Source organism: Brachybacterium muris (assembly GCF_016907455.1).
Classification (GTDB): domain Bacteria; phylum Actinomycetota; class Actinomycetes; order Actinomycetales; family Dermabacteraceae; genus Brachybacterium; species Brachybacterium muris.
Genome location: NZ_JAFBCB010000001.1, coordinates 3,087,000 through 3,144,670 on the forward strand (window position 1 = coordinate 3,087,000; position 57,671 = coordinate 3,144,670).

Annotated in this window: 43 protein-coding genes and 3 pseudogenes (2 of these 46 cut by a window edge); 23 read left to right on the top strand and 23 right to left on the bottom strand. The window is 68.0% G+C overall.

The window, feature by feature from the left end; translation table 11 throughout:
- Positions 1-151, bottom strand: the beginning of a protein-coding gene (locus JOD52_RS17590; protein WP_204410713.1) for a bifunctional metallophosphatase/5'-nucleotidase. The gene continues 2,357 nt to the left of window position 1, outside the view; 151 of the gene's 2,508 nt are visible here — the first part of the coding sequence; its start codon is at positions 149-151; its stop codon lies off the left edge, out of view.
- A gap of 340 nt (positions 152-491) precedes the next feature.
- Between JOD52_RS17590 and JOD52_RS14380 the strand changes: the two genes are divergently transcribed.
- The gene (locus JOD52_RS14380) at positions 492-1,886 is read left to right on the top strand and encodes an NAD(P)/FAD-dependent oxidoreductase (protein ID WP_204410715.1); all 1,395 of its coding nucleotides are present in this window, start codon (positions 492-494) and stop codon (positions 1,884-1,886) included.
- A gap of 102 nt (positions 1,887-1,988) precedes the next feature.
- On the opposite strand, the gene JOD52_RS14385 is transcribed toward JOD52_RS14380, so the two are convergent.
- From JOD52_RS14385 to JOD52_RS17600, 3 genes are read right to left on the bottom strand one after another with little or no spacing between them, the layout of a single operon-like run.
- Entirely contained in the window at positions 1,989-4,463 is a 2,475-nt protein-coding gene (locus JOD52_RS14385; protein WP_204410716.1) for a transglutaminase TgpA family protein, read from the bottom strand.
- Positions 4,460-5,785 (bottom strand): DUF58 domain-containing protein, encoded by a 1,326-nt coding sequence (locus tag JOD52_RS17595; RefSeq protein WP_204410719.1) that lies wholly within the window; start codon positions 5,783-5,785, stop codon positions 4,460-4,462. The genes JOD52_RS14385 and JOD52_RS17595 overlap by 4 nt, the downstream gene beginning before the upstream one ends.
- The gene (locus JOD52_RS17600; RefSeq protein ID WP_420887418.1) at positions 5,782-6,723 is read right to left on the bottom strand and encodes an AAA family ATPase; all 942 of its coding nucleotides are present in this window, start codon (positions 6,721-6,723) and stop codon (positions 5,782-5,784) included. The genes JOD52_RS17595 and JOD52_RS17600 overlap by 4 nt, the downstream gene beginning before the upstream one ends.
- Between JOD52_RS17600 and JOD52_RS14400 the strand changes: the two genes are divergently transcribed.
- Positions 6,706-8,214 (top strand): ICP22 family protein, encoded by a 1,509-nt coding sequence (locus JOD52_RS14400; protein ID WP_204411835.1) that lies wholly within the window; start codon positions 6,706-6,708, stop codon positions 8,212-8,214. The two genes, JOD52_RS17600 and JOD52_RS14400, sit on opposite strands and share 18 nt — an antisense overlap.
- Before the next feature lie 41 nt (positions 8,215-8,255).
- Here the strand turns inward: JOD52_RS14400 and JOD52_RS14405 are convergent, their stop codons facing one another.
- The 3 genes from JOD52_RS14405 to JOD52_RS14415 are packed head-to-tail and all read right to left on the bottom strand — an operon-like array spanning position 8,256 to position 10,688.
- Positions 8,256-9,065 carry a cytochrome c oxidase assembly protein gene (locus tag JOD52_RS14405; RefSeq protein WP_204410721.1) on the bottom strand — a complete coding sequence of 270 codons (810 nt, stop codon included), beginning with the start codon at positions 9,063-9,065 and terminating at the stop codon, positions 8,256-8,258.
- A gap of 10 nt (positions 9,066-9,075) precedes the next feature.
- Positions 9,076-9,600: a DUF2243 domain-containing protein gene (locus JOD52_RS14410; protein ID WP_204410722.1), complete on the bottom strand. Its 525-nt coding sequence runs from the start codon at positions 9,598-9,600 to the stop codon at positions 9,076-9,078.
- Positions 9,600-10,688: a YihY/virulence factor BrkB family protein gene (locus JOD52_RS14415; protein ID WP_204410724.1), complete on the bottom strand. Its 1,089-nt coding sequence runs from the start codon at positions 10,686-10,688 to the stop codon at positions 9,600-9,602. The genes JOD52_RS14410 and JOD52_RS14415 overlap by 1 nt, the downstream gene beginning before the upstream one ends.
- A 270-nt stretch (positions 10,689-10,958) precedes the next feature.
- Here JOD52_RS14415 and JOD52_RS14420 point away from each other — a divergent pair, with 270 nt between their 5' ends.
- From JOD52_RS14420 to JOD52_RS14435, 4 genes are all read left to right on the top strand, one after another.
- On the top strand, positions 10,959-12,350 hold the full coding sequence (locus tag JOD52_RS14420; protein WP_204410726.1) for a TIGR01777 family oxidoreductase: 1,392 nt from the start codon (positions 10,959-10,961) through the stop codon (positions 12,348-12,350).
- An 81-nt stretch (positions 12,351-12,431) separates the two neighbouring features.
- Positions 12,432-12,785: a PadR family transcriptional regulator gene (locus tag JOD52_RS14425; protein WP_204410728.1), complete on the top strand. Its 354-nt coding sequence runs from the start codon at positions 12,432-12,434 to the stop codon at positions 12,783-12,785.
- 2 nt (positions 12,786-12,787) lie between these two features.
- Entirely contained in the window at positions 12,788-13,744 is a 957-nt protein-coding gene (locus JOD52_RS14430; protein ID WP_204410729.1) for a permease prefix domain 1-containing protein, read from the top strand.
- Between the two features lie 182 nt (positions 13,745-13,926).
- Entirely contained in the window at positions 13,927-14,262 is a 336-nt protein-coding gene (locus JOD52_RS14435) for a sensor histidine kinase (RefSeq protein ID WP_338124135.1), read from the top strand.
- Between the two features lie 30 nt (positions 14,263-14,292).
- Here JOD52_RS14435 and JOD52_RS14440 read toward each other — a convergent pair whose 3' ends face one another.
- The 3 genes from JOD52_RS14440 to JOD52_RS14450 all read right to left on the bottom strand — a co-directional run bounded on the left by JOD52_RS14440 (position 14,293) and on the right by JOD52_RS14450 (position 17,495).
- A complete protein-coding gene (locus JOD52_RS14440) occupies positions 14,293-15,381 on the bottom strand; it encodes a Fic family protein (protein ID WP_259884291.1) in 1,089 nt (362 codons plus the stop codon).
- 177 nt (positions 15,382-15,558) lie between these two features.
- A complete protein-coding gene (locus tag JOD52_RS14445) occupies positions 15,559-16,152 on the bottom strand; it encodes a signal peptidase I (RefSeq protein WP_204410733.1) in 594 nt (197 codons plus the stop codon).
- A 605-nt stretch (positions 16,153-16,757) separates the two neighbouring features.
- Positions 16,758-17,495: a hypothetical protein gene (locus tag JOD52_RS14450; protein WP_204410734.1), complete on the bottom strand. Its 738-nt coding sequence runs from the start codon at positions 17,493-17,495 to the stop codon at positions 16,758-16,760.
- Positions 17,496-17,775: 280 nt separating this feature from the next.
- Between JOD52_RS14450 and JOD52_RS14455 the strand changes: the two genes are divergently transcribed.
- From JOD52_RS14455 to JOD52_RS14470, 4 genes are all read left to right on the top strand, one after another.
- A complete protein-coding gene (locus JOD52_RS14455; protein WP_204410736.1) occupies positions 17,776-21,696 on the top strand; it encodes an nSTAND1 domain-containing NTPase in 3,921 nt (1,306 codons plus the stop codon).
- 251 nt (positions 21,697-21,947) lie between these two features.
- Positions 21,948-22,178, top strand: a complete 231-nt coding sequence (locus JOD52_RS14460) for a hypothetical protein (RefSeq protein ID WP_204410738.1) — start codon at positions 21,948-21,950, stop codon at positions 22,176-22,178.
- Between the two features lies 1 nt (position 22,179).
- Complete coding sequence (locus JOD52_RS14465; RefSeq protein ID WP_204410740.1) at positions 22,180-22,674, top strand: hypothetical protein; 495 nt, start codon at positions 22,180-22,182, stop codon at positions 22,672-22,674.
- 26 nt (positions 22,675-22,700) lie between these two features.
- Positions 22,701-23,192 carry a hypothetical protein gene (locus JOD52_RS14470; protein WP_204410741.1) on the top strand — a complete coding sequence of 164 codons (492 nt, stop codon included), beginning with the start codon at positions 22,701-22,703 and terminating at the stop codon, positions 23,190-23,192.
- Here JOD52_RS14470 and JOD52_RS14475 read toward each other — a convergent pair.
- From JOD52_RS14475 to istA (JOD52_RS14485), 3 genes are read right to left on the bottom strand one after another with little or no spacing between them, the layout of a single operon-like run.
- Positions 23,178-23,561 (bottom strand): hypothetical protein, encoded by a 384-nt coding sequence (locus JOD52_RS14475; RefSeq protein ID WP_204410743.1) that lies wholly within the window; start codon positions 23,559-23,561, stop codon positions 23,178-23,180. The two genes, JOD52_RS14470 and JOD52_RS14475, sit on opposite strands and share 15 nt — an antisense overlap.
- Before the next feature lie 4 nt (positions 23,562-23,565).
- A complete protein-coding gene (locus JOD52_RS14480) occupies positions 23,566-24,312 on the bottom strand; it encodes an ATP-binding protein (RefSeq protein WP_338124028.1) in 747 nt (248 codons plus the stop codon).
- Complete coding sequence (gene istA / locus JOD52_RS14485) at positions 24,309-25,871, bottom strand: IS21 family transposase (protein ID WP_204408388.1); 1,563 nt, start codon at positions 25,869-25,871, stop codon at positions 24,309-24,311. Before istA (JOD52_RS14485) ends, JOD52_RS14480 begins: the two co-directional genes overlap by 4 nt.
- 333 nt (positions 25,872-26,204) lie before the next feature.
- Here istA (JOD52_RS14485) and JOD52_RS14490 point away from each other — a divergent pair, with 333 nt between their 5' ends.
- Positions 26,205-27,356 carry a variant leucine-rich repeat-containing protein gene (locus JOD52_RS14490; RefSeq protein WP_204410745.1) on the top strand — a complete coding sequence of 384 codons (1,152 nt, stop codon included), beginning with the start codon at positions 26,205-26,207 and terminating at the stop codon, positions 27,354-27,356.
- A gap of 31 nt (positions 27,357-27,387) precedes the next feature.
- Here the strand turns inward: JOD52_RS14490 and JOD52_RS14495 are convergent, their stop codons facing one another.
- On the bottom strand, positions 27,388-29,568 hold the full coding sequence (locus JOD52_RS14495) for a variant leucine-rich repeat-containing protein (protein WP_204410746.1): 2,181 nt from the start codon (positions 29,566-29,568) through the stop codon (positions 27,388-27,390).
- 266 nt (positions 29,569-29,834) lie between these two features.
- On the opposite strand from JOD52_RS14495, the gene JOD52_RS14500 reads away from it, so the two are divergent.
- The 3 genes from JOD52_RS14500 (at position 29,835) to JOD52_RS14510 (ending at position 35,122) form a co-directional block, all read left to right on the top strand.
- Positions 29,835-31,832 carry an ATP-binding protein gene (locus tag JOD52_RS14500; RefSeq protein ID WP_338124109.1) on the top strand — a complete coding sequence of 666 codons (1,998 nt, stop codon included), beginning with the start codon at positions 29,835-29,837 and terminating at the stop codon, positions 31,830-31,832.
- Positions 31,833-31,937: 105 nt separating this feature from the next.
- Entirely contained in the window at positions 31,938-33,416 is a 1,479-nt protein-coding gene (locus tag JOD52_RS14505; protein WP_204410750.1) for a glycosyltransferase, read from the top strand.
- Positions 33,413-35,122 carry a heparinase II/III domain-containing protein gene (locus tag JOD52_RS14510; RefSeq protein ID WP_204410751.1) on the top strand — a complete coding sequence of 570 codons (1,710 nt, stop codon included), beginning with the start codon at positions 33,413-33,415 and terminating at the stop codon, positions 35,120-35,122. Before JOD52_RS14505 ends, JOD52_RS14510 begins: the two co-directional genes overlap by 4 nt.
- 75 nt (positions 35,123-35,197) lie before the next feature.
- Here the strand turns inward: JOD52_RS14510 and JOD52_RS14515 are convergent, their stop codons facing one another.
- Positions 35,198-36,259, bottom strand: coding sequence for a hypothetical protein (locus tag JOD52_RS14515; RefSeq protein ID WP_204410753.1), 1,062 nt, complete (start codon positions 36,257-36,259; stop codon positions 35,198-35,200).
- Between the two features lie 293 nt (positions 36,260-36,552).
- On the opposite strand from JOD52_RS14515, the gene wecC reads away from it, so the two are divergent.
- Positions 36,553-37,809 carry a UDP-N-acetyl-D-mannosamine dehydrogenase gene (gene wecC / locus JOD52_RS14520; RefSeq protein ID WP_204410755.1) on the top strand — a complete coding sequence of 419 codons (1,257 nt, stop codon included), beginning with the start codon at positions 36,553-36,555 and terminating at the stop codon, positions 37,807-37,809.
- Between the two features lie 852 nt (positions 37,810-38,661).
- Here the strand turns inward: wecC and JOD52_RS14525 are convergent.
- A complete protein-coding gene (locus JOD52_RS14525) occupies positions 38,662-40,074 on the bottom strand; it encodes an IS1380 family transposase (RefSeq protein WP_420887413.1) in 1,413 nt (470 codons plus the stop codon).
- 125 nt (positions 40,075-40,199) lie between these two features.
- Here JOD52_RS14525 and JOD52_RS14530 point away from each other — a divergent pair.
- The 8 genes and pseudogenes from JOD52_RS14530 to istB all read left to right on the top strand — a co-directional run.
- Positions 40,200-41,358, top strand: a pseudogene (locus JOD52_RS14530) (IS256 family transposase); the annotation flags it as partial.
- A gap of 198 nt (positions 41,359-41,556) precedes the next feature.
- Positions 41,557-43,248 carry a hypothetical protein gene (locus tag JOD52_RS14535; RefSeq protein WP_204410757.1) on the top strand — a complete coding sequence of 564 codons (1,692 nt, stop codon included), beginning with the start codon at positions 41,557-41,559 and terminating at the stop codon, positions 43,246-43,248.
- Between the two features lie 720 nt (positions 43,249-43,968).
- A complete protein-coding gene (gene istA, locus JOD52_RS14540) occupies positions 43,969-45,531 on the top strand; it encodes an IS21 family transposase (RefSeq protein WP_204408388.1) in 1,563 nt (520 codons plus the stop codon).
- Positions 45,528-46,100, top strand: a pseudogene (locus JOD52_RS14545) (ATP-binding protein); the annotation flags it as partial. The gene istA (JOD52_RS14540) and the pseudogene JOD52_RS14545, both read left to right, overlap by 4 nt.
- 162 nt (positions 46,101-46,262) lie before the next feature.
- A complete protein-coding gene (gene istA / locus JOD52_RS14550) occupies positions 46,263-47,825 on the top strand; it encodes an IS21 family transposase (RefSeq protein ID WP_204408388.1) in 1,563 nt (520 codons plus the stop codon).
- A complete protein-coding gene (locus tag JOD52_RS14555) occupies positions 47,822-48,568 on the top strand; it encodes an ATP-binding protein (protein WP_338124028.1) in 747 nt (248 codons plus the stop codon). The genes istA (JOD52_RS14550) and JOD52_RS14555 overlap by 4 nt, the downstream gene beginning before the upstream one ends.
- A 4-nt stretch (positions 48,569-48,572) precedes the next feature.
- Positions 48,573-48,860, top strand: coding sequence for an ATP-binding protein (locus tag JOD52_RS17605; RefSeq protein ID WP_204410237.1), 288 nt, complete (start codon positions 48,573-48,575; stop codon positions 48,858-48,860).
- A gap of 20 nt (positions 48,861-48,880) precedes the next feature.
- Positions 48,881-49,852 (top strand): IS21-like element helper ATPase IstB, encoded by a 972-nt coding sequence (istB, locus tag JOD52_RS14565; protein WP_338124110.1) that lies wholly within the window; start codon positions 48,881-48,883, stop codon positions 49,850-49,852.
- On the opposite strand, the pseudogene JOD52_RS17260 reads toward istB, so the two are convergent.
- The 7 genes and pseudogenes from JOD52_RS17260 to JOD52_RS14595 all read right to left on the bottom strand — a co-directional run.
- Positions 49,772-50,002: pseudogene (locus JOD52_RS17260) on the bottom strand (IS3-like element ISPfr13 family transposase); the annotation flags it as partial. The gene istB and the pseudogene JOD52_RS17260 sit on opposite strands and share 81 nt — an antisense overlap.
- Positions 50,003-50,136: 134 nt before the next feature.
- Positions 50,137-53,238, bottom strand: coding sequence for a glycosyltransferase (locus tag JOD52_RS14570; RefSeq protein ID WP_204410759.1), 3,102 nt, complete (start codon positions 53,236-53,238; stop codon positions 50,137-50,139).
- 37 nt (positions 53,239-53,275) lie between these two features.
- The gene (locus tag JOD52_RS14575; RefSeq protein ID WP_204410761.1) at positions 53,276-53,683 is read right to left on the bottom strand and encodes a hypothetical protein; all 408 of its coding nucleotides are present in this window, start codon (positions 53,681-53,683) and stop codon (positions 53,276-53,278) included.
- A gap of 28 nt (positions 53,684-53,711) precedes the next feature.
- Complete coding sequence (gene wecB, locus JOD52_RS14580; protein WP_204410763.1) at positions 53,712-54,860, bottom strand: non-hydrolyzing UDP-N-acetylglucosamine 2-epimerase; 1,149 nt, start codon at positions 54,858-54,860, stop codon at positions 53,712-53,714.
- A gap of 29 nt (positions 54,861-54,889) precedes the next feature.
- Positions 54,890-55,951: an ABC transporter ATP-binding protein gene (locus JOD52_RS14585; protein ID WP_204410765.1), complete on the bottom strand. Its 1,062-nt coding sequence runs from the start codon at positions 55,949-55,951 to the stop codon at positions 54,890-54,892.
- Positions 55,932-56,831: an ABC transporter permease gene (locus tag JOD52_RS14590; RefSeq protein WP_204410767.1), complete on the bottom strand. Its 900-nt coding sequence runs from the start codon at positions 56,829-56,831 to the stop codon at positions 55,932-55,934. Before JOD52_RS14590 ends, JOD52_RS14585 begins: the two co-directional genes overlap by 20 nt.
- Positions 56,821-57,671, bottom strand: the 3' portion of a protein-coding gene (locus JOD52_RS14595; RefSeq protein WP_204410768.1) for a glycosyltransferase. It continues 970 nt past the right edge of the window; the window shows 851 of its 1,821 coding nt (coding positions 971-1,821); its start codon lies off the right edge, out of view; its stop codon occupies positions 56,821-56,823. The genes JOD52_RS14590 and JOD52_RS14595 overlap by 11 nt, the downstream gene beginning before the upstream one ends.

A 57,671-nucleotide genomic window follows, 5' to 3' on the forward strand; every position in this document is an offset into this window, starting at 1 on the left:
AGTCGTTGAAGGTGACCAGCGTGACGGTCTCACCGGGCTCAGCGGCGACGGCTGCACCGAGCGGCACCACGGCGGCACCGAAGGCGAGGGCGGCAGCGCCCAGACCCACGGAGGCGCCGCGCGCGACGCGGCGTGCGGGGGAAACGAACATGTAAGGGCTCCTGGGAGGAAAGGGACGCGGAACGGCGACGACGGCGCCGACGGTGGCACCAGCCATCAAACCTCACGTGCTGCTCGACACGCCGAGGGGTTCGCCCTCGCGGAGGAAAGGTGTCATCCGATGTTCACCTGCGGCGTTGCCCTTCCGCGACCGTTTGACCGGCCGGGGGTCGAGGCTTTGCCGGGGCTTGACCTTCGCTGAGGAGCGGTGCGGCCGGGCGGGGCCGACCGGGTGGACGGGTGCGACTGTCACCTCGGTGCCCTAGTGTCGTCGGCAGTCCCCACGCACCCGGCGTTCAGCCTTGCCGGTGTCCAGCCCTGAAGGAGCTCCCATGGTTCTCGGTATCACCCGTCGTCGTCGTGCCGTCCCCGCGAAGGACGGCGCCAGCTGGCCCCATGTGGTGATCGTGGGCGGTGGTTTCGCCGGCGCGAACGCAGTGCTGGGGCTGCGCGATGCCCGGGTGCGCGTGACCCTGATCGACCGCAACGTGTACAAGACGTTCCAGCCGCTGCTGTACCAGGTGGCCACGGCCGGCCTGAACCCCGGGGACGTCACCATGTTCCTGCGCGGCCTGTCCCTCACGGTTCCGAACATGCGCTACCGCCAGGGCGAGGTCACCGGCGTGGATCCCGAGCGCCGCGTGGTCTCCATCCAGGGCGGCGGTGACCGGGTGGTGGAGATGGACTACGACTACCTGGTGCTGGCCGGCGGCGCCACCACCACGTTCTTCGGCACCAAGGGCGCCGAGGAGCACGCGATGCCGATGTACACCCGCTCCCAGGCCCTCGCGATCCGCGACCGAGTGTTCGCCGAGCTGGAGCGCTCCAGCCGCGAGAGCGCCGCCGCGCACTCCGCCGGCAAGCGCTTCGAGGACCGCCTGCACGTAGCGGTGGTGGGCGGCGGCCCCACCGGGGTGGAGATCGCCGGGGCCTTGGCCGACTTCCGCAAGCAGGAGCTGGACATCCTGTACCCGGAGATGGACCCGGGCACCCTGCAGATCACCCTCATCCAGCGCGGCGAGGAGCTGATCAAGGAGTTCCGCCCCAGCTTCCGCCAGTACGCGGCCCAGGAGCTGGAGAAGCGCGGGGTCACCCTGGCGCTTGGCGAGGGCGTGGAGGAGGTGGGCTACGACTTCGTGCGACTGGCCGATGACCGCGTGCTCGAGGCCGACATCACCATCTGGGCGGCCGGCGTGGGGATCCCCGACGAGGTGGCCCAGTGGGGCCTGCCGCAGGACAAGCGGGGCCGCATAGCGGTGGACGAGCACCTGCAGGTGGAGGGCCATCCCGGCGTGTACGCGGCCGGTGACATGGGTGGCGGCGAGAACGCCCTGCCGCAGCTGGCGCGCCCCGCGGTGGAGCAGGGCAAGCACGTGGCCAAGATGATCGCCGCCGAGGTGGCCGGCAAGCCCCGCACCCCGTTCACGTACCGCAACCCCGGCACCATGGCCACCATCGGCCGGCATGCCGCGATCGCGGAGATCCCCCACTTCCCGGACCTGTCCGGCTCGGTGGGCTGGGCGGCGTGGCTGGCTGTGCACGTGGGCCAGCTGCTGGGGCACCGCAACCAGCGGGCGGTGTCGATGAACCTGCTGTCCCTGTACGGCGGGACCCGCGCCACCCATCAGCCGAACCCGGTGGTGGGCGAGGTGAACTCCTTTGCCGCAGCCCGCGCGTTCGAGGAGCATGCAACGAAGCGGAAGTTCGGCGAGGGCGCGAAGGGCTGAGCCCCCCAGCTCCGGCCGACCCCCACTTCCGGGCGCCCCCTGTGACCTCAACGCCTCAGGAGGGTGTGGCCCCCTATTTGGCGCCCAAAAGTTGGGGTGCCCTCAGCTGCTGCGGCGCGGGGCGCGGGTGAGCAGCTCGGTGAGGGTGTCGACGTCCTTCCGCAGAGCTCCCCCGGCCGGGCCCGTCCCTGCAGTCCCGGTGTCGGCTCCGGCTCTAGCTCCGGCGTCCGCTCTGGCGCCGGCGGGTGAGGCGCCACCGGCGTCGGCCGCCACTGCCCCTCCCGGCGCGTAGCGAGCCTGGTGCACGGCCTGGCCCAGTCGCTCGGCGGCCTGTTCGTGGCGGTCCTCCACAGGGATCCGCCCCTCCCGTGCCTGGGCCAGGAGCGAGGCGAGTGCCTCGTTGGGTGGCAGGGCCGCATCCAGGTGCATCTGCACCGGGGGCCTGCCGTACCAGCTGCTCCAGCCCAGCCACCTGATGCGCTGCTGCCGGGCCTGCACGGCCTGGTCCAGTTCCGACCAGGCCCGGGAGGCCAGGGCCTGTGGGCCGTCGTCAGCCGCTGCCTGCCAGCGTCCCTCCAGTGCCGCGGTGCGGCGGCGTCCCAGCCACAGCACCGCGCCGGCGAGCGCGCCGATCAGGAGCACCACGGCGAGCACTCCCCAGGGCTGCACGCCGCCACCGGCAGCGCCCTCGGTGCCCTGCCCGCCGGTGTCGCCGGCGTCGTCGGTCTCCTCGCCCGTCGTGGGGGTGGGCGCGGTGGGCTCGCCGGGGGTGGGGGCCTCGGGGGTGACCTCCCCGGCAGTGGGCTCCTCGACCTGGTCCTCCCCCTCGGGGACAGTGTCGGGATCGGTGTGGTCCGGTGGGTTCACGCCGTTGGCGGCCGCGGCGGGGGTGGGCTCGAACGGCACCCAGCCGTGCTCGGGCCCGAACCACACCTCCGGCCAGGCGTGGGCGTTATGGCTTGTGACCACCCATTCCTCGCCATCGCGCATACCGGCGGTGAAGCCGATGACCACGCGCGTGGGGTAGCCCTGCGCGTTCATCATCAGCGCGAAGGCGGCAGCGAACTGCTCGCAATAGCCGATGCGGTTGTCCAGGAAGGTCTGCAGCGGGTCGGCTCCGGGCGGGGTGCGCACGGTCAGGGAGTAGGCGTAGGAGGTGCGGAAGTGCTCCTGGTAGGCCACGGCCGTGTCGTAGGCGTTCTCGGCGCCGGCGTCGGTGGCGAGCTGCTCGGCCAGGTCCGCAGCGACCTGCGGGACCTCCCCGCTGACCACGCCCTGCTCGAAGGGCCCCTGGAGCTGCTCGGCAGGCACCGCCCGCAGCTGCTCGGGGGTGGTGCGGCGCTCCTCGGATATCACCGTGTAGGGGTTGCCGATGATGCCGGCGGTATCGACCTCCACCGCACCGGGGTCGCCGATGCTGACCTCGGCGGTGTCCAAGGTGCCGGTGTCGAGGCCGCGCACGTTGTCCGGCAGCGGGGCCCGGGGGCCGCCCAGGTCCTGCAGAGTGATGGTGTGCTCGGCGAGCTGCTCCGTGGCCGGGTCCACGGGCATGCGATCCAGGGTGAGGTTCGAGAAGGCGGGGGTCTCGGCCTGCGGGTCCCAGGGCATGCCGGGCCCGGCCACGAAGTCGCCGTCGTCGTAGCGGGGCAGGGTGGTCAGGCGCAGGTAGGAGGGGGTCTCGTCGGTGGTGGTGTAGCGCAGCACCTCGCGCTCCTCGCCGCGCAGCAGCTCCTGGCGCACCGAGACGGAGTCGTCGATCATCACCGGGCCCAGCTGCGGGGTCTGGGTGCCCTGCCACTGGTTGACCAGGTCCATCGACAGGGGGATGCGGGGCGGGGCCGTCTGCGGCAGAGCGGCGGACAGCGGCAGCGTCAAGCCCACCACCAGCAGGGTGCAGACCGCGACGGAGGTGACGACCCGCCCCCTATTGCGCAGGGGCCCGGCCTGGGGGCGCTGGTCGCCCTCGAGGTAGGCGGGATCGCCGTGCAGGGTGCGGGCCGAGAAGATCAGCAGGCCCGCGATCACCGGGCCGATCGCCGTCCACCACTGGCCGCCGGAGGGCTGCTGCAGGGCAGGGGCGAGGATGAAGCCCATCAGCAGCAGCGCTGTGGGGGTGTGCCAGCCCAGGTCAAGGAACATCAGGTCCAGCCCCAGCACCACCAAGCAGATCATCAGCAGCACCACCACTGCGCCGTGGGGTTGCAGCACCACGGGCGGCAAGGCGCCGGTGAGTTCCTGCAGGCCGGTGACGATGATGCCCGGTTGGGCGCCGATCAGCGCTCCCAGGCCGCCGCCGGGGTCGGTCACCCCTTGCATGCGCTGCACGGCCAGCAGCATGCCCGCGATCACCACCAGCTGCAGCACCGGCACCAGCACGGAGGAGCGCAGCAGGGAGCGCAGCAGCGTCCCGGAGCCGATCACGACGGCGCAGGCCATCAGGGGGATCACCAGCCAGGACGAGCCGGCCAGCAGGATCGACAGCGGGGCCGAGGCGATCACGATGGCCACGCCCAGCAGCAGTGCGCGCCTCACCAGGTGGCTGCCCTGCAGGCCGGGCCGGCCCAGCAGCGGGCTCATGACTCGCTCCCCGGGGCTGCGGCGGTGAGCAGGTCGCTCAGCTGGTGCCGGGGGCTTCCCCGCACCATGGTCCAGCCGTCGGCGGTGGTGGTGGAGGTGGGGGCGGGAACATCGTCGTCGGTCGCCTGTTCCGGCGCCAGGGCGATGGCGGTGCGGTGGCGGGCGCGACCGGTGAAACGGTCCAGCTCGAGGTCGGCGAAGGGGACCCCATCATCGGTGCCGAGGGCGATCACCACCTGGGGGTGCCCGGTGGCGTGCTCGGCGCCCTGGGAGGCGCGGAACGCGGGGCGGGAGTCGTCGTCGAAGCCCACGTCGGCCAGGGCCAGCAGGGATGCCCGCTCCCCCACCGCGTCGGCCTCACGGCCCAGCAGGGATGCCCCGAGCCGGCCGCGGTGGCGTTCGGCCCGGGTGATCTCATCGCCGTCGGCGTCCACCACGCGCACCTCCCAGCCATGGTCGCGCAGGCCGGCCAGCACGGAGGCAGCGTGGTCCAGCAGGCGGTCCTCGGCGGCGACCAGGGCGTCCGACGGCGGGGCGTCGGGGTCACCGATGCCATCGGCGCTGTCCGCACCGTGGCGGCGGTTGTCCAGCACGATCAGGGCGCTGCGGCCGGCCGGGGGTTCGTCCTCCCGGGTCATCAGGTTCCCGGTGCGGGCACTGGCGCGCCAGTGGATGCGGCGGATGTCGTCGCCGGCAGCGTACGGGCGGGCGATCGGGCCGATCTCCCCGATCCCGGGGGCGGGCACGGCCGACTGCTGCTGCTCTTGGGCGATGCCGGTGGCGCGGGCGGCCGCGGAGCCGATCTCCTCGGCCACCGGCAGCCCGACGATGCGGGCGCCGTCGTCGATGGTGCGGCGCAGGTGGAACATGCCGAACACGTCCTGGACCACGATGTGGAGCAGACCCATCTGGTGGGTGCCGCGCCTGCTGACGTTCAGGGCGTGCGGCATGCGCGCCCCCAGCGGCAGGTCGCCCCTGCCACCCAGAGCAGCCGGCAGGTCCTCCCGGATCACGGCACGACCCAGGGGCATCGAGCCGATCAGGGCCCCGGGGGCGAGGTCCACCTGGAGGCGGGCGCGGGTGCCCACGGGGACGACGTCGTCCACCACGTACCGGCGCACCCCCAGCCCCACCAGGCTGAGGGCAATGCAGGCGCCGCCGATCACGACGGTGAGCAGCAGGGCGGCGGCGAGCACCCGGGCGGGCATCACCCGGGTGAGGTCGGCCAGGACCCATAGCACCACGGCGCACACCAGCACCACGATCGCGCGAGCGGTGGGGCGCACGCTGGTGCCGGGGCGGGTGCCGTGGCCGTGGGTCACGAGACGGGCGTGGTGCGCAGCACCTGGTCCAGGAGGTCCCCTGCCCCGGCACCGCGGGAGAGGGCCTGCGGGCTCAGGTGCAGGCGGTGGCGCCACACCGGCGCGATCATGCTGCGCACGTCCTGGGGTTCGGCGTAGGTGCGGCCGGCGAGCGCGGCGTAGGCCTTGGCGGCGCGCACCAGGTGCACGGCGGCGCGCGGGGAGGCGCCCAGGGTGACCTGGGGGTGGCTGCGGGTGGCCTCGGCCAGGCGCACCACGTAGTCCAGCAGCGGCGGGGAGGCGTACACGCGGCGCACGTCGCGGATGTGCTGGGCCATCGCCGCGGGGGTGGTGCGGGCGCGCACGGAGTCCACCACCTCGCGGTCGCCCTCGCGCACCGGGCCGGTCTGCGCATCGAGCATCCGCGCCTCGGCGCTCGCGGTGGGGTAGCCCATGGTGGTCTGGGCCAGGAAGCGGTCGCGCTGCGCCTCGGGCAGGCGGTAGGTGCCCTCCATCTCCACGGGGTTGGCGGTGGCCACCACCATGAACGGCTCGGACAGCGGGTAGGTGGAGCCGTCCACGGTGACCTGCCGTTCCTCCATGGCCTCCAGCAGGGCCGACTGGGTCTTGGGGGAGGCACGGTTGATCTCGTCGGCCAGCAGCACCTGGGTGAACACGGCACCGGGGCGGAACTCGAACTGGGTGGTGGCCTGGTTGAACACGCTGGCACCGGTGACGTCGCCGGGCAGCAGGTCGGGGGTGAACTGGATGCGGTGCTGCTCGGCGCCCAGCGCAGCGGCCAGGCACTTGGCGAGCATCGTCTTGCCCACGCCCGGGATGTCCTCGATCAGCAGGTGCCCGCCGGCCAGCAGCACCAGCAGGGCAGTGCGGGCCACTTCCGGCTTGCCCTCGATCACGGTGGTGATCTCGTCGATCACGGCGTGGGACTCCTCGGCGATCCGCTGCGCCTGGTCCTCGGCGAGGGGGGCGTGGGCGGGGCTGTCGCGATGACCCTCGTGCCGATCGTGGCCCTCGGGGGGCTCGTGGCCCTCGGCGCGGGGCGCAGTTCCCTGCGGGAGCGTCAGGTCTGCGTGGGACTCGGGGTGGGGCAAGTTCGGCTCCTGGGGACCGGGGCCGACGTGGATGTTCACGAGAAGTTCGTCCACATATCGACGCAAGGGGCGGACAACGGCGGCGCGTCCACCTACAGTAAGGCGCAACCCCACGTGTTCGCTGAGGAGTCTGCTGTGTCTGTTCGCCGCCGTTCCACCCCTGCCCGCATCGGTGCAGGGGTGATGCTCGCCGCCGCCTGCGTGATGGGTCCGGTGTCCGCCAACGCCGCGCCGGTGGATGGGATCGCCCCGGTGCAGGGCCCTGGCTGCTCCTCCGAGAGGATCAAACTCTCGTCCAGCTCGATCGCGGCTGGCGAATCCGTCACCGTCTCCGGCGACTGCTACGACGACACGGACAGGGTGACCATCACCGTCGCCGGTGGTGACACGGTTCCACCCGTCGATGCGTCGGTGCGTGACGGACGGTTCTCAGCGGAGATTCCCGTACCGAATCCCGGTTCGTACACCGTCCGAGTGCTGGTTGACACCCAGGAAAAGGCAAGCGCCTCTCTGACCGTCACCGGCGCTTCGGAGGAGAACCCCGGCGGCGAAAACCCGGACGAAGAGAACCCGGGTGAGGGCGAGGGCACTCCCGACGACGGCGAAGGCACCCCCGACGACGGCGAGGACACCCCCGACGACGGCGAGGACACCCCCGACGACGGCGAAGGCACCCCCGACGACGGCGAAGGCACCCCCGACGACGGCGAGGACACCCCCGACGACGGCGAGGACACCCCCGACGACGGCGAAGGCACCCCCGACGACGGCGAAGGCACCCCCGACGACGGCGAAGGCACCCCCGACGACGGCGAAGGCACCCCCGACGACGGGGAAGGGACTCCCGATACTCCCACCACCCCGGAGAACCCCGGCACCACCAATCCGCCGGCTTCCCCCACTCCGGGCCTCCCCGCCCCGAGCAATCCCACCCCCGGGGAGTCGAGCCCGTCGGCCCCCATCAAGGACTTCCCCGGTTCCAACAGCCCGGCACTGTCGGCCGGTGGCCAGCAGCAGCCCCAGTCCCCCTCAGCTGAGTTGCCCGCGGCACCGGAGACCGGCACCCGGGACTTCTCCGGCAGCGGCAACAGCCAGCGCACCACGGCCCAGCAGCGCATGGGCGCGATGACCCTGTCGATCGGTCAGGCGTTCGCAGGCACCTTCGGCAGCTCCACCGAGGCCCCGGGAACCGGCGGCACCGACCAGGAGGCCTCCGACGGTGGCGGCGAGCTCGCCGAGACCGGCATCGAGGTCGCCGCGGCGGCCGCGCTGGCCCTGGTGGCCCTGGTGGCCGGGGCCGGGATGCTCTGGCTGCAGCGCCGCCGCAGCGAAGACTGACCCCCAACCCGGCCGCCGCTGCCCCGTTCGCCTACCCGGGCTCAGCTTCCGGAGGCCGGTACCGGCGCGAGCGGCTCCCGGGGCCGGGATGCGGCGTACCAGCCGGCGAACAGCAGCACGATCAGCACGACGTCCACGGCGTCCCCGCCGTAGTACATCAGCTGCGCCCCGCGCCGCCCGTCCGCTGCGTCCACGCCCGCCGGGGGGTGCGCATACAGCCACTTGGCCAGCACGGAGTGCGCCGCGATGAACACGATCAGCACCACGGAGCGCACCGTCATCGAGGTCCGGTGCGGATCCGGGTCGGGCCCGATCAGCGACGCGGTGAAGAGGTAGCCCGCCAGCACGATGTGCGCGTGGATGACCGCGTGCAGCAGCACCGAGATGTGCATCATCGGGTAGAGCAAGGTGGTGTACAGCAGCCACAGCCCACCCGCGTTGAGCACGGCTGCGACCACCGGATGGGTGATCACCCATACATACGGGGTGCGCAGCAGACGCGTCAGCGCCCGCGCCCTCGACACCGGCAGCGCGCGCAGGGCCAGGGTGACCGGGGCGCCCAGCACCAGCAGCAGCGGGCCCGCCATGCCCAACGCCAGATGAGCCGCCATGTGCGCGGTGAAGCTGGAGTGGGCGGCCGCCGCCAGCGGACCGATCAGCCCGATCGCCACGCACGCCAGGCCCGCGTACCAGGCAGCCGTGCGACGGCGGGGCCAGGGGCTGCGGTCCCGTGCCGCCCACAGCGCGACCGCGTACCCCACCGCAGCGCACACCAGCACCGCGGCGGCTGCGGCCTCGAACAGTGCCCACCCGGTCGCCGATGCCGCGTGGCCGTCGTGGCCGTGCCCCATCTTGTCGTCCTCAGCTGGTGCTGGTGCCGGTACCGGCCGCCGGATCGGCGCCCGGGGCGGCGTCCGGGCGGGTGCGCCACAGGATCAGCATGCCGATCAGCAGCAGCAGGACCGCCGAGCCGATCCACGCCACGTCGTAGGGCAGCAGGTCCACGCCATAGCGGACCTGATGGACCCCCAGCACCTTGTGGTTCAGCACCCCGTCCAGCAGCTGGAAGAATCCGAGGCCCGTGACCACCGCGCCGATCCACCGGGGCCACACCACAGTGGAGCGGCGCCGCACATCGGCCAGCAGGAACAGGCCCCCCACCGTGATGAACCAGGCGAAGGCGTGGAAGAAGCCGTCGGCGGTGAGCGCCACCCGGGTGGTGGAGAGGTCGTAGAAGTGGTGCCACTGCAGCACCAGGTGGAACACGAACAGGTCGATCATCGCCGCGGCGATGCCGCACCCGAACAGGAACCCGGAAGCCACCGTGCGGCGGTCAGGATTCCGCTTTCCGCGCCGATCCGGGCGCCCCGCCACGGCCGCTGACATCACCGCTCCTTAGAAGCGTGCGGGTCCTCCTGACTACGGCCCGCGCTCTCGCGCAGGTTGCGGCCCCGCTCCAGATCCTCCTGGTACTTCTTCTCCTTCTTGTCGCTGGCCTTGGTGTCCCGGGCGGGCAGCTGCAGCTCCTCCTCGGCCGGGATCCCGGCCTGCAGCTCACGCCCGCGCTCGATCTCGCTGTCCACCTCCGCACCGAACAGCAGGATGGCGTTGATGATGTAGATCCACAGCAGCATGATGATCACGCCGGCCAGCGCCCCGTAGGTGGCGTTGTAGTTGCCGAAGTTGGAGACGTACAAGAAGAACCCCACGCTGGCCAGCACGGCGACCACGATCGCCAGCAGCGCACCGATGCTCATCCAGCGGAACTTGGGCTGCTTCACGTTGGGAGTGGCGTAGTACAACAGGTCCACCACCAACACCACGATCGCGGCCAGCACGAACCACTTGACGACGTTCCAGATGGTGACCGCGACGCCGCCCAGGCCGATCGCGTCGCCCACGGCCTGCGCCACCGGACCCGAGAGCACGAAGATCAGCAGCCCGATCACTCCGAGGATCAAGAAGAGGGCCGTGAGCAGGTACATCTGCACGTTGAGCTTGATCGCGCCACGCCCCTCGGGCACGTCGTGGATGGTGTTCATCGCCCGACCGAAGGCCTTGGTGTAGCTGGAAGCGGACCACAGGGCAGTGAGCAGGCCGATGATCAGCCCCAGGCCCGGCGCAGGGGCGGTGAGGATCGATTCGAGGGCGGGTCGCACCGTCTGCCACATGTCCGCCGGGACGATGCCCTCGGCCTGGTCGAGCACCGCGGTCACCGAGGACTCGCTCTGCCCGAACAGGCTGAGGATCGACACCAGCGCGATCAGGGCCGGGAAGATCGACAGCACGGTGCGGTACGTCAGCCCCGCAGCGAGGTCGGTGCAGCCGTCCGCGCTGAACTCCCGCACGGTGGTGCGCAGGATGTACTTCCAGGACGGTTTGGTGACCTCCGTGGGACTGTCAGGCTTCCGGTCGTCCTCGGGGTGGGGGGCGTCGGCCGGGTCGTTCCGGTGTTCGGTGCTGCTCGAGTTCATGGTGGTCCTCTCCCCGTGCGTCAGTGGTAGGTCCGGGGCGTGGTGCACGGGGGCCGTCCGCGGATCTGGGGCCACTTGCGTGGGAGCCTGCCCGGAAGCCGCAGCAGGCCACCTTGCGAGCCGCCCTCGTTCTGTCGACACTACGGGGGCGGCGCCGGAGACCGGCGACCGATGACCGACCGGTCGAACATGCGCAGGCCGCGAGCCGGGCCCCGGGGCCGGGTGGGCGCGCGCGGTGGCTGCGCGACGGTCACGGCGTATCGTGCCCTCATGCGCATCGAGCTGAGCTCCGTGATCCACCATCGGCTGGAGGACGTGGTGGCCTGGCATCGGCGGCCGGGCGCACTGGTGCGGATGATCCCGCCGGCGCTGGGCAGCGTGGAGGATCCTCGCCAGGACGGCATCGAGGACGGCACGCGGGTGCGCACCCGCCTGGGTCCCGCGCAGCTGGGACGGATCCGCCCGGAATGGACCCTCGAGCACTGCGACGTCACGCAGACCCCCACCTCCTTCTCCTTCGTGGATGCGCAGGTGACCGGCCCGTTCCGCGCCTGGCGGCACCACCACCACATGGAGCAGACCGACGACGGTGCGAACACACGGTTGCAGGAGACCATCGACCTCCGCCTGCCGCGAGGGGCCGGGATCGGCGAGCGCATCGCCGCTGGCCAGGTGCGGCGGATGCTGGACTTCCGGGCCGCGCAGCTGGAGCAGGATCTGGACCTGCATCGGCGCCTGGCAGGTGCGCCGCGCCTGACGGTGGCGGTGGCCGGGGCCTCCGGCCTGATCGGCACGCAGCTGACCGCGCTGCTGAGCACCGGTGGGCACCGCGTGCTGCGGATGGTGCGGGGCAGGCGGGCGGGCGAGGGAGAGATCGCGTGGGACCCGGCGGCCGGGGTGCTGGATCCGTCGGACCTCGAGGGGGTCGATGCGGTGGTGAACCTGTCCGGGCGCAGCATCGCCACCCGGATGACGGCCCGCGCCAAGCACGAGATCCTGGCCTCCCGCACCTCCTCGTCGGGGCTGATCGCCCGCACCCTGGCCCAGCTGGCCCGCAGCGGGTCCGGGCCGCGCATCCTGGTGCAGGCCAGCGGCATCGGCTACTACGGCGCGAGGCGTCCCGGTGAGCTGCTCACCGAGGACTCCGCACCGGGCGAGGACGTGCTGGCGAACGTGTGCCGGTCGTGGGAGGAGCAGATGGCGCCGGCCGCCCAGGCGGGGGTGCGCACCTGCGCTGTGCGCACCGGGATCGTGCTGACCGATGCGGGAGGTGCGCTGGCACCGCAGCTGCCGCTGTTCCTGGCCGGTGTGGGCGGCCCGCTCACCTCTCGGGACGCGGCGATCAGCTGGATCACCCTGGATGACATGGCGCGCAGTTACGTGCACGCCCTGCTCACCGACGCGCTCGACGGCCCGGTGAACGCGGTGGCCCCGCAGCCGACGACGGCCGGCGAGCTGGCCCGCACCCTGGGCAGGGTGCTGCACCGCCCCTCCGCCGTGCCGGTGCCGCCGTTCGGCCCGCGGCTGGTGCTGGGCCGGGAGGGGGCACGCGCGATCGTGGAGACCGATCAGCGGGTGAGCGACGAGCGCCTGCGCGCCAGTGGCTTCCAGGCGGCGCACCCCGAGCTGGAAGGCGCCCTGCGGCACGTGCTGCGGCGCTGATCCGCACGGCCAGCCCCCGATAAGGGCCAATGCCGCGCGACCCCATTGTCATAGTGTGTGCCACACAGTATCGTGTGCGCCATGAACGATGTGTTCGACACCCACCTGCAGGAGCTGCGACGTGGCACCGTGGTGCTGGCCTGCCTGCAGCTGCTGCGCTCCCCCGGCTACGGCTACGGGCTGCTGCAGGACCTCGAACGCCTCGGCTTCGCCACCGACGCGAACACGCTGTACCCCCTGCTGCGCCGTCTGGAGAAGCAGGGCCACCTCACCAGCGAATGGAACACCGAGGAGGCCCGGCCGCGGAAGTTCTACCGCACCTCAGCCACCGGCATCTCCCTGGCCGATGCGCTCACCTCGGAGTGGACGGCGCTGACCGCAGCCATCGCCTCCCTCACCCCCGGCTCCCCCACCCTCGCGACCGAGGAGAACTGATCATGCCCACACTGACCGAGCGCTACATCGCCGCCACCACTGCTTCCCTGCCGGCCGAGTCCCAGCAGGACGTGCGAGCCGAGCTGGGCGTGTCCATCGACGACGCCGTCGAGGCCCGCATCGAGCAGGGAGAGGATCCGGCCGCCGCCGAGCGGGCGGTGCTCACCGAGCTGGGCGATCCGGCGGTGCTCGCGGCCGGCTATGCGGATCGCCCCCTGCACCTGATCGGCCCGCGCTACTACCTCACCTGGTGGCGTCTGCTGAAGGCGCTGCTGATCATCGTGCCGCTGTGCGCACTGGGCGGCGTCGCCGTCGCGCAGGCCCTGATCGGCTCCCCGGTGGAGACGATCATCGCCGAGTCCCTGGCCATCGCGCTCAGCGCCGCCGTGCACGTGTTCTTCTGGGTGACGCTGGTGTTCGTGATCCTGGAGCGCAGCGGCACCCATGCCGGTGGCGGCTGGGACGTGGACCAGCTGCCGCAGGCCCAGGATCCCGATGCCCGCCTCTCGGACGTGGTGGCCTCCCTGGCGCTGCTCGCGGTGACGGCCGCCGCGGTCCTGTGGGACGGCACCCGCGGCGTGGTGCACGTGCGCGGCGAGACGCTCTCGTTCCTGCATCCGCAGCTGTGGCCGTGGTGGATGGCGGCGCTGTTCGTCCTGTTCGCACTGGAGGCCGTGATCGCGGTGACGGTGTGGATCCGGCGGGGCTGGACGGCGCCCCTGGCGGCCGTGAACACCCTGGCCGCGCTGCTGGTGGTGAGCTGGACGCTGACCCTGCTGGGCCGGGGACTGCTGGTGAACCCCGCGTTCACCGAGGCCGTGCTCCTGGACAACGGCGTGGATGCGGACGTGGTGCGCATCCTCGGTGTGCTGCTGGGCGTAGTCGTGACGGCCATCGCGGGGTGGGATGCGGCCAGTGGATGGGTGAAGGCGCGGCGCTCCACCGGCCCGGCCCGCTGAGAACGACCCGGCCACTCCGGTGCCGTGCTGGCGGTGCTGTCTCAAACCGCCCCGGGAGATGCCCTGCGGTCCTGGACCTGGGCGAGAGGGCCTCACCCCGTCCTCACACACCGGGCTGAACAAGGGTGAGATAGGCGATTCCCTCAGCGCGGAGAGACTGGACACTCGTAGAGTGGCGGGCACTGGGGAACCTGCTCTCCAATGCGCTGAAGTACACGCCGCGCGGTGGGACGGTGTGCGTGCACACCGCGGTGGAGGATCACCATCTCGAGCTCGCGGTCACCGACACCGGGATCGGAATGTCCGATCAGGAGCAGACGAACCTGTTCACCGACTACTACCGCACCGAGACCGCGCGCAACAGCGACATCCCCGGCCACGGCATCGGGCTGTCGCTGACCCGGCGGATCGTGGTCGCCCACGGCGGTCAGATCAGCGTGAGCTCCCGCCCGGGCGAGGGGTCGACCTTTACCATCCGGTTCGGTCTGGACGAGGTCGAGTGGGCGGACCGGGCGTGAACAGGCGGCGGGCGGCCTGGATCTCACACCTCAGCTCGCCCCGTCGATCACCCGCAGCACATCGTCCGCCTGGAAGGCCTCCGAGCGGCGGTATCTACCTGTTCCCGGAGTGAGGATCCCACGGGTGACCAGGGTGTCCACGGCGCGATGCGCGGCCACTGCAGAGACTCCCAGCTGCTCAGCGATGAACTTCGCGGTGACGACCGGCTGCTCCCTGAGGACCGGGAGGATCCGGCGGGCCGAGGAATCGGCGCGCAGGCCCGCGGCCTTCTCCGCGAGCAGCGTGTCGAGGGCACGGATCTCGTCCTGGACGCCCTGCATCCGCTCGCATGCCTCGGCGGCGATCTCGACGAAGAATCGCACCCACGCGTTCAGTGCCTCCGCCGCCTCTGACGGGTCGTCCGTACGTGAAGTGCTGAGATGCTGCACGTACTCCCGCTCTCGTGCACGGATCGCGGTGGAGACGGGGAGGAGGCCGGAGCGCACGACGCCACCACGTTCGAGGACCGCGTGGATCAGTGCTCGTCCGGCGCGTCCGTTTCCGTCCTCGAACGGGTGGATGGACTCGAACTGCAGGTGGCCGATGGCGGCGAGCAGAAGGGGATGCTCTCCGGAGCTGCTGAGGTACTGCAGGAAATCCTCCACCAGGGCGGGGACCTCACCCGGCGGAGGGGCCACATACTCTGCGCGGAGCTTGTCCCGGCCGCCGATCCACACGTCCACCCGGCGCAGACCTTCCGAGGCGCCCACCACTCCCAGCGCACGATGGACCTGCTCGACATCACCGATGGTCCATTCATCGCGCCCCGCGAGCTCCTCGATCGCGTCGCGCGTCGCCTGGACGTTGCGGGCCACGCTCATGGCCTCGTGATTGGGCAGATGGTCCTGCTGATCGCCGAGCTGGGCGTAGGAGACATCCCGCCCGGAGGCATTGACGCGTTCGATCCGCGAGGAGGCGATGGACTCGGAGCGCAGGAGCAGGGGGTAGATGCCCCGTCGCGTCGCCTCATCGACCTGCGCGGAGGTCGCAGTGATGAGGCTGGCGATCTCGAGTGCTTCCTCCCGCAGCTCCCGCCCGAGCAGAGCTCCCACGTCCTGCTCGGCGAGACGTGCAGGCACGTAGTAGGAGTAGGCGCCGCCCCGTCGTTCCGCCGCCGTCGCGCCTCGGAAGTCGGGCTGCTGACGGCCTGGCAGCCATGAGCCATGGATACCCATGAGCACCCCTTCAGTAAACCTTAGATGCATAAGGTTAACTGAACCTTGTCCGGGGTTCACGCTCGCAGCATGGCTGCCGGCTCAGTCCCCCTCGGAGCGGGGCGCCGGCGCCTCCTCGGCCGTGCGCTTCTTCTGCCGTCGTTCCCGCAACCCGGAGCCGACGGTCCAGGCCGCGTAGACGAACAGCGCACCGGTGAGGGTGGGCACCGCCCAGTTGCGGGTGCTGCCGTCGATGGCCTGATTGGCCCAGCCCAGGTACGGGATCGCATACCAGACCTTTCCCCGGATCTGCACGGGCTGGACCGGTTCGGCGTCGGGGGTGTTGTTGGCGTCGCCCTGGGTGGTGAAGCGCACCTCGCCGGTGCCGCTGTCCGTGCTGCGGGCGATGACCCGGTGTGTCGCCACAGCAGGGTTGCCGGACTCGATCTGGAAGGTGATCACATCCCCCACCCCGATCTCCTCGGGGGCGGCGGGCTTGATCACCACGAGCGTGCCGGGCGGGTAGGTGGGACGCATCGAGCCGGTGAGCACGCTCAGCGGCATCCCGCCCACGGCGGCGGGCACCACGATGGTGAGGGCTCCGAGAGCCACGATGATCAGCAGGACGCCCAGGCTGAGCCCGTTCAGAAGCGTCCGGAGCACCTCTCGGGCGCGGCGCGGGCTCTCGGTGCCCATCGTCTCTCCCTCCGGCGGGCGGCGAGGAGCAGCAGGAGTCCACCGCTGATCATGCCCGTTGCCGCCACGAGCACCACGGTACGTGCGAAACCGGTGACGGCGAGGGCACCAGCGAAGTCCGAACCCGGCGCCTCGCTCGTGGCCAGCTTCTCGGGTCGGGGTTCCTGCACGGGGTCGGGGCCGGGGTCGAGCCTGACCGGCGGGCCGAGCGGCGTGGAGTCCGTGAGATCCGCGAACCTGGTCCACGGCAGGCCGACCCCCACCCCCCACCCCGGCTCCTGCCTCGGTGAGGACGGCGAGACCGAAGGCTCGACCGGCGTCTGCGGTCGAGATCTGCACGTTGGTGAGCGAGACGTCGAGCATGCCCGGGGAGCTGGCGATGCTGCGCAGGTGGAGGGTCGCGGTCGCAGAGCCACCGGGGACGAGCACCACGTCCTCGCCGAAGAGGGCGGCCGATGGGGCAGATGTCCAGTGCACGCCGTCCAAGGAGAACTCGAGCGGCCGCTCGTCGGCGTGGCTCGGCGTGATCGATGCGAGGGCGAGCACGAGGGTGAGCAGCAGGACGGTGAGGACGTCCCACCCTCCACGGCGGTGACGCTCGTCCCTCACTTCTGCCACCCGCAGTACACGCCCGTGGCGTTCATGTCCTGGGCGACGGTGGGGGTGGTGTGGAACTTCCCCGTGGCCACGGGGGCCCAGTCGCTGGTGCCGGGCAGCTTCATCTCGACGTACAGCCAGGCATTTCCGTGCCCGCTGCTCGCGATCAGCTTCTTCACCGTGTTCGAAGTGTTGCTCAGGGGCACCACGGTGTACCAGTCCGCGGTCGACGGGTTCGGCAGGGCGATGCGTGCCTTCGGCGTGTCGGCGTGGGCGATGAACATCCGGTACTGGACCTGGTTGCGGTACGAGGCGTCCTTCTTCCCGTTCGGTGAGGTGAAGGCGAGCTGCGGTTCCCACGGCCCGTCCACGCGGCAGGTCATCGTCTGGGCCTCGGGTTCGGCGGGCGGTGCGGGCTTCACGGTCTGGGTCACGCTCATCGCTCGATCGGCGGTGAGCTGCCACTGCGAGGCTCTCGCGTACTCCAGGGAGGAGGTCATCGCGAGCTCGAGGGTGCCGGCCGGGAGGGTGGCATGCGCCGCGGCGGTGAGGGAGGTCTGCAGGCACACGGTCGCGGTGGCGCCGGCGGCGAGCTCGCCGTGGAGGCTCAGGCCGGCCTCGGCATTCCCGGTGCGCGCTCCGCTCAGCGCGGCCTGAGGGCTGCAGTCCAAGGCGCGGGTCACCGGTGCGGCAGCGATCTGCACCGCGGCGGGCAGGACGGGGCTGCTCGCCTGGCCGGGGGCCACCTCGAGGGTGTACTCCGCCGCGCGGCTGCCCGTGTTCGTGATGGTGCCATGGTGGAGGATGCGGCTCGGCGCCTCGACCTGAGGGCGCCCTGAGGGCTGCTCTCCCCGAGCGCCCGGCCGGTGCAGGCGGTGCGCGGGTCTGCGGCCCGCCTGCGACCGGCGAGCCCGCTGGGGTGTGTTCGGAACCGTTCGGATGCCTGCGCCTGTCCGGAATCGCCCCCGCAGGCGGGCGCCCCAGGCCTACTCTGAGCGAAAAAGCTCCTGGGCATGGAGGTTCTCGATGTCTCGCTCGGACTCGAACGAGGTCCCGAACAGCACGCCGGAGGGCGGCACCCACCAGGACGGGACGTCCGAGGACCCCGCCGCCCCCGTCGGCGATCAGGCCGCGCCCTCCGAACGGCGCGAGCGGCTCGAGCAGGCCGCGCTCAGAGGGCGGACAGCAGTCGCCGGTGCGCTCAACGAGGCGCGCCAGCGCCAGGGACTCTCGTACCGCGCGCTCGACAGGCTCTCCGGCATCCGGGTGGCGACGCTGCAGGGCTGGCTGACGGGAAAGTACACACCGCAGGTGGGGATGCGGAAGGACTTCATCCGGCTCATCGGCGTGCTCGGGCTGGCCGATCCCCCGGACGTCCCCGGCGGCGTGAGGGCGGTCGACTGGTGGGAGGCGATCCAGGAGCCGTCGGCCCGGAGCGTCCGTCCTGCGGACAGCACCCCGCCCTATCCGGGGATGCTCCCCTACGACCTCAGCACGGCGCACATGTTCGCGGGGCGGGACGGGCCGATGGCCGACCTCCGTACCCGCCTGCAGCGGAGGCTCGAGGGGCGGGAGCGGCCGCTCCTCCTCGTGACCGGCCGCTCAGGAGTGGGGAAGTCCTCGCTCGTGGCGGCCACCGCCGCGCAGTTCGCTCCGGATGTCGAGACGGTGATCCTCTCACCGTCGACGGAGGCGCTCGAGGTCCTGCAGTCGCCTGCGGGCGATGTCCGCCGGATCGTGGTCCTCGACCACACCGAGACGCTCTGGACCAGCTGCCCTCCGCAGCTGGCCGGACAGCTGCTGGATGCCGTCTCCGCGGTGCAGGAGAAGAGCTCCTCCCTGGCCCTGGTGCTCGTGATGAGAGCTGATGCGATCGCCCCCGCCACCGACATCCCGCTGCTGCAGGATGCGCTCGAGCATGCTCACTTCGTCCTGGGTCCCATCGACCGGAAGGACGTCGTCCAGATCATGGAGGCTCCCACGTCCGGGCGCGGAGTCACCGTCGAACCCCGAGTCATCGATCTGGTGCTGAACGATCTGGGTGCCGATACGTTGCAGACCACCCGTGGCCGCACGGACGGTGTGCTCGTCGGTGCGCTGCCGTTGATCTCCCAGACCATGCGGATGCTGTGGGTGGAGCGTCGCGCTCCCGAGGCGATCACGATCGCCGACTACCACCGCACTGGAGGCATCGCGGCATCGGTCGAGACGACTGCGGAAGCTGCGTTCGCGCGGCTGAGCGCGCAGGGGCAGGCAGTGTGCTGGCCGGTCCTGCGGGAGATGATCCGCATGGACGAGGAACGTCCCTCGAGGGTCACAGCGACGAAGGAGACGTTCACCTCCGCTCCGGCGCGAGAGGTGCTGCAAGTCTTCCTCGCCTCGCATCTGCTGCTGAGCAGTGATGCCGGCATCACGATCGGTCATGACCTGCTGTTCACGACGTGGCCGCGGCTCACGGACTGGCTCGCCTCGGCGAAGAACTATTCGGCCGCGCGTCGCATGCTCACTCGGTACGCCCGGTTCTGGGATGACTCGGGGCGGCCGGATGACTTGCTGCGCACGACGGACGCCTCCATCATCTTGGCCTCCGAGGACGAGACCGATGACCGGGGCTCGCTCCGCCCGCCGCTGCCACGCGTCGAACGGGACTTCCTGGTGGCGAGTCGGCACGCTCACAATGCGCAGCTGCACGAGGCCGAGGAGGAGAACAGATCGCTGAAGAAATCGGCTCGGCGCTTCCGCACGGTCACCGCCTTCGCCAGCTCCTTCGCTGTGGTCGCCCTCGTGCTCGCGGTGACGGCCCTGGTCGGTGCTCATCGTCTTGATGATGCTCGCGCTACTGCGCTCGGGAACGAGATCGCCAGCCGTTCGGAGGTGGTGGCCGAGACGCTGCCGTCCCAGGCGGCGCAGCTCGCCGTCTCCGCCTTCGGCATCGACGACAACGCAGCGACGCGTTCTCGGCTGCTCTCCTTGAGTGCCAGTGCACTCCCCAGGGACCTGCAGAGTGTTGCCGGTCCCGGTGCGCTGGCAGCCGTGTCGGATCTCGTGGCCCAGGGCGGCTCGGACTCCACAGTTCATCTCATCGACCCGATCTCCGGTGAGGTCCTCCATGAGATCGCGACGCCCTCTTCGCACACGTACGCGCTGAGCCTTGTAGATCTGGGGGATCGCGTCCTGCTCGCGGCCGCCGGTGAGGACATCTCCGGCGATCCGCCAGAAGGATGCGTCTGGGAGGTGGAGGCGGAACCTCGAAAACTGGGCTGCCTCACCATTCCCGCGGCATCCAATTCTGTGGCCGTTCTGCCGGATGGCAGCGGAGTGCTGTTCGGCTCCGGCGATGGCACGATCCAGAGGATGCGCCTGCAGGACGGCTCCGTCGAGGTCCTGCCCGCGCTGCGGGGGCCGGGCGGCGACGAGTCCGCCCCGTCGGCGGTGATGGGATTGGACGCGGCCGCCGGCACGGTGATCGCCGCCGCGGAGGACGGAACAGTCGCGGCGCTGGATGATCCCCTGGGGGATGGTCGATGGTCAGCGCCACTGCAGACCGGGCTTGTCCAGTCGGTCAGTCTCGCAGCCGACGGGACGCGATTCGCTGTCGCCACCCGTGACCACACGGTCGTCATCGGCAACATCCTCGGGACCGAGGGGGAGCCTCACGAGCTCGAGCCCGTGGTCGAGTCGAGCGCTTTCGAGTCCTGGACGAATCACACGGAGTTCCTGCCCGATGGGCGGATCGCCGCAGTCGGCTCGGATCAGACACTGCGGATCATCGATGGTGAGGGGGTCGTGACCCGTACGCAGACTCTGGCCTCGCTGCCCACGCAGCTCGCCGTCACCGATTCCGTCCTCGCCACGTACACAGTCGACGGCACGATCCTGCTGTGGCCGCTGGAACGCTTCGTGGGGCAGGACCCGCGGGGCCGCGTCTTCGAGGTGGTCTCCGATGATTCCGGCACGTTGGCCGCGAGTCTCGGATCTGCTGATGGTCTGCTCCAGGTCGAACGCCTCGGCGAGGACGGAGTGCACACTCCGATCACCGTCCCAGACACCGACATCGAGACCCGGTACGGGATCGATGTCAGTCCCGACGGAAAGTTCGTCGCCAGCGCAGGACGGGGAGGCCTGCAGATCTGGCGGGTGGGCCAGACATCCCTCAGCACGCCGACCGTCATCGACCCGCTCCCTGATGCACTGATCATCTACGTGAAGTTCGCTCCTGACGGTTCCCGCATCGCCGTCGGCGACCAGTCCGAGGACACCGTCGTCGTCTACGACCTCGAGGACGCCCCCGGCTCCGGCGGAGCCGAGATCGAGCTGCGAAAGACTTCCGAGATCCCGGTGCTGGCCGGAGGCACCATGGACTTCGTGGACCGCGACACCCTCGTCGTCGAAGATGGCAGCTGGGAACTGCTCGTCTGGGATCTCGACTCCGATGAGGCGCTCGCCTCCGTGAGCCTGGACGGAGAGCGCCCCGCCATGATCCTCGCCCGACCGGGCCATCCAGGACAGATCGCCTTCGCCACGGAGTCCCGCAGCGTGGGCCTTCTCGACCTCACAGAGGCTTCCGCGCCACGCGTCCTCTCCCGGGCGACAGATCTGACCGACACCCCGAGGAGCCTGGACTTCAGCCCCGACGGGTCGACGCTCGCTATCGCCGCCGTGAGCCATGTCGATATCCGCTCAGTGAGCGCGGACGGGACCGACATCGGCACCTCACAGCTGCGACTGACCGGCCCGATGCGCACCGAGATCGCGGACGTATCCTACCTCGATGGCGGAAAGCGGATCGTCGGCTCGACGTACAGCGGGAACCTGTGGTGGTGGGACCTCGACACCGAACGGGTCATCGAGCACATCTGCGACGCCGTGGGCACCCCGCTCACCCTCGAGAAGGCTCGACAGCTCGCACCGAGCTTTCCGGAGGACGGCCTCTCCTGCGAAAGCTGAACCCGCGCGGCGCCGGTGCATAACAGTGCAGGTTGTGACGGTGTCTCGAGCTGTTCTCGAACATTTCCGGACGCTGAGGAGCGCAACGGCGCCCCGATGCTGGAGCGCGGTGAGTGATTGCCTCAGGTCCCGATCAGACCCGGACGGCTTCCGCCTGTTCTCCGGCTGCCGGGGCTGGCTACGTTGCCACTGAGGGCGGCGCCAAGGAGCGCTGGCCCCGGGACAGTGACGACGAAGGGACTGCGAGGGCAATGAGTTCACCCATTCCGGGATACCTCGTATGCGGCATCGGCCTGGTGCTGCTCGCGATCGCTTTCGTCTGGGGAGTGGTGATCGGCTACTACCCGAAGGACCTGCCGATGCTCGCCGTCACCGGGCTCGGTGGTGCCGGCCTGGCCCTGCTCGGGCAGCGGATGTTTCAGGCGGCGCAGCGCCAGGCAGCCGAGCGGGAGATCGCCGGCCGCGAGGTGGAGGAGCGCTGACATGGCAGGGATCGACGACAAGATCGCGGCACTGGCCTTCACCGTCACCACCTCCCGTACCCACGAGCGGATCGCCGAGCTCGTCGGTGACGCGGCACAGATCGCTCGCTCGACCGGCCCGAAGGTCTCGGTGTCCGAGAACTCAGAGGGCGGGTTCGACGGAGTCATCAAGAACTTCGCCGGAGTCACTCTCGCCGAGTTCACCGTGCGGGTCGAGACGGGCGGAGACGGGAGCAACGTCGTGATGTTCCAGGTCGACGACGTCTTCCGCACGCGGGAGATGTTGTTCTACGTCATCCCGATCTCGCCGTGGGGCGCCCCGGGGTACAAGACGCTCAGAGCGTTCAGCGAGTACCTGCGGGAGAAGGTGCAGGGCGACACCGTACGGATCTGCGGAGTCTCACGTCCGCACGCATGTCTCGCGACCGGCGAAGGTACAGGGAATGCGGGCGTCTCCGGACGGAGCGACGTCGGGCGCTGTGCTGGCGCATTGTGATCAGGTAAGACTCGGGAGGACCAGCAGTGACGCTGAACAGGGACCAGAACGGCACCGAAGGCATGGTGCTGCGTCCGCGGAATCGCTCCCGCCTCGCAGCGAACGTGCTGGCACCTTCCACCACCCACAGCACTGGAGCATCGCCCAGTCCACTCCAGCTCCAGGCTCGCCGCAGACCTCGTGCCGCAAACCTGCTCGACAATGTTCGGACTATCGACGCCTCACCTACGCCCCAGGCACAGGCCGCAGTGCGCGAATGGCTTCAAGAATGGTACGAGACACGTGGAGGTGGCCAGCTCATCGGGCTCTTCGGTCACTGCTACCTCGGAGCACCGTACGTCGATCACGCCATCGGATTCGACGGGGTGATCCTCGAGCATTACCAGGCTCAGCAGGAGGTGCCCGGCATATACACCGCGGCCAGGCCCCTCGCGGTCTCCGAGGCGTACGCCTACATCGAGATCTACGCGGACGGGCACGTAGTCCCGATCCGTCCAGACGGATCACCCGTCATCTGATGTCAGAGGCGACACGGGCTCGCTCTGGGAGCCCGTGTCGCCGTCCCACAGGAGAGGAAACCGCCCATGTCTGACGTACGTATCGACCTCAGCGGAGTAGAACGAGCCATCACTGAAATGGGCACGATTCTTGAGAGGGATATCCAGCAGGTGTCTGTCGAGGTGGGTGAAGTCCGTGCTGACGTCGCCACCACTTCGCAAGAGCTCAAGGATCTGCGCCAGCGGTTCGAGGAGTACGCCCAGCAGTCCGAGCGCCTCGCTGAGTATTCGTAGTCGTGGGAGCCACCGAATCTTGCTCTTGGGGACCGCCGATCGTGCCGACGGGGGCCAGTAGCCGCCGCGGTGGGGACCACTGGCTCCCGCCGGCATCGGGTCACTGGGGCAGTGCGGTGTGTTCTCGCATGTTCCTGTCGCCGGTGTCGATCCAGATTGTGTTGTGCACGATGCGGTCCATGATCGCATCGGCGTGGACTGCTCCACCGAGCCGGGCGTGCCAGTCCTTCTTCGGGTACTGGGTGCAGAACACGGTCGAGCCGGTGTCATAGCGGCGCTCGAGCAGTTCCAGCAGCATCGAACGCATTCCCTCGTCAGGATGGTCCAGCAGCCACTCGTCGATCACCAGCAGCGAGAACGTGGAGTACTTCCGCAGGAACTTCGTCTGGCCCTGCGGCTTGTCCTTTGCCAGGGCCCAGGCCTCTTCGAGGTCGGGCATTCGGATGTAGTGGGCTCGGAGCCGGTGCTGGCAGGCCTGCTTCGCCAGCGCGCAGCCGAGGTAGGACTTCCCTGAGCCGGTGAAGCCCTGGAAGACCACGTTCTGTTGCCGCTGGATGAAGGAGCAGGTTGCCAGTTGCGCGATCACGTTCCGGTTCAGTCCCCGTTCCTCGACCAGATCCAGCCGCCGCAGGTCCGCTCCGGGATAACGCAGCCCCGCCCGGCGGATCAGACCCTCGACCTTTCCATGATTGAAGATGGAATGCGCCTCGTCCACGATCAGCTGGAGCCGTTCCTGGAACGACATCCCCAGCACGTGAGCCTCATCCTGGGCATCGATCGCGTCCAGCAGCGCGGTCGCGCCCATCTCGCGCAGCTTCCGCTTCGTGTCGTTATCGATCACGCTCACCGGACACCTCCGGCGTAGTAGTCGGCGCCACGGACGTATCCGCCGTCTTCCGCGGGTTCCTCGCGGGGTGGACGCAGGGCGGCGACCTTGTCCTGCCCGGTGGCCAAGATCGGGTGCAGATGCGCATAGCGCGGTGAACGGACCCGTCCCGTCAGCGCGAGTGCGCAGGCCGCCTCGACCCGATCTACGGAGAAGCGGCGAGAGAGCCGTAGCACCGCCAACGCGGGATCCAGGCCCTGTTCCACGATCGGCACGGACTCGAAGATCCGCTGGATCACGATCACCGTGGCCGGCCCGACCCGATCTGCCCACGCCCGCACCCTCTGCGCGTCCCAGGCCTGGAAACGCTCGCCCGCAGGTAGGTCCGCGTCGTTGGTGCGGTACTCATTGCTCGCGGTCTCCGGGAGCAGCAGGTGACTGGTCAGTCGCTGGCTGCCCTGATAGATCTCCAGCGTCCGGGCCGTGATGCGCAGATCGACCTTCGCGCCGATGTGCGCGAACGGCGCGGAGTAGAAGTTCCGCGCGAACGTGACGTGCCCGTTCCTGCCCACTCGTCGTCCGTAGTGCCATGTCGAGATCTCGTAGGGCACCGCCGGCAGCGGCGTCAGCAGCGGCCGCTCCTCCGCGTCGAACACGCTGGCGCGGGATCCGGGCCGCTTCTGGAACGGCTCCGCGTTATAGGCCTCCATCCGCTGCCCGATGGCGGCTGCAAGTTCGGGCAGGGACGTGAATCGCTGATCCCGCAGCCCGGCGATGACCCAGGTCGCGACGTGCGCGACGGTGTTCTCCACGCTCGCCTTGTCTTTCGGTTTCCGCACCCTCCCCGGGAGCACCGCCGCCGAGTAATGCGCTGCCATCTCGCGATACGCATCGTTCAGGACGATCTCGCCCTCGCGGGGGTGCTTCACCACACCGGTCTTGAGGTTGTCCGGAACGATCCTCGGGACCGTCCCGCCCAGCGCCTCGAACATCGCTACGTGCGCTCGCAGCCAGGACTCCTGGCGCATATCCAGCGCCGGGAAGCAGAACGCGTAACGAGAAAAAGGCAGGCAGGCAACGAACAAGAACACCTTCGAGACCTCGCCGGTGACCGGATCGGCCAGCTCCATCGTGGGGCCGGACCAGTCGACCTCCACGCTCTGGCCGGCCTTGTGACCGACTCTCGAAGCGGCACCGGTGACCATGACGTGGTGCTGGTAGGTGCGGCAAAACCGGTCATACCCCATCGCCGGATCCCCAGCCGCCGTGGTCGCGTCGAAGTACTCGCCGTGCAACAGCTTCAGCGTCACGCCGACCCTGGCCATCTCTCGATGGACCTGTTCCCAGTCCGGCTGTGCGAACACGCTCTCGTGCTCGCCCCGGCCCGGGAACAACCGGGCATACACCTGCTCATCGGCGACGTCCGCGATATCGCCCCACCCGATCCCTGCAGCGTCAGCGGCCTCGAACACCGCCCTCACGGACTTGCGGGACATGCCCTGCGAGGACGAAATCGCTCGCCCCGACAGACCTTCTGCGCGCAGCTGGAGCACCAGCTTCGCCCTGATCTTCCGTACCATTCCAGATTGCTCCTTCCGCCGCGTGCCCTATACACACGGCGGAAGGAGCGTAGACAGAGCGGCCCCAACGACACCACTGGTGGTCCCGAACGACGCCACCGCTACGGCAGCGACGTGGCACCCGAACCCTCGATCAGCGGACCCCAGCGAGGCGAATATTCAATCGAGAGGCTGCGGCGCCGATGACCCTGGGTTCCCGCGCGGTCCCGAACACCCTCGGACACCTTCTGCTGCTCTCCAGGAGGGCATTCCTGGCTACGTTCCCTTATGGGGAGGCGCGCTCGCGCCGCACCGCGGACGGCCCGGTCCGCCTCGTCACGTCTGGAGGCTGCGATGAACGACACCTGGAACGCCCTTCGCCGGGAGGCGGAGGACCCTCTGACTTCCGCACGCCGCCTCGCCGAGCTCGCACAGCAGGATCCGAGCCTGTGGGAGCTGATCCTCCGCAATCCGCAGTGCGACCCGGCCTACCGTGAGTGGATCCTCGCCCAGCGCCCGAACCTCGCGGCGCCGTCGGACCGTGACGAATCGCCCCCGGTCGGCACCCCAGCCCCTGCACCGGTCAAATTTCCTGATCCGGCCCCACCCGCCGCCTCGATGTCGAAGAAGGCCCCCCGCGCCACCCTCGCGGGGCGACAGGCTCGTGGGGGTCGAAGGCATCGCAACCTGCTGATCGTGGCCGCGGCGCTCGGAGTTCTGACCCTCCTGACTCCAGCCAGCGCCGTCGGCGTGATCTGGTTGCTCAGCGACCGGAACCCGGACCCAGTCTCGGCGGTCGCCGAAGAGGGACAGGAGCGCCCGCGGCGCGAGGAGCTCACAGAGGAGCCGTCGGAGTTCGCCAGCGGCGAGGCATCCGATGAGTCGGCGGCAGAAGATGGCGCCTCCGCGGGCTCAGCAGTCGAGGAGGATACTCCCGCGAACCCACCGTCCGATGGTGAGAACGCGGTCCCTGGGATCGAAGAGATGGCGGACGAAGACCCAGCTGCGCAGGACGGTTCCTCGACAGTCGACGGCACCACACACGAGGACCCTGGGACGGCGACTGCCGGTGGCACTTCAGAGGGCGCCGCAGATGCTCCACCGCAGGCATCAGGCGCAGACGACGATGAGGACAACATCATGATCGTCAGCCTCCCGGGCGGTGACGGCAGCTACGTGCTCATCTCCTCACCGTCATTGAACATCTCCTGTGAGCTCGGGGGCATCACGGCCGGCTGCTCCATCGCCGACCGTCCGAAGGACTCCGAGTGTGGGGAGAACACGCGCGTCGCCTCATATCTGATCTACGACGGCACATACCCCATGCGGATGTGCGAGGCAGAGTACTTGGGCGTCCCGGGCGACCGGGTGATCACCCTCGAGTATGGTCAGACGATCATGGTCGAGGACCATATCTGCACCTCTGAGTCCACCGGGATGACCTGCTGGAGCAATCATTCCGGGCATGGCATGACACTCAGCAGGAAGGGCGCGGTGCTCTTCTGATCTCTCGGGACGAGATCTTCCCGGACGGCGATCATCGGTACCTTGTCGACTCCTCGAAGGTGCCGTTCTGGTCGAGGCGCTTCGCGTAGCAGGAGGAGGGGTCGAAACCTTCGTCCGCGCACCATTGGAGCGTCTCCTCGGCCGTCTCGAACGGGATGCCGGCGATCACCACCCAGTACGGACCACCCGGCGCGAAGACAGGCCAATCGTCGCTGTGGAGCAGCTTGGCGCTCGGGTACTGGGCGCGCTGGCGCACCAGCTCTTCCAGGAACGCCTGCTCGTCGGCAGCGGAGCCGGCCTTCCCCGACGCGAGCTGAGGGGTCCAGTAGCCCGTCAGATCCACGTCGACCAGGGGGCGATCCCGGTCGACCTCCTGCTGCAGCAGCTCGGCTGGGGAGAGGTCGCCCCCGAGAGAGTGCGCTGGAGGCACTGCGGTGATGACCCGGCCTTGGCTCTCGCCCTCCACGAGGGGCACCGGCTCGGTCGGCTGGCGTCCAGGGTCATGCTTGACGGTGAACGTCCCCACATTCATCCCAGTCACGTCCTGGAAGTGCTGCCCCGGCCCGAAGATCAAGGTGACCTCTGCGCCGTCCGGCGGGATGACCAGCGGTGTGGACAAGTCGAAGAGCCCTTGGGCGATGGTCACCGGCAGCCCGTTGCCCGCACTCGTCAACGATGGCCCCACGATCGTGATGTGGTGCTCCGGCCCGGCCAGGACGTCGCCGGCGGAGCAGGCGGGGGCCATCGCCACGTGGAGGCGCAGGCTGTGATCCGCGTAGTCCCCGGAGCGGACTGTGAACGTCGGGGCGGTCTCGCACTGCGTGATGTGCGATGGATCCGAGGCAGAGGGCAGAGCGGGTGAATCGTCTGGCTCCTCGGACGTGCCGGACGGGTCAGGTGCGCGGATCGCAGAGGACGGTGTGCTCGTGCCGTCTCCGGATGGTCCGTGCTCATCCTCCCCCTCGAGATTGCCGAGCAGGTCTCTGATGAGAGCTGCTCGTGGGCCAGCCAGACCGTCGGTGGTGCCGTGGAACGGGATCTCAAGAATCACGAGCGATCCCTCCTGGCGGACTGTCGGCTCGAGGTCAAGCCTGAGCCGGTCTCCTGTCCGACGGACCTGCGAGGGTGCCGTTTCGGCGACATCAAGCGCCCGGCTCTCGGAGCGGACGTCCGCCACGAGGGTCACATGGGGCCGATCGTCCTTCACTCCCACGGCATAGCCGCTGGTGAAGGCCGAAGAATCGCCCCAACGCGAGATCCCGATCGCATAGCCGCCGGTGTCATCGAGGAACCGCAGCACCCGCAGAGCCTCGTCATCGTCCGCGAGGGTCCCCTCATGATGGGACTCAGAGAAGCTCATCCCGTCCTCCAGATCCCAGGAGGAGCGGTGGAAGACCCCTCCTTCACGCAGTGAGAGGACTCCAGGATCGGCGACGCCCTCAAGGCCCGGATACAGTTCCCCACTGCCAGCATCAGAGAACCCCTCTTCCAGCAGTTCCCCGGGGATGTCTCCTGCCCACACCCCGAGCTCACGTTCCTCGCAGCTCACGGGATCGCAGACGCGGCGCAAGAGCGTCGCGTGAGCATCAGCATGCAACGGGATCGATCCATAGCTCTCGATCCACCACTCGCTCATCCGACCGGCACCGAGGTCTACCAGCTGGCTCGGCCCTTCCCCTGCCTGCGCGACCCAGCGAGAGACTTCCGCGCGGTCTCCTGCCTGCGGCAGATCAGAGCCCATCGCCTCAGCGACCCGATCCGGGTAGGAGATGTCGAGTGCGAAGTTCTGCGAGTCCTCTGGCAGACCGACCAGCGCGAGCAAGTCTTCGAGGCGCCGGTCCGAGAAGGGATTCACGATCACGAGGGCCATCACGACCGCGGCGATGGCGATGATCGACGTGGTGCTCACGGCGATCAGCGGCACGCGACCCCTGCTCCGAGGGCGCGAACGGTGCCGGTCCTCGACCGGAGCCGCAGAGCCCTGCGGCGCTGACGACGGCGCCGCAGATGCGAAATTCTCCGACGGCTCACCACCGTTGTGCGCCGCACGAGCCATCTCGATCCATGCGATGAGATCGGGATAGGCACTCGGATGGACAGCGATCTGATCCCAGAGCTCGGGGAAGCCCGCAGCGATCTGGGCGAGGTCGCTTGGCGCAGTATCAGGCGCGGCGACGAGCTCCGCCGCCGTGCGCGGATCGATCTCAGGCATGTGCGCTCCTCGATAAGGGTCAGCTCCTGGGAGCCACGCTAGAACCCCACTGGCAGGCATAGGGATGGAACACCGAACTCGTACGACCTCGTACAGGACTCAACGCGAGGATGGACTGTTGAACACGGCGAGCTCTGCGTGAGCGGCCGGCCCCTTCGTCGTCGCTGCCGCAGTCCTCTCCCATGGTTCGCCCTTCACACGCACCCTGGTACGGGTGGCGCCACACTGATTGCACCGCGCCGTTACCGGTTCGTTATCGTGCAGGCGTGAGCCGGTCCCTGAACACGTCGCCCGCCGCGACAGCACGCCCCCTGAACACCGCGCCCCTGCACGCTGCGCCGGGTGCCGCCGCGCCCCGTCCCGGTTTCCGCCCCGACATCCAGGGTCTGCGAGCGATCGCGGTGCTGCTGGTGCTGCTGTACCACTCCGGGGTCTCGCTGCTCTCGGGCGGGTTCGTGGGCGTGGACGTGTTCTTCGTGCTCTCCGGTTTCCTGATCACCACCCACCTGCTCGAGGCGCTCGAGCGGGACGGGAGGATCCGCTTCGGCGCCTTCTACGCCAAGCGCGCCCGCCGCATCCTGCCCGCCGCCCTGGTGGTCGCGCTGCTCTCCGTGTTCGCAGCCTGGATCTGGATGTCACCGCTGCTGCTGCCAGAGGTGCTGCGCGGCGCAGCGGCGACCGCGCTGTACGTGCCGAACTACCTCTTCGCCCAGCAGGGCACGAACTATCTCGCCGAGGCCACATCCTCGGTGTTCCAGCACTACTGGTCCCTCGGCATCGAGGAGCAGTTCTACCTGCTCTGGCCGCTGCTGCTGATGGCAGGATTCTGGCTGGGCCGGCGCAGCGAGCGCCGCCTGATGTGGGGCGCCGCCGCGCTCACCGCCGCCTCGTTCCTGTTCTGCGTGGCGCTGATGGACGTGTCCCAGCCGTGGACCTTCTTCTCCCTGCCCACCCGTGCCTGGGAGCTCGGAGCGGGCGCACTGGTCGCCTTCACGCTCCGCTCCGGCGCGCGCTGGCTGCGCTCCCCGCGCACCGGGCAGCTGGCCTGGGCGGGCCTGGCGGGGCTGGCGCTGGTGGTGCTGACCTACGACGAGGCCACCGCCTTCCCCGGCGGGCTCCATGCCGGGCGGCTGCTGGGACTTCCGCCGTTGCAGTTCCTGGGCGCGATCTCCTACTCGCTGTACCTGGTGCACTGGCCGCTGCAGGTGATCCCGCAGGCCGCCTCCCTCACCGAGGAGCCGCTGCCGCTGAGCACCCGCCTGCTGCTGGGTGCGGCGGCCGTGCCGCTGGCGTGGCTGCTGCACCGCCTGGTGGAGCAGCCGGTGCTGCGCCGGCCCTCGCTGCGCCGCAGCCCGGCCTGGGTGACCGGCGCGATTGCCGCCGCCGCGTCGCTCGCGGTGATCATCACCGCCACCGGCATCTCCCGGGCCCTCCCCCAGCAGACCTCCTCGGATCGCGTCGCCGCCGCGGAGCAGCCCTCCCTCTCCCCCACGGGAACGGGTTTCGTCCGGGCTAACCTCTCCCCCACCCTTAAAACGGTCTCGGGGGACAACCCCTCCGTCTACGCCGCCGGCTGCCATCAGGAGGGGGAGGCGGCCGACGCGAACGGCTGCCAGGCCGGCGAGAATCCCGACGCCCCGCTGGTGTTCCTGGTGGGCGACTCCCACGCCGCGAACTGGTACCCGGCGCTCGAGCGCCTCGCCGAGGAGGGCCGGATCCGGTTGGACAGCAGCACCAAGAGCTCCTGCCTGCCGCTGGAGACCCCGCAGCAGGATCAGGTGAGCCGCTCCGGAGAGGAGAAGCTGGTGCTGCGGCCGGGCCGGCTCTCCGAAATCGCCGAGCATTCCGTGGAGTCCTTCGCGCTGCGCGCCGAGGAGGCGGGGATCGCCCTCATCTCGGATCTGCAGCCCACGCCGGAGGTGCCGGTGGACACCGCCCGCATGCAGCAGGCCGTCGACAACCTGATCTCCAACGCGGTGAAATACACGCGATGCGGCGGGACGGTCAGGGTCGCCACCGGGATGATCGAGGGGCAGGCAGAGCTGCGGGTCACTGACACCGGGATCGGCATGACCGCGCAGGAGCAGACCAACCTGTTCACCGACTTCTACCGCACTGAGACCGCCCGCAACAGCGACATCCCCGGCCACGGCATCGGCCTCTCGCTCACGCGGCGGATCGTCGTCTCCCACAACGGGCAGATCAGCGTGCGCTCCCAGCCCGGGGAGGGCTCGACCTTCCGGATCCGCTTCGCGGTGGAGTAGGGCGGGTGGTGCGGTCGATCGCAGGTGGTGCTGCGTCCAGGGGCAGGGCAGCGGGCGGGTCTGCGCCTACTATGTGGGAGTTCGCGTCCCCGGCCCGGAGGTCCCATGCCGTCCCCGCTCTCGACCCTGCGCAAGGCCCTGTGGCACTTCCGGCACGGAGGCATGGAGCAGGTGCGGCTGTGGTGGAGCAGGCAGGAGTCGCGGCGCGCGAAGCCGTCGAGGCTCACCAACACCGGCACCGACACTGGCACCCACACTGGCTCGGGCGGTCCGAAACCTGTGGTGGTGCGCAACAGCGATCTTGCCCGCGACGGCTTCCCCTTCCCGCAGCAGCGCCCTGAACCGGAGTTCGAGCCGCGGTGCGACCACGCGCTGTACCTGCTGCACAACGCCCTGCCGTACCACTCGGGCGGCTACGCGACCCGCACCCACGGCCTGCTCACGGAGCTGAACCGCATGGGCTGGGACGTGGACGGGGTGACCCGCCTGGGCTACCCGTACGACATGCCCAAGATGGCGGACCTGCCCGATCTTCCCGCGCACGAGGTGGTGGGCGAGGTGGACTACCACCACCTGCTCACGGGCCGGCAGATCGAGAAGAAGAACCCCATGTTCGACTACACCGAGCGGTACATGGACGCGCTGCTCCCCCTTGCGCGTGCGGAGCGGCCGGCGATCCTGCACGGCGCCTCGAACCACTGGAACGGCCTGGCGGCGATCAAGACCGCCCGCACCCTGGGCATCCGCTCGGTGTACGAGGTGCGCGGCCTGTGGGAGGTCACCCGCGCCTCCCGCGATCCGGAGTGGGGTCGCAGCGACCAGTACCGCTACATCGCCCGGATGGAGGCCGACACCGCACGCGGCGCGGACCGCGTGCTCGCGATCACCGGCGCCCTGAAGGCTGAGCTGATCGACCGCGGGGTGGACGAGGAGACGATCACTCTGGTCCCCAACGGGGTGGACACCGAGCGCTTCGTGCCGATCCCCCGCGACCAGGAGCTGGCCGCGCAGCTGGGCGTCACCGACAAGACGGTGATCGGCTACGTGGGCACCATCGCCGACTACGAGGGTCTGGGCCTGCTGCTCACCGCCGCCCGTGAGCTGCGGCGCACCCGCGAGGACTTCCACGTGCTGATCGTGGGGGACGGTGCTGTGCTCGAGGAGCTGCAGGCGCAGGTGGAGGCCGATGGTCTCACCGATGTGGTCACCTTCGCGGGCCGGGTCCCGCACGAGGAGGTGGAGCGCTACTACTCGATCATCGACATCACGCCATTCCCGCGGCTGCCGCTGCCGGTGTGCGAGATGGTCTCCCCACTGAAGCCCTTCGAGGCGATGGCGATGGGCAAGGCCGTGGTGGCCTCGGACGTCGCCGCTCTGGCGGAGATCGTCACCCCCGGCCAGAACGGCATGCTGCACGAGAAGGGCTCGGCCGAGTCGCTCATGGAGCAGTTGGGCACCCTGCTGGACCAGCCGGAGCTGGCTGGCAGGCTGGGCGGGCAGTCCCGCCAGTGGGTGGTGGAGCACCGTGACTGGCGCCAGCTGGCCCAGCGCATCGCGGGCGTGTACGAGGAGCTGACCCGATGACCCTGGATCTGGACGCTGCGCGCCGGCAGGACTTCACCACCTCGTTCAACTCGAAGGAAGTGGCGGATCTGCTGGAGGGTCGCCTTCGCATGTCCCCGCACCCCGAGTGGGAGCTCCCGGCGGAGCCGACGTGGAAGGAGGATCCGTTCAAGGACCGCAACTGGTGCTTCCAGTACCACATGCTGCGCTGGCTGGAGCCCCTGCGCCGCGCCGCGGCGAAGGGTGACGACGCCGCCTATGAGATGTGGCTGCGCTGGGTGCGTGACTGGGTGGAGAAGAACCCGCCCGCCTCGCCGCGATCGTCCTGGGCATGGGTGGACATGTCCGACGGGATCCGTGGCCAGCACCTGTGCGTGGCAGCACCGCTGGTGGCGGAGCGCTCCCCCGAACTGCTCGAGTGGTTGGAAGCGGCGATCCGCACCCACGCCGAGCATCTCGCGGATCCTTCGAACATGGGCAATGCCAACCATGCCCTGCATCAGCAGGAATCGCTGTTCGTGTGCGGGCGGGTGCTGGGCGAGGAGCGTCTGTGGCAGCTGGCGCTGGAGCGCATGGGGGCGCTGCTGCGGGAGCAGTACGACGAGCAGGGCGTCAATGCCGAGGGAGCGATCGCCTACCACCACAACAACTACCTGTGGTGGGAGCGCACGCTGCGGCGCATGGACGTGGAGCAGATCCCTCGGCCCGACGGCGCGGACCGGCATCTGCACGCTCCGGAGGAGATCGCGCATGCCACCCGTCCTGACGGCACCTACGTGACCATCGGGGACACCGACCACATGACGCCCATCGTGCTGGGCACCCCGCTCACCGACTACACCGCCACCCTGGGCCAGGAGGGTGAGGCCCCGGGCGACGCGGTGAAGGTGTACGACGCCGGTTACGTGTTCGCGCGCAGCGGCTGGGGTGACGAGCAGCGCCCCTACACGGACCACACGTTCTACTCGCTGCGCTTCGGTCCTTCCCGCCGCGTGCATGGCCACCCGGACGGCACCTCGGTGACCTACTCCGCCGCGCGGACGAACTGGGTGGTGGACCCGGGCAAGTTCGACTACTCCAGCAGCGTGCCGCGCAAGCACGTGACCTCCCGCGCCGCGCACTCCGTGCTCTCCTTCGACGGCCGCAAGCCCCAGAAGGACGCCCAGGTCACCCTGGTGCGCCGGGAGATCACCTCGCGCCATCACGACTTCGTGCTGGAGGACGACAGCTTCGCACGGATCGCCCTGAGCAGACGGGTGGTCTACTCGGTGGCCGGTGAGTACCTGGTGGTGATCGACCACGCCACTTCGCCTCGGGTGATGAACGCGCAGCAGCGCTGGCAGCTGGGACCGGACGTCACGGCGCGGCACCGGGCCGAGGGAGGCGTGGACCTTACCGCCGGCGAGCAGCACGCAGCGCTGTGGTTCTGCGAGCCCGAGGTGGAGGTTCGCACCGTGCGCGGCCAGGAGGATCCGTTCGACGGGTGGGTGGCGACCGGATGGAAGAAGAAGGCACCCGCTGCTGCCGTCACAGCGCACGCCTCCGGGAAGGAACTGCGCTTCGTGACCGTGCTCGCTGCGGGCCGCGGTGAGCATCCGGCAGTTCGCCAGATCTCCGAACCCGGGGACCAGGTGATCGCGTTGGAGGTCGCCATCGGTGCACTGACCGAGCAGATCGTGATCGGTGCGGAGTCGGTGGAGTTCCCGGCGACGGCGCAAGGAGCCTGACCCCGGAGCACTCGTCCCGCTGACCGCAGCGAGCCCGGGGGCGATGGCGATCAGCGGCTGACGACGTGAACGAGCTCAGCCATCGGCAATAATGATGAGCGAGGAGTTGGACTCGTGCACCACCAGGGAGGCCGGCCCGCGGTTCTCGATCACCACCGATACCCGCAGTGCATCCCCGCAGAGGCTTTCCGGCACGTCCACCGCGAGCTCGAGCGGGATCAGCTGGTGGTGGCGCCACTTGTCGATGTCGATCGACTGAGCATCGGCCTCGAGGGGCACGCATACCGAGCCGTCGGCCCCGATCACATCGACTTTGGTGGTGACGTCGAAGCTGCTTCCGGTCTCGTTCACATCGTCGGCCGCGCACCAGGTGCGGCCGTTCTCGCTGGAGCCGTTGACGCCGGTGCAGGTGGTCACGTGCAGGCTGGAGAGCACCGTCAGGGAGGTCTCGTCGAGCTGGTCAGCGGGGATGACCTGCCCGATTGCGACCTCGGGCTGGCCCGGTGTGACGGTGCGGGGCAGGTGCTCCTCTGCGATCGCTTGATGGGCGCTGCCGTCGATCTCGGTGACCCGCCAGTGCGAGCTCAGGTCGATCGTGGTGCCGGAAGCCGCCACATCGTCGTACGGGGCGTTCACGCGGATGCTGCAGGAGTGCACCCCATCTGCCTGCGGTTCGATCAGCAGGTGGTTGACGTAGGAGACGGGCTCTGCCGGCAACAGGTTCTCGGTGCCACCGATGGAACCCACTCCGCGGCCGTCCTCGGTGATGCAGCTGAAGGACACCCCGAGGTACATGCCCACACCGGGCGCGTCCTCCGGCTTCACTGTGGAGAGGTCGAAGCTCACCAGGTACGTGGATCCGGCCTGGAGGTAGAACTCGCCCTGGGCGAAGCGGAAGGTCTGCGGAAGGGTGAGGGGTTCGCGATCCTCCACGCTGAACGGGGGCCGCGGCGCCGAAGGAGTGAACAAGGCCCCGGCACTCGGCATCGGCTCCGGATCCGCAACCGGATGACCGGGCCCGGGGGTGAGCGCACGGATCGTCACCAGCAGTGCCAGCACGAGAAATGCCAGCAGCGCTGCTCCCCCGGCGATCCACCCCCGCCGCCGGATCGGCCGACGGCGAGGCTGCGCTGGCATGGAGCTCCTCACACGGGGACGGGGCGACCGGCTCTCTGATCGTATCCAGTCGCACCGGCGGATCGACGGGCCGAGAACGGGACGTGTGACCAGAAATGGGAGACCCGCCACGCAATGAGCACTTATGCTGAACCAGCCGGTAGTCTCACTTTCAGCTTCGTCACTGATTGTTCACATCGTTCTGGCAGGTTGCATCCAGTACGAGAAGGTCATCGTTCTGAGCGGAGGCGTCCCTCCGCGTGTAGCGCCCGGGCATCGCTGCGGACCCGGGCGAAGAGAGGTCCCCACCAAGCATGAGCCCCATCAACGCCCCCCTGGACACCGTCTGTGTGATCGGACTTGGCTACATCGGCCTTCCCACGGCGGCCGTACTGGCACAGGCCGGCAAAACCGTGATCGGCGTGGACATCAAGCAGGACACCGTCGATGCGATCAATGCCGGCCAGGTGCCGTTCGTGGAGGAGGGCCTCGAAGCGGTGCTGGCGGGCGTGGTGGCCCAGGGCAAGCTCTCCGCCCAGCTGGAAACCCCTGCAGCCGATGCCTACATCGTCTCCGTCCCCACCCCCTTCAAAGGCGACCACGAGGCTGACCTGTCCTACATCGAAGCGGCTGCCCGTGGCATCGCACCGCAGCTGAAGGGCGGTGAGCTGGTGGTGCTGGAATCCACCGCTCCCCCCGGGGCGACCGAGCACATGGCAGAGGTGATCCTCGAGGTCCGCCCGGAGTTCACCAATGAGCCGAACCTCGCCAACTCCCTGTACTTCTCCCATGCTCCCGAGCGCGTACTGCCGGGCCGCATCATGATCGAGATGGTGGAGAACGATCGCATCATCGGCGGCCTCACTCCGGAGGCGGCAGAGATGAACAAGGAGCTGTACGCCAGCTTCTGCAACGGCGAGCTTCTGCTCACCGATGCCCGCACCGCCGAGATGGCCAAGCTCACCGAGAACGCCTTCCGCGACGTGAACATCGCGTTCGCGAACGAGCTGTCGATGATCGCGGACAAGCAGGGCATCGACGTGTGGGAGCTGATCGAGCTGGCCAACCACCATCCCCGCGTGAACATCCTCCAGCCCGGCCCCGGCGTGGGCGGCCACTGCATCGCCGTGGATCCGTGGTTCATCGTCTCCGCCGAGCGTGAGACCTCCAAGCTCATAGCCACAGCCCGCAAGGTCAACGACTCCAAGCCCGGCGTGGTGATCGACAAGGTGCTGGAGAGGGCCGAGAAGTTCAAGGCTCCCGTGGTGGCCGCCCTCGGCATCGCCTTCAAGGCCAACATCGACGACCTACGGGAGTCCCCCTCCCGGAACATCGCCAATGATCTCGCCGAGAAGCTCGGCGACGGCACCGTACTGGTGGTGGAGCCAAACATCGAAACGCTCCCCCGAGAGCTCGCCGCCCGCACCAACGTGGAGCTGGCGGACCTGGACGACGCCCTGGAGCGGGCGGACATCGTGCTGCTGCTGGTGGACCACGACCCGTTCCGCGAGGTGGACCGTGAGAAGCTTCAGGAGAAGGTCATCATCGATACGAAGGGGCTCTGGCGTTGAGGAGTGCAGTCATTCCGACCGACACACCGCCCCTCCGGACCACATAACCGTCACGGGAGTCGCCCGGACGCTCCCTGACAAATTTTCCGGTCGCCAAGATTGAAAACCCCAGGATTATCATCCATGGCAACTCAGTATTTTCCAAACCCCCAAAAGTGATCCGCATTGAGCTTCTGCCGCATAACCGACTCTTCAGAGTTGGGTGTGGGCGCGCAGATAGTGCGGGGTAGCTGGGGATAGACGTCGAGGTCCCCGATGATGAGTGGACTTCTACGCCCGCTGATCTCAGGGACCTCGACGATGCACAACCATAGTTGCGTATGCCCTGACGCGCTGGATCGCTGCGACCGGCGCGTCCTTCTCCTCGACTTCCCCAGATCCCACTTGGTGCCCGTCACGAAGGCCCGGGTCGGCCACTCCTCGAGGTGGAGTCCTGCGATCCGGTCGCAGGATGCCCTGGTGGGTGTGTCCCTTAGCGTGGTGTCATTCCCGGGGTGGCGTTGGAGCTGCTGGTAGGCGATCAAGGGTCATCTCGGGACCTCGCAAATCGACCAAGAAATAGGGACCCGCGATGACCCACCACCAGTCTGCCCTATCCGCTCTTGTCAGTGAACTGCTCCAGGGCCGGGACCGCGCGCACGAGGAACTGTTCCGCCGCCTCCTCCAGGCTGGCCTTTAACCTCGATGTTTCATCGGGCTGGTGGGCGGGGGCGTTCGGCGTCGTTGCCGGTGTTCAGCTGCTGATTCTGGCATGTGGGTGTGACAGATCGTCGCAGTGTCCGTTGCGGGCGGTCGGGTTCCACTCCCGAGAGGAGGATTCTGCTGGTCGGTGGGGCGGGTGGAGCCGCCTGGTCAGGTCTGTGCGACGGCGGTGCGGAGCCGGTTCATGCCGGTTAGGACGGTTCGGGCTTCGGGGGCGTGTTCGGCGAGATGGAGGACCTTGTGCCGGCAGCGGCGCACGAGAGTCGCGGGGATCTCGAACAAGCGTGCGCGGAGCCGTTTGGGTTCCCACTTCCTCGCGTCATGGCCGGTCAGAGCTATGGTCTGCATCCAGGCGACGAGCTCGGAGGCGAGCTGGATGATCTGGCACCAGATCTGGTTCTGCGCGAAGCCCTGCAGCGGGAACTTCATCAAGCCCAGGTCCTTGGCGTTGCGGATCCGGTCTTCGCATCGTGCGCGGCGGCGGTGACGCAGCTCGAGGACGGGTAGCTGGCCGCGCGGGGTGTTGGTGGCGAACGCGGTGATGCGCATTCCTTCGTGATCGGTGATCCGTAGTTGCGCTCCGGGGTGGGGGCGTTCCTTCCGCACGATCACCCGCATCCCGGCAGGCCACCCGGACAGGTCCAGCAGTCCGGTCAGCTCCGCCACCCACGCCCCCTCGCGGATCCCGTCGGTATCGGTGTCATAGGCCGGAGTCCACGCCTGCGCCTCATCGATATGTTCCAGCAGGTCAGGAGTGTGCGCGGGGAGAGTGAACCCGACGGAGTAGGCCAGCCGCCGCCTGGTCATCCACTGGAGAAATTCCTTGGTGCCGCCGGCTCCGTCGGTGCGGATCAGAATCTTCTTCGACCCCCGCCTGCTCCGGGCCAGCAGGGCTGGTGGGAGCTGCGCGAGCGCGGCCTTGGTGACGGTGATGTGATCAGCCGCGGTGTTCGAGCCGGCGTTGCCGGGGCGGAGATGGATCGCCAGTGGTTCCCCAGTCCCTTCGCTGCCGTGGTCGAGGAACGCGCACAGCGGGTGATAGCCGAAGCCGCGTTTGAACGTCGGTGCGGCCTGCTCCTTCTCGCTGTGGACGTTGATCAGGGTGGCGTCGAGGTCGATGACCAGCGGGCTCTTCGCACTGGCCCCCGCGGCGGGGGAGTGCTCCCCGGCCAAGGCCCAGGCCCGTTCCCGCGCGGCGCGACGGGCATTCGAGATCGCCTCGATCACGGCGGGCGCGTCCTCAGCCAGCGTGGTGAGCATGCGGGAGATCGTGGGGGCCGAGGCGACGTCACCGAACAGGTCCGGTTCGCACCGCAGCAGATCAGCATCCGAAGCGTGCTCGCCGCCGATCGCGAGAGTGAGTGCGAGATCCAGCAGGACCTTCGAGCCGTGATGCTCTGCCAGCGGTTTCGTCCACGAATCCAGCGCCTCACGCAGCGAAGCAGCGAGGCCAGTGGCGTGAATCGTGTCGGTCAGCAGCACAGCGCCCGCATGCGCGAGGGCCGGAACCTCGGCGACGTCCACGCGCGGACGGGGGTAGAAGAACAAGGTAGGGTGGGACACCTGAAAGGTGCTCCTTCCAGCGGATGGGTACGGGTCTCAACACCTCGTATCATCCCAGGCCAGGAGCACCTTTCGCCATTCATTCCGCCGGTCGAGACCACACCCCCGTGAAATCTCGAGGTTAAGACCTTATCGACGCAGAAGCGACTGTCAAGATCGGCACGGATCGCTACGAACGAACCCCCTCCCGCTCGACCCGACGTAACGGCACCAGAGCGAAGCGCCTGGCCACCCCGGCGGGAGACCTGGATCTGGTGACCCCGAAGCTGCATGCCGGCTCGTTCTATCCCGCGCTGCTGAATCCCCGCCGCGGGTCGACAAAGCGCTCTGGGCGGTGATCTGCACGGCCTGGATCGACGGGGTCCCCACCAGGAAAGTCGCAGACCTCGTCAAGGCGCTGGGCAACGAGTCCGGTATCAGCACGTCCCAGGCCTCCAGGATCTGCGGCGAGATCGACGAGGTCGTTGCGGAGTTCCTCCACCGGCGCCTGGACCACACCTGGTTCCCTACTGTGTTCCTGAACGCGACCCATCTCGACATCCGCCAGGGCGGCCGCGTCGTCTCCCAGGCCGTCGCCGTCGCCACTGTTGTTGCCACGACCGGTCACCGCGAGGTGCTCGAGATGGCGATCGGTGACGCGGAGACCACCGACTTCTGGACCGAGTTCCTCCGTAGCCTGCGCGAACGCGGGCTGAAGGTCTCCACACCCGCGTCCCCCGAAGGTGCCCTGCTGGTCACCAGCGAGGCGCATTCGGGGCTAAAGCATGCGATCAAGGCCGTGCTCCCCGGAGAATCGTGGCAGCGCTGCCGGGTCCACTTCGCCCGCAACATCACCCAGGCCCTGGGCTCGGCGCGGTCCAAGCCCGTCGATGAGCTGGTCTCCACGATCTTCGCCCAGGCCAACCAGAGACCGTGAGGGAGTCGTATCAGCAGGTCACCGCTTCGCTCAAGGCCCCGTTCCCGAAGATCGCGGCGATGCTCAAGGACGCCGAAGCGGACCTGACCGCGTTCGCCGCGTTCCCCATTGAGCCCTGGCGGAAGATCTGGTCGAACAACCCCATCGAGCGGGTGAACCGCGAGATCAAGCGCCGAGCGGTCGCAGTCCAGATCTTCCCGAACCGGGCCTCCGCCCCCAGGCTCGTCGGGGCACCCCTCCAGGACCAGCACGAAGAATGGTTGTACGGTGAACGCCGCTACATCGGCGACATCTCCCTACGCCACCTGGCCGACATGCTCACCCCCAACACCCCCGAGGCCACCAGCCGGCTCCTCATGACCGCCTGACCCAAAAGCCACCACACAACGGGTATTGACCCGCTTCCTGCAGTTCGACATGATCTGACCAGTCTCCCTGCCCACAACCACGGGCGACAGGACGATTCCCAGAACCACCGGACCTACAAAACGGGGTCACCCCAAGGCCATGGGTGGGCCATAATGTGGAAGGAGCGGTCCCCGCAGGGGCCTCAGGGGAAGGGCGAGATGACCGGGTACCTAATTGCTGTTGGCCGACGCGAACGCGTCACCGGGGTCGGCTCTTTCGTCCAGCGCGACGAGAGCACGTTCGTAGACGTCGACGAACGCACGTCGATGCTCTACGTCTCACGCACGGGGCACTTGAACGAGGAACGCCTTTTCCAGGGCTATGCGATGGACCATGAAGCGGGCCGAATGGTCTTCGCAGGCGCACCCAGCGGCGCACTCCCGGACCCCGCGACCCCGCTGGAAGGCACCTACTTCACCGCCGTGCTCGACGGCCCCACCATCCGCTTCGGACGGGACCTCTACGGCTTCGTGCCGATGGTCTGGTCCTCAGCGGAAGGCCTCGTCCTCGTCTCCGACTCGTACACCAGCATCATCGCGCTCAGGAAACAGCTCGGCCTACCCGCCACCCCCAGTGAAGCCACCATCGAGGGCCGCTTCTGGACGAACGCTATGGGCTCCCAGCAGCTCGGCATCGAAACCTACTGCTCCGAGGTCAACTACGCTCCTGCCGGGACGCAGCTGCGATACGAGACGACCGACGGCACGGTGCATCTTGACCCCTTCGACGCACCCGCGTACTTCGAGGGAACCGTCGAGAGTCACGCGCAAGCCGTCACCGAAGCCGCAACCCGCATGGTCCGCTCCATCAAGACCTACGCCGCGACCGGCGGGATCGTCTCGCTCAGCCTGTCCGGCGGTACCGACTCCCGGGTCTGCCTCGCCGCTGCCCTCGCAGCCGACATCGGCGACTCGCTCCACATCGGATGCATGCCGAACAACAAGCTCGACCTCGAGATCGCAGAGAGCCTGTCCCAACGCTTCGGCTTCCCGCTGAACGAGCCCAGCGACCTCGTCCGCGGTGAGGAAGTACGCAACCACGTCTCGGCCGGATGGGCCGCGCTCTCGATGGGCATCTACGACGTGCTCTACATGCCCCGCAACCGCCGATACCGGCCCGTCCCGTTCTTTAACATCGGCGGCCACGGAGCAGAAGCCGCGAAGGGCAACTACGGTTGGCGGTCGATCCAATCCGTCGGCATGCCAGCCCCCGCGCTTGTTCAGGCAGAACGAGGTCTCGAAGCTCTCGGCGTCGCACCCGACGACCGCTGGGGCGCCGAATGGCACTACTTTGGGTTCAGGAACGCGATCCACGGCGGCCGCGCGATCCTCTCAAACCAGTACGTTGCGCGGCCGGCAGCTCAGATCCCGCTCATCGGCTTGAGCCGGTCCGAGCACAACGAGTTCCCCGCCCCCGCCAGGGGTCAGCCGAGCGTCATCCTCGACTCGATGATCAAGATGTCCCCCGACCTCGCAATCCATCGCTTCGACGACGCACGGAAGAACAACTCGTTCGCGTTCATAACGGAGCGCACCAACGCTCTCGAAGGCACCCTCGACAGTGCGTCATTGGCCCCGTACGAGATCGTCGGGGATCCCATGGCTGACCCCCCTCCGCTCGAGACACACCTCGAGCTCGCACGGTCGGAAGGATTCACAGGGGGGATGATGTTGAAGAACGAGGTGCCGCGCATAGCAGCACCCGTGGCCGAGTTCGGTCACCTCGCGCCGCCGGAAGTGCAAGAGCTACTCGCAGCGCTCGTCGATGGAACCTTCCCCCTGGACTCCGCTGAGACCAGGGAGAAGACCCTGATCGGCAAGATGCTGGCACTCACGCCTCTGGTGTCATAGGGCCGGGAACACGACGAAGCGCCCCCACCCACCCGGCCACGCAGCCAGGTAGGTGGGGGCGCTGTGCTGCTCAAGGCTGGTCGTGGACGTGCCCGGCCTCGCACTCGTCACGGTCAACCGGGCCGGGGTAGAGAGCAGGGCAGAGGCGATACTGGAACACCGCCCGGCCCGTGTACCGCTCGTCAGGCGTCGCCATGGGGCCGCTGCGCGTTCTCGGCGAGGGAGCGGGCCTCGGCACACACGCCGAGGCTTAGCCCGATCGCCTCGAGGCCGGGCTGAATCAGCCCGGGTTCTCTGCCGCTACTTTGTGGGAGCGGGCTCTCGGGAGAGGGCCTCGTAGTTATGCGTCTCGGGCTCTACCGGGGTGAGCATCCCGAGAGAGCCGTTGATGACGCTCGCTGAAATTCCCCTGTGCCCACCGAAATTTCTCAGTCCGGGTCGCTCCGTCGCATGAGGCGGGCCTCCCTGGATGCTGGTGGTCTCTGACCACTCACCAGCCTTCCAGGGAGGCCCTACGCTCAAGCTCTCAGAGAGGAGCAGCGTGAAGCTCGCCGACGCTGAATATTCGCCTCGCTGGGGTCCGCTGATCGAGGGTTCGGGTGCCACGTCGCTGCCGTAGCGGTGGCGTCGTTCGGGACCACCAGTGGTGTCGTTGGGGCCGCTCTGTCTACGCTCCTTCCGCCGTGTGTATAGGGCACGCGGCGGAAGGAGCAATCTGGAATGGTACGGAAGATCAGGGCGAAGCTGGTGCTCCAGCTGCGCGCAGAAGGTCTGTCGGGGCGAGCGATTTCGTCCTCGCAGGGCATGTCCCGCAAGTCCGTGAGGGCGGTGTTCGAGGCCGCTGACGCTGCAGGGATCGGGTGGGGCGATATCGCGGACGTCGCCGATGAGCAGGTGTATGCCCGGTTGTTCCCGGGCCGGGGCGAGCACGAGAGCGTGTTCGCACAGCCGGACTGGGAACAGGTCCATCGAGAGATGGCCAGGGTCGGCGTGACGCTGAAGCTGTTGCACGGCGAGTACTTCGACGCGACCACGGCGGCTGGGGATCCGGCGATGGGGTATGACCGGTTTTGCCGCACCTACCAGCACCACGTCATGGTCACCGGTGCCGCTTCGAGAGTCGGTCACAAGGCCGGCCAGAGCGTGGAGGTCGACTGGTCCGGCCCCACGATGGAGCTGGCCGATCCGGTCACCGGCGAGGTCTCGAAGGTGTTCTTGTTCGTTGCCTGCCTGCCTTTTTCTCGTTACGCGTTCTGCTTCCCGGCGCTGGATATGCGCCAGGAGTCCTGGCTGCGAGCGCACGTAGCGATGTTCGAGGCGCTGGGCGGGACGGTCCCGAGGATCGTTCCGGACAACCTCAAGACCGGTGTGGTGAAGCACCCCCGCGAGGGCGAGATCGTCCTGAACGATGCGTATCGCGAGATGGCAGCGCATTACTCGGCGGCGGTGCTCCCGGGGAGGGTGCGGAAACCGAAAGACAAGGCGAGCGTGGAGAACACCGTCGCGCACGTCGCGACCTGGGTCATCGCCGGGCTGCGGGATCAGCGATTCACGTCCCTGCCCGAACTTGCAGCCGCCATCGGGCAGCGGATGGAGGCCTATAACGCGGAGCCGTTCCAGAAGCGGCCCGGATCCCGCGCCAGCGTGTTCGACGCGGAGGAGCGGCCGCTGCTGACGCCGCTGCCGGCGGTGCCCTACGAGATCTCGACATGGCACTACGGACGACGAGTGGGCAGGAACGGGCACGTCACGTTCGCGCGGAACTTCTACTCCGCGCCGTTCGCGCACATCGGCGCGAAGGTCGATCTGCGCATCACGGCCCGGACGCTGGAGATCTATCAGGGCAGCCAGCGACTGACCAGTCACCTGCTGCTCCCGGAGACCGCGAGCAATGAGTACCGCACCAACGACGCGGACCTACCTGCGGGCGAGCGTTTCCAGGCCTGGGACGCGCAGAGGGTGCGGGCGTGGGCAGATCGGGTCGGGCCGGCCACGGTGATCGTGATCCAGCGGATCTTCGAGTCCGTGCCGATCGTGGAACAGGGCCTGGATCCCGCGTTGGCGGTGCTACGGCTCTCTCGCCGCTTCTCCGTAGATCGGGTCGAGGCGGCCTGCGCACTCGCGCTGACGGGACGGGTCCGTTCACCGCGCTATGCGCATCTGCACCCGATCTTGGCCACCGGGCAGGACAAGGTCGCCGCCCTGCGTCCACCCCGCGAGGAACCCGCGGAAGACGGCGGATACGTCCGTGGCGCCGACTACTACGCCGGAGGTGTCCGGTGAGCGTGATCGATAACGACACGAAGCGGAAGCTGCGCGAGATGGGCGCGACCGCGCTGCTGGACGCGATCGATGCCCAGGATGAGGCTCACGTGCTGGGGATGTCGTTCCAGGAACGGCTCCAGCTGATCGTGGACGAGGCGCATTCCATCTTCAATCATGGAAAGGTCGAGGGTCTGATCCGCCGGGCGGGGCTGCGTTATCCCGGAGCGGACCTGCGGCGGCTGGATCTGGTCGAGGAACGGGGACTGAACCGGAACGTGATCGCGCAACTGGCAACCTGCTCCTTCATCCAGCGGCAACAGAACGTGGTCTTCCAGGGCTTCACCGGCTCAGGGAAGTCCTACCTCGGCTGCGCGCTGGCGAAGCAGGCCTGCCAGCACCGGCTCCGAGCCCACTACATCCGAATGCCCGACCTCGAAGAGGCCTGGGCCCTGGCAAAGGACAAGCCGCAGGGCCAGACGAAGTTCCTGCGGAAGTACTCCACGTTCTCGCTGCTGGTGATCGACGAGTGGCTGCTGGACCATCCTGACGAGGGAATGCGTTCGATGCTGCTGGAACTGCTCGAGCGCTGAATATTCGCCTCGCTGGGGTCCGCTGATCGAGGGTTCGGGTGCCACGTCGCTGCCGTAGCGGTGGCGTCGTTCGGGACCACCAGTGGTGTCGTTGGGGCCGCTCTGTCTACGCTCCTTCCGCCGTGTGTATAGGGCACGCGGCGGAAGGAGCAATCTGGAATGGTACGGAAGATCAGGGCGAAGCTGGTGCTCCAGCTGCGCGCAGAAGGTCTGTCGGGGCGAGCGATTTCGTCCTCGCAGGGCATGTCCCGCAAGTCCGTGAGGGCGGTGTTCGAGGCCGCTGACGCTGCAGGGATCGGGTGGGGCGATATCGCGGACGTCGCCGATGAGCAGGTGTATGCCCGGTTGTTCCCGGGCCGGGGCGAGCACGAGAGCGTGTTCGCACAGCCGGACTGGGAACAGGTCCATCGAGAGATGGCCAGGGTCGGCGTGACGCTGAAGCTGTTGCACGGCGAGTACTTCGACGCGACCACGGCGGCTGGGGATCCGGCGATGGGGTATGACCGGTTTTGCCGCACCTACCAGCACCACGTCATGGTCACCGGTGCCGCTTCGAGAGTCGGTCACAAGGCCGGCCAGAGCGTGGAGGTCGACTGGTCCGGCCCCACGATGGAGCTGGCCGATCCGGTCACCGGCGAGGTCTCGAAGGTGTTCTTGTTCGTTGCCTGCCTGCCTTTTTCTCGTTACGCGTTCTGCTTCCCGGCGCTGGATATGCGCCAGGAGTCCTGGCTGCGAGCGCACGTAGCGATGTTCGAGGCGCTGGGCGGGACGGTCCCGAGGATCGTTCCGGACAACCTCAAGACCGGTGTGGTGAAGCACCCCCGCGAGGGCGAGATCGTCCTGAACGATGCGTATCGCGAGATGGCAGCGCATTACTCGGCGGCGGTGCTCCCGGGGAGGGTGCGGAAACCGAAAGACAAGGCGAGCGTGGAGAACACCGTCGCGCACGTCGCGACCTGGGTCATCGCCGGGCTGCGGGATCAGCGATTCACGTCCCTGCCCGAACTTGCAGCCGCCATCGGGCAGCGGATGGAGGCCTATAACGCGGAGCCGTTCCAGAAGCGGCCCGGATCCCGCGCCAGCGTGTTCGACGCGGAGGAGCGGCCGCTGCTGACGCCGCTGCCGGCGGTGCCCTACGAGATCTCGACATGGCACTACGGACGACGAGTGGGCAGGAACGGGCACGTCACGTTCGCGCGGAACTTCTACTCCGCGCCGTTCGCGCACATCGGCGCGAAGGTCGATCTGCGCATCACGGCCCGGACGCTGGAGATCTATCAGGGCAGCCAGCGACTGACCAGTCACCTGCTGCTCCCGGAGACCGCGAGCAATGAGTACCGCACCAACGACGCGGACCTACCTGCGGGCGAGCGTTTCCAGGCCTGGGACGCGCAGAGGGTGCGGGCGTGGGCAGATCGGGTCGGGCCGGCCACGGTGATCGTGATCCAGCGGATCTTCGAGTCCGTGCCGATCGTGGAACAGGGCCTGGATCCCGCGTTGGCGGTGCTACGGCTCTCTCGCCGCTTCTCCGTAGATCGGGTCGAGGCGGCCTGCGCACTCGCGCTGACGGGACGGGTCCGTTCACCGCGCTATGCGCATCTGCACCCGATCTTGGCCACCGGGCAGGACAAGGTCGCCGCCCTGCGTCCACCCCGCGAGGAACCCGCGGAAGACGGCGGATACGTCCGTGGCGCCGACTACTACGCCGGAGGTGTCCGGTGAGCGTGATCGATAACGACACGAAGCGGAAGCTGCGCGAGATGGGCGCGACCGCGCTGCTGGACGCGATCGATGCCCAGGATGAGGCTCACGTGCTGGGGATGTCGTTCCAGGAACGGCTCCAGCTGATCGTGGACGAGGCGCATTCCATCTTCAATCATGGAAAGGTCGAGGGTCTGATCCGCCGGGCGGGGCTGCGTTATCCCGGAGCGGACCTGCGGCGGCTGGATCTGGTCGAGGAACGGGGACTGAACCGGAACGTGATCGCGCAACTGGCAACCTGCTCCTTCATCCAGCGGCAACAGAACGTGGTCTTCCAGGGCTTCACCGGCTCAGGGAAGTCCTACCTCGGCTGCGCGCTGGCGAAGCAGGCCTGCCAGCACCGGCTCCGAGCCCACTACATCCGAATGCCCGACCTCGAAGAGGCCTGGGCCCTGGCAAAGGACAAGCCGCAGGGCCAGACGAAGTTCCTGCGGAAGTACTCCACGTTCTCGCTGCTGGTGATCGACGAGTGGCTGCTGGACCATCCTGACGAGGGAATGCGTTCGATGCTGCTGGAACTGCTCGAGCGCCGCTATGACACCGGCTCGACCGTGTTCTGCACCCAGTACCCGAAGAAGGACTGGCACGCCCGGCTCGGTGGAGCAGTCCACGCCGATGCGATCATGGACCGCATCGTGCACAACACAATCTGGATCGACACCGGCGACAGGAACATGCGAGAACACACCGCACTGCCCCAGTGACCCGATGCCGGCGGGAGCCAGTGGTCCCCACCGCGGCGGCTACTGGCCCCCGTCGGCACGATCGGCGGTCCCCAAGAGCAAGATTCGGTGGCTCCCACGACTACGAATACTCAAGCGCCGCTATGACACCGGCTCGACCGTGTTCTGCACCCAGTACCCGAAGAAGGACTGGCACGCCCGGCTCGGTGGAGCAGTCCACGCCGATGCGATCATGGACCGCATCGTGCACAACACAATCTGGATCGACACCGGCGACAGGAACATGCGAGAACACACCGCACTGCCCCAGTGACCCGATGCCGGCGGGAGCCAGTGGTCCCCACCGCGGCGGCTACTGGCCCCCGTCGGCACGATCGGCGGTCCCCAAGAGCAAGATTCGGTGGCTCCCACGACTACGAATACTCAGACGCCGCCGACGCCCTCCCCGGCATCCTGGACCAAGCCCAGGCCGAGGACTGGACCCTCACCCACGCCCTGGAGCGCCTGCTGGCGATCGAGGTGAGTGCCACCGAGAAGCGTCGCCTCGCGGGCCGGTTCCGGTTCGCGAACCTGCCCACCGGAGCGACGCTGGAGAACTTCGACCACGACGCCGCCTCCGGCATCGACCCCAACCTCCTCGCAGAACTCGGGTCCTGCCGGTTCCTAGAGAACGCAACGAACGTGCTGCTCATCGGCCCACCCGAAGTGGACAAGACCCATATCGCCACCGGCCTCGGCCACGCCGCGGTCAACGCCGGTTATCGGGTCTACTTCACCTCCGCTGCCGACCTCGCCGCCCGCTGCCACCGCGCCGCGATCGAGGGAAAATGGTCCACGATGATGCGGTTCTACGCTGGCCCCACCCTGCTGATCATCGATGAACTCGGCTACCTCCCGCTGCCGGCCGAAGCAGCCTCGGCACTGTTCCAGGTCACCAACCAGCAATACCTGAAGACCTCGACCGTGATCACCACGAACAGGCCCGTCGGGGCCGGGGGCGAGATCCTCGGCGACACCACCGCCGCCGCCGCGATGCTCGACCGGCTCCTCCACCGCTCAGTCGTCATCACGCTCGACGGAGCCTCCTACAGGCTCCGTCACCACCCCACCGCCGCCGAGGAGATCCGTCGTGCCACCACCGGCACGAACCTCGGCCAATTTAGCCCCGCGGCCCTGGGGAAGTTCACCGAGCAACTCTGGGGAAAACCGATGAGCGCCATCAACGTGGAGGCGCCGGTCACTATGCCAGCCGACCCAGCCAGCGGTCGCGAACTCGACGCCTGCGAGGGTCCGGTACGGCCCTGAGTGGAAGACGGTGGTGCGGATGCACTCAGTCTCGTAGAGGCCGTTGATCGTCTCCATCGGCGCGTCATCAAAGGCGTCGCCGACGGTCCCGGTCAACGCAGCGATGCCCTCGCTGTCGAGGTCCTCCGTCAACCGAATCGCGGTGTATTGGCGGGTTCAACTGGCCGATGCAACACCGGGTTGATGTAGGAAGCCAGTTGAATCCGCCCCTCTCCGACTCAAACAGCAGCGGCATCAAACCTGGGCCGATTCATTGACACCATCCCGTTCCTTTGTGCCGTCTATCAGATTGTTATGCTCGCGCCGTACAGCTTGACGATCTGGCGCAGGATCCCCCGGGCCTCCTCCCGCCCCTCCGCGGGCATGCTCTCGAGCTTCGGGAGGTACCAGTTCCTGAGGAAGTTCTCGAAATGGTGGTCGCGGTACGCTTCAAGCAGTCCGTGCCTCATCAGCGCCTCAACCTGCGCGGTTTCCATGATGAGCTTCTTACGGAAGTAGCTCATGTCCACCGTATTGGTCACCGATCCGTCCCGCTCGGCGTAGTAAATCAGGTGCGCTTCAGAGGTGAACGCGCCGTGCTCCGCCGTAAGCATGAGCTCCCACCCGAATAGGGTGTCCTGGCCAGCTGCACGTTCGACGAACCGAAGTCCTCCGTCGTCGAACAGACGCTTCTCCATTACTGCGCACTGGGTTGACACAACGGGAAACTTTCCGCGAAGGAAGTACTGCGCACGCAGATCTGTACGAACCGTCAACCTCTCCTGAGTGTGGCGCCCTGTCATACCCGTCGTCTGAGTCACCTTAGCCTGGTATCCAGAGATGAAACCAACCCGAGAATCGGCGCCCTGGGCCTCATCCAGCAATTCGAGGAGAGTGTCATACCCCCCGTCGGAGATCTCGTTATCAGGGTCGAGGAATGTCAGCCGCGGGGCGCGAGCCATTTCGATCCCCTTGTTCCTCGGCCGGGACGCGCTGCCGCTACCACCAGTCTCGAAGCAGTACACGCGAATCCGGGAATCCCGGTCGGCGAGTTCGCGGCAGATTTGCGCCGTCGTCCCGTCCGTCGATCCATCGTCAACGAGTATGATCTCGAACTTCGGCGCGCGGGCATTCCGGTCGATGCTCGGAAGGCACTTGGTCACCAAGAACTTGCTGGCGTTGTACACGGGCACGATTATCGAGAGAACCGGGGAGCCGGCACCGAGCGGAGCGGCCGTCCCCCCCTGGGGGCTTTGGCGTCTATTGGCCTCAAAGGGAGGCAGGCAGTACCCGGTGGCGACGACCGAGGGCTCGCCCCGAAGGAGGGACCGCAGGACCTCCGCACCGCTATGGCGGACAGAGTGGAGGGTGACCCCGTCCTCCGGCCGCTCCACAAACTCGTGCGCGGGTCCGTCGATGCGCCCGTCCTGGACGGAGGCGGACTGGGTGATGAAGGCAGAGTCGGTGTACTTGAAGGCATTGACCCGATCCGTCACGTAGTGCTGTCCATAGGTGTGCGAGGTGTCCACGCGGCCTATGTAGCGGAACCCACGAGAGATCAGATCCCCGGGGTCCACATTGCCCTCAACCAGCTCGACCTCTGGGTACGACTGTGCGGCAATCTCGTGGCGCAGCTGGTCGTCCGGTTGCTCCGCGATGAGTGCGACACGAGGGGTGGTCCGCTGCAGTCCAGTGTCAATGCCTGCCGCGTTCAGCATCCTGGTAGCAATGTCCTGCGCGGTGCAGTTGGTCAGAATGCTTCGCACCTGAGTCTCATTGTTGCGGTGCTCGCTCAACGGGATCTCCGCGGTGAAGTAGGAAGCAAGGTTCTCGTGGTCGGCAACGATGCGGATCTCCGGAAACCGGTTGAACACGGACCGAGCGTAGTTGGAGATGAGACCGCGGCCCTGCGCCTGGAGCTCGTAGATGCGCATGGCGCACATGGTGGGGCTCGACTTTATGGAGTTGAAGTTCAGACTCCACCGAAACAACTTATGGACCCTCTGGAGCAGGTCGTGCGGCATTGGCTCGAGGGATACGCCCGCGTAGAGCTCAGGAAAAGCGTACTCCTCGTTGCCGAAGTTCCTGTCTACCAGCGTGAGGTTCTCGCCGGTCGCGAGAATTGAATCGAAAATGACGTGCATGTCGTCGACGCGCTCTTGGTATCGCTTCGGGTACGACCCCGCAAAGAACGCCTTGTTCAAGGTGTGACGGTAGCTGCCGATGGGATTGTTGAGCAGGGGGTTCGCACCGTACTCGCCGTAGTGGACACGGTCGTGGCCGAGCTCTCGCCGATAGGCCTCGAGGCAGTCCGTGTCCGAGGTAAAGACATGATCGAACTTCTCGGCGATGGGGAGGAAGTACTCGAAGTTGCTTGGATCTTCGATCGATTGGAAAAAGGTCGGACGCCCGTTCTCGCGGGCATGCGCGAGCAACTTATCCAAAGCCTCGCGCGGGGTCTCGCGGAACTTAACGCCCCGCCACTCCTCGTCGTAAATACCCTTCCAGCACGTCACGTAGATAAGCAAATCGAAGCCATTGGCCACGACCTGGTCCACCATCGATGGGCGTACATAAGTGACCTTGGCGAAAGCGTCCTTGTAGAAGTTCAGCATGTACTCGTCGGTCACGATTGCCGCGTGGAAAGGGAGCTTTTCCGCAAAGTACTCAGAGCCATTGCTCTGGGGAAGCGTCGATGCGAGCTGGATAAGGAGCTCACGGGTAAGCCGTCGCGCCTCGAGCGAGCCCTCTCCCCTGGAGGACTTCGGCTCGCTGGCGGCGACGAGGCGGTCCTGAACCCGGTCGAGCACCTTTCCTGCACGTTGCCCTGCGAGGACGACTTCGCGGAGGCTCGTCGCGAAGGCGTCGAGATCCTGGTCAGTCTGCCTCTGAGGCTCTGTGCCCGCAGCCCCGAAATCGACGACCTTAACTCCCGAGCGGGTGCCCGATGGCCGGTCGACGACAGCGAGGTCGAGACCACCCAACTCGAGTGGTGCGGTCCCGCGAACGCGCAGCGTGACAAGCAGCCGGTCGGCGCCTTCGGGCGGGATGTACAGCACCCTCCGCCTCGCGTCAATCTGCGTGACGCCCGTCCTCTTGCCGGCGGAGTCGTACTCCAGAAGGTGCACTTCGGCCCGCACCTCGGTACTCGGCTCCGCGTCGAGATGGACCACGTAGGCGGCACCAGCCTCGATGTTGATCCCGCAGTGTTCGTCAAGTGCGCGGAACTGCCGTTCATTTCCGGCAAGCACGAGGTAGACCGGCTGCTCGGAGGAGGGGGTCACGACCGTCCGCCCGGAACGGCTGAGTCTGATGTCGACCGACTCGGCGCGAGTCGTGTTCCACGCATTCTCGACCTTAAGGTCGGTCCGGAACCCGACCAGGGGGAAATCTCGCAGGGAGGTCATCGCTGGGTGCTCTCTCAATTCTGTTCGTGATCGGGGGTCATCGGCGCACGGGATGGAGAGAAGCCTCGAGCGAGAGAACCCGGTCGTGAAGGAGCGCCATCTGCGTGTACGTCGCGCTCTCGTCGACCTCATCCTGAATCATACGCACCTCGAAACTGAGGCCATTCAACAGCGTTTCCGTCTCTCGGAGCTGCTCGCTGGTCGTCTCCCGCGCCTCGCGCAGCGCCGTCTCAAGCGCAGCGACTCGGGCCTGTACGACCCATCGGTGGCGGCTCTCCGATCGGATCCGCGATCGAATTCGGAGGATAGCGGCACCGCCGGCAGCGAGCACGAGTAGTACCGCGACCCCGCCCAGCTCACCTCGAACTGCCGAGGCAATCGATACGATGACCGCCGCAATCACGAGGACGGCACCCACCAGGGAGTAAAGATGATTCCGTGACATGGGAGAAGCCTTTCTGGGGTCTTGGTTCTCAGACTCCGAAGTCCAAGGGGCGGAGGCCGCCTGCGAACTTCCAGTTGATAGCCTCCACGGTTCGATTCGCTGCAACGCCGTCTCCGTAAGGGTTCACCGCGTAAGCCATTGCGGCGTAAGCCTGTTCGGAGTCCAGAAGAAGGGACACCTCATCTACGATCCGTTCGCGCCGGGTTCCGATGAGTTTGACCGTACCGGCCAGGACTGCTTCCGGGCGCTCGGTGTTCTCCCGCATAACGAGCACCGGCTTGCCCAGACTCGGAGCCTCCTCCTGCACACCACCGGAGTCCGTGAGCACGATGTCCACCAAGCTAAGCGTCTTGGTGAACTCCGCGTAGGCCATCGGCTCCGTGACGATCACGTTGGGCAGACCTTCAAGCGGGGGGAGCGCGGCCTCTCGTACCTTGGGGTTGAGGTGCACAGGGAACACGATCGTGAGGTCGTCGTACTTGCGTGCCAAGTCAGCAACGGCATTGCCGATGTCCGCCATCGCCGCACCGAGGTTCTCGCGGCGGTGCGCCGTGACCAGCAGCACCCTGCCGACTCCACCTTCCGTGTTGCGCTGCTCCTGCAGCTTCTGGAGGCGCTCATCGGAGAACTCCACTTCAAGCTTCGTGGCATAGAGGAGCGTGTCGATCACGCTGTTGCCGGTGACGACGATGTCGTTCTCACTGATGGACTCATGCACCAGGTTCGCCTTGCTGGTCTCCGTGGGCGCCAGGTGCAGCTTGGTGATCTGACTGGTGAGCTTGCGGTTCGCCTCCTCCGGGAACGGCGAGTCGATGTTGCCCGAGCGCAGTCCGGCCTCGAGGTGGATCACCGGGATCTGCCTGTTGAAGGCAGCGACCGCTGCTCCCATCACTGTCGAGGTATCACCCTGGACGATGACTGCATCGGGCTGCTCCAGCTCCAGGATCCTGTCCACACCCGAGATCACCTTGGCCACGATGCCGTTCAGGCTCTGACCGGCGCTCATGATGTTGAGGTCGTGATCGGGGATGATCCCGAACATGGTGTTCACCTGATCCAGCATCTCGCGATGCTGTCCCGTGACGACCACGATGCTCTCCAGATCGTCGGCCTTCTCGATCGCCTTGATCACCGGGGCGACCTTGATCGCTTCGGGCCGGGTGCCATAGATGGTCATGATGCGCAGTGTCACGGAAACCTCTTCCATCAGGGGTGGGTGTCAGTCGAGCGGTCGTGAGCAGTGGGGAACACAGTGGAGGGGAAGGACTTCTTCTCGTAGTTCTCAGTGAAGATCTTCTGGAACGGGTCCGGCTCGTAGTCCGGCAGGTCCTTCTTCTCGGGTTCGGTCACAGGATCGGGGAGCATGAGCCGGGATGCCTGCCGCTGAGCCTCGCCCTCGAGCACGGCATCGCGAAGGATGCGCATGGCTTCGTCCTCCCGATCCTTGGCGAGGCGGTAGGCGAAGGAGCGGTACCGGCTGGAGACCTCCTTGGTGTCACCATCCAGCACGATGCGGCCCTTCTCCATCCAGATCACGCGGGAGCACACGTTCTCGATGGTGCGGGGGGCGTGGTTCACCATGAACACCGTGCCGGCACGCTCCAGCAGATCGTCCATCTTCCTCTTGGAGCGCTCGGCGAAGGTGGCATCCCCGGTGGAGAGCGCCTCGTCGATCATGAGGATCTTGGGTTCGGCCATCACGGAGATCGCGAACTTCAGGCGCGCCCCCATGCCGGAGGAGTAGGTGCGCATCGGCAGATCCAGCGCATCACCGAGCGCCGAGAGCTCAGCCGCTTCCTCGAACCGGTCATCGATCTCCTGCTGGGTCATGCCCAGCGCCAGGAAGCCCAGCTTGATGTTCTCCGCACCGGTGAGATCCGGGATCAGCGCCGCGCTCACTCCCAGCAGCTGAGGCCGGGAGCTGGTGAGCACCAGGCCGGATGTGGGAGGCTCCACGCCGGCGAGCATGCGCAGCAAGGTGGACTTCCCGGACCCGTTGCGGCCGATGATGCCCACAAACTCGCCCTCGCGCACCGTAAGGTCCACGCCACGCACAGCGGGCACGGAGACCATCTGCCGACGCGGCAGCAGCCTCGCCACCAGCCCCTTACGGGGCGTCCTGTCGGTGCGGGGAGCCTTGTAGCGCATCCGCAGCCTGTGGGCGACCACGGTGAGGGGTGATTCCTCGGGCGCCACCCACGGGGTCTCCTGGGGGTCGTCCTCGTTTTCGGCAGCTGCGCTCTTCGTCTCAGCGGAGTTCGCGACCATACATCTCCTCCCCTCGCCAGAAGTAGAGGAACCCGCCCACGAGCAGCACGAGGGTCCAGGCGATCACGATCAGCCACGAGTCCAGGCCAGGAACCCGGCCGTCGATCAGCGCGGTGCGGGCCATGTCGATGATCCGGAACACCGGGTTGAGCATCACGATCTCGCGAATGCCGTCGTGGTTGATGAACCGCTCGATCGGGAAGATCACCCCCGAGCCATACATGAGGAAGCGGCTCAGCACGCTGAGCACATTGCCCATGTCAGGGAAGTGGAACCCGATGCGGGCGGTGATGAAGGCGATGCCCAGGTTCATCAGCATCTGCAGCGCGAAGATGGGCACCAGCAGCATCCACATCAGGTTCGGAGGGGCGAACGGCGGTGCGATCCAGATCGCCGCGCACATCGCCACCATGGTGAATGCCGCCGTCATCGCGCTGCGCACGGTGCTCGCGATCGGGATAGAGGCGCGCGGGAAGTTGAAAGCGCGGATCATCGAGCGGTTGTTCTGCATGAGGTTGGCTCCGCCGGCCAGAGCCGCGGAGGTGGCGCGGAACATCAGCACCCCGATGATGACGAAGGCGGGGAAGTTGTCCACCCCGTCGGCCACCCGCGGGAGCAGCACCCCGAAGATCAGGAAGTAGAACGCGGCATCGATCAGGGGCCGCAGGATCAGCCAGGCATTGCCCAGCAGATTGCGGGCGTTCTGGGTTGCAGTGCGCTGCCGCGAGTCGTACCAGATGAACCGGCGGCGCTCCCACACCTGCCGCAAGTACACCGGCAGCGGCGGCCGCACCCCGATGGGGAACAGCTTGCTGGGGTCCAGGCCCGCATGCTCGAGCGCCTCCACCACCTGGGAGGCGCTCCTCACCTCATTCGCCACGCGCTGAGACCTCCTTGGATCCGGCCACGGCTCGCCCGTACACCGTCTCGTATCGTCTCACCAGCACGTCCCACCGGCGATGCGCGGCAATCTCCGGTCCCGCGTGCACCAGCTGAATGCGCCCCTGCGTGTCCTCGTACAGATCCCGTATCGCGGCCGCCAGGGCAATGGGATCCTCGGGCGGCACCAGCAGCGCCCCGGTTTCACCGTCGGGCCCGGTGACGGACTCGCGGATCGCGGGAAGATCGCTGGCGATCACCGCTCGCCCAAGGGCCATCGCCTCGACGGGCTTCTGCGGGGTGACGCTGCGGGTCACAGCCAGATCGTGGCGCGGCACCGTAACCACGTCCATCGCCTCGATCCACCAGCGGGCCCCGTCCCTGCCCACCCGGCCGGGCATGACCACGCGATCACCGATTCCCAGCCGCTGCGCCTGGGCGACCAGACGAGGCGCCTCGGTCCCGTCGCCGACCAAACACGCGTGCAGGATCTTGCGCAGGTCGCTCTGATCGGAGTCGTCGTGGATGATCGAGGCGACGGCCTGCAGCAGCACGTCGAAGCCCTCGTAGTCCACCAGCGCACTGGCCGCGCCCACCACGAACGCGCCGCGCAGGTCCATGCGCAGGCGCGCACGGGCCTCCTCGGCGGTGGCCCCGCCGAAGAACAGGCCGGGCTCCACCCCGTTGGGGACCAGGGTGATCAAGACAGGGTCCACACCGCGGGCTGCGAGCTCGTCGGCCATGGTGCGCGAGAGGGTGATCACGGCGCTCGCCGCTCGGGCCAGCTCTCCCTCGCGCTCAGCGATCAGCTGCACCTTCTGGGCGGAGGCCGCAGCTTCTC

Excerpts from the sequence above, each read along its gene's own strand:
- JOD52_RS14380 (WP_204410715.1), top strand. The coding sequence starts at position 492 with ATGGTTCTCGGTATCACCCGTCGTCGTCGTGCCGTCCCCGCGAAGGAC.
- JOD52_RS14385 (WP_204410716.1), bottom strand. The coding sequence starts at position 4,463 with ATGAGCCCGCTGCTGGGCCGGCCCGGCCTGCAGGGCAGCCACCTGGTG.
- JOD52_RS14405 (WP_204410721.1), bottom strand. The coding sequence starts at position 9,065 with ATGGGGCACGGCCACGACGGCCACGCGGCATCGGCGACCGGGTGGGCA.
- JOD52_RS14410 (WP_204410722.1), bottom strand. The coding sequence starts at position 9,600 with ATGTCAGCGGCCGTGGCGGGGCGCCCGGATCGGCGCGGAAAGCGGAAT.
- JOD52_RS14415 (WP_204410724.1), bottom strand. The coding sequence starts at position 10,688 with ATGAACTCGAGCAGCACCGAACACCGGAACGACCCGGCCGACGCCCCC.
- JOD52_RS14420 (WP_204410726.1), top strand. The coding sequence starts at position 10,959 with ATGCGCATCGAGCTGAGCTCCGTGATCCACCATCGGCTGGAGGACGTG.
- JOD52_RS14425 (WP_204410728.1), top strand. The coding sequence starts at position 12,432 with ATGAACGATGTGTTCGACACCCACCTGCAGGAGCTGCGACGTGGCACC.
- JOD52_RS14430 (WP_204410729.1), top strand. The coding sequence starts at position 12,788 with ATGCCCACACTGACCGAGCGCTACATCGCCGCCACCACTGCTTCCCTG.
- JOD52_RS14445 (WP_204410733.1), bottom strand. The coding sequence starts at position 16,152 with ATGGGCACCGAGAGCCCGCGCCGCGCCCGAGAGGTGCTCCGGACGCTT.
- JOD52_RS14455 (WP_204410736.1), top strand. The coding sequence starts at position 17,776 with ATGTCTCGCTCGGACTCGAACGAGGTCCCGAACAGCACGCCGGAGGGC.
- JOD52_RS14460 (WP_204410738.1), top strand. The coding sequence starts at position 21,948 with ATGAGTTCACCCATTCCGGGATACCTCGTATGCGGCATCGGCCTGGTG.
- JOD52_RS14465 (WP_204410740.1), top strand. The coding sequence starts at position 22,180 with ATGGCAGGGATCGACGACAAGATCGCGGCACTGGCCTTCACCGTCACC.
- JOD52_RS14475 (WP_204410743.1), bottom strand. The coding sequence starts at position 23,561 with ATGCCGGCGGGAGCCAGTGGTCCCCACCGCGGCGGCTACTGGCCCCCG.
- istA (WP_204408388.1), bottom strand. The coding sequence starts at position 25,871 with ATGGTACGGAAGATCAGGGCGAAGCTGGTGCTCCAGCTGCGCGCAGAA.
- JOD52_RS14490 (WP_204410745.1), top strand. The coding sequence starts at position 26,205 with ATGAACGACACCTGGAACGCCCTTCGCCGGGAGGCGGAGGACCCTCTG.
- JOD52_RS14495 (WP_204410746.1), bottom strand. The coding sequence starts at position 29,568 with ATGCCTGAGATCGATCCGCGCACGGCGGCGGAGCTCGTCGCCGCGCCT.
- JOD52_RS14505 (WP_204410750.1), top strand. The coding sequence starts at position 31,938 with ATGCCGTCCCCGCTCTCGACCCTGCGCAAGGCCCTGTGGCACTTCCGG.
- JOD52_RS14510 (WP_204410751.1), top strand. The coding sequence starts at position 33,413 with ATGACCCTGGATCTGGACGCTGCGCGCCGGCAGGACTTCACCACCTCG.
- JOD52_RS14515 (WP_204410753.1), bottom strand. The coding sequence starts at position 36,259 with ATGCCAGCGCAGCCTCGCCGTCGGCCGATCCGGCGGCGGGGGTGGATC.
- wecC (WP_204410755.1), top strand. The coding sequence starts at position 36,553 with ATGAGCCCCATCAACGCCCCCCTGGACACCGTCTGTGTGATCGGACTT.
- JOD52_RS14535 (WP_204410757.1), top strand. The coding sequence starts at position 41,557 with ATGACCGGGTACCTAATTGCTGTTGGCCGACGCGAACGCGTCACCGGG.
- istA (WP_204408388.1), top strand. The coding sequence starts at position 43,969 with ATGGTACGGAAGATCAGGGCGAAGCTGGTGCTCCAGCTGCGCGCAGAA.
- istA (WP_204408388.1), top strand. The coding sequence starts at position 46,263 with ATGGTACGGAAGATCAGGGCGAAGCTGGTGCTCCAGCTGCGCGCAGAA.
- JOD52_RS17605 (WP_204410237.1), top strand. The coding sequence starts at position 48,573 with ATGCCGGCGGGAGCCAGTGGTCCCCACCGCGGCGGCTACTGGCCCCCG.
- JOD52_RS14570 (WP_204410759.1), bottom strand. The coding sequence starts at position 53,238 with ATGACCTCCCTGCGAGATTTCCCCCTGGTCGGGTTCCGGACCGACCTT.
- JOD52_RS14575 (WP_204410761.1), bottom strand. The coding sequence starts at position 53,683 with ATGTCACGGAATCATCTTTACTCCCTGGTGGGTGCCGTCCTCGTGATT.
- wecB (WP_204410763.1), bottom strand. The coding sequence starts at position 54,860 with ATGACCATCTATGGCACCCGGCCCGAAGCGATCAAGGTCGCCCCGGTG.
- JOD52_RS14585 (WP_204410765.1), bottom strand. The coding sequence starts at position 55,951 with ATGGTCGCGAACTCCGCTGAGACGAAGAGCGCAGCTGCCGAAAACGAG.